The 57,671-nt window shown below is 65.6% G+C and carries 30 protein-coding genes (1 of these 30 running past the window's edge); 9 read left to right on the plus strand and 21 right to left on the minus strand.

All coding sequences use genetic code 11. The annotated features are described in order from the left end of the window. Both I2H31_RS19065 and I2H31_RS19070 read left to right on the plus strand, forming a co-directional pair. The coding region (locus I2H31_RS19065; RefSeq protein ID WP_196294655.1) for a LamG-like jellyroll fold domain-containing protein at positions 1 to 3,850 on the plus strand (3,850 nt) is incomplete at its 5' end. A 390-nt stretch (positions 3,851 to 4,240) separates the two neighbouring features. Continuing rightward, a complete protein-coding gene (locus I2H31_RS19070; protein WP_196294656.1) occupies positions 4,241 to 8,368 on the plus strand; it encodes a beta strand repeat-containing protein in 4,128 nt (1,375 codons plus the stop codon). A gap of 74 nt (positions 8,369 to 8,442) precedes the next feature. On the opposite strand, the gene I2H31_RS19075 is transcribed toward I2H31_RS19070, so the two are convergent. The 5 genes from I2H31_RS19075 to I2H31_RS25520 all read right to left on the minus strand — a co-directional run bounded on the left by I2H31_RS19075 (position 8,443) and on the right by I2H31_RS25520 (position 14,306). Beyond that, on the minus strand, positions 8,443 to 9,777 hold the full coding sequence (locus tag I2H31_RS19075) for an alpha/beta fold hydrolase (RefSeq protein WP_196294657.1): 1,335 nt from the start codon (positions 9,775 to 9,777) through the stop codon (positions 8,443 to 8,445). A 99-nt stretch (positions 9,778 to 9,876) separates the two neighbouring features. Beyond that, a complete protein-coding gene (locus tag I2H31_RS19080) occupies positions 9,877 to 10,932 on the minus strand; it encodes a M28 family peptidase (RefSeq protein WP_230687933.1) in 1,056 nt (351 codons plus the stop codon). Between the two features lie 128 nt (positions 10,933 to 11,060). Continuing rightward, complete coding sequence (gene cysS / locus I2H31_RS19085) at positions 11,061 to 12,551, minus strand: cysteine--tRNA ligase (RefSeq protein WP_196294658.1); 1,491 nt, start codon at positions 12,549 to 12,551, stop codon at positions 11,061 to 11,063. Between the two features lie 96 nt (positions 12,552 to 12,647). Next, positions 12,648 to 13,013 (minus strand): four helix bundle protein, encoded by a 366-nt coding sequence (locus I2H31_RS19090; protein WP_196294659.1) that lies wholly within the window; start codon positions 13,011 to 13,013, stop codon positions 12,648 to 12,650. Positions 13,014 to 13,091: 78 nt separating this feature from the next. Beyond that, positions 13,092 to 14,306, minus strand: coding sequence for an endonuclease/exonuclease/phosphatase family protein (locus I2H31_RS25520; protein ID WP_196294660.1), 1,215 nt, complete (start codon positions 14,304 to 14,306; stop codon positions 13,092 to 13,094). A gap of 362 nt (positions 14,307 to 14,668) precedes the next feature. Here I2H31_RS25520 and I2H31_RS19100 point away from each other — a divergent pair, with 362 nt between their 5' ends. Continuing rightward, positions 14,669 to 18,169 (plus strand): DUF7948 domain-containing protein, encoded by a 3,501-nt coding sequence (locus tag I2H31_RS19100; protein ID WP_196294661.1) that lies wholly within the window; start codon positions 14,669 to 14,671, stop codon positions 18,167 to 18,169. Between the two features lie 99 nt (positions 18,170 to 18,268). Beyond that, complete coding sequence (locus I2H31_RS19105) at positions 18,269 to 21,823, plus strand: DUF7948 domain-containing protein (RefSeq protein ID WP_196294662.1); 3,555 nt, start codon at positions 18,269 to 18,271, stop codon at positions 21,821 to 21,823. A gap of 110 nt (positions 21,824 to 21,933) precedes the next feature. Here the strand turns inward: I2H31_RS19105 and I2H31_RS19110 are convergent, their stop codons facing one another. From I2H31_RS19110 to I2H31_RS19120, 3 genes are all read right to left on the minus strand, one after another. Further along, a complete protein-coding gene (locus I2H31_RS19110) occupies positions 21,934 to 23,223 on the minus strand; it encodes a lipopolysaccharide biosynthesis protein (protein WP_196294663.1) in 1,290 nt (429 codons plus the stop codon). A 143-nt stretch (positions 23,224 to 23,366) separates the two neighbouring features. Further along, positions 23,367 to 24,563, minus strand: coding sequence for a glycosyltransferase (locus tag I2H31_RS19115; protein ID WP_196294664.1), 1,197 nt, complete (start codon positions 24,561 to 24,563; stop codon positions 23,367 to 23,369). Positions 24,564 to 24,726: 163 nt separating this feature from the next. Further along, positions 24,727 to 28,116: a TonB-dependent receptor gene (locus tag I2H31_RS19120; protein ID WP_196294665.1), complete on the minus strand. Its 3,390-nt coding sequence runs from the start codon at positions 28,114 to 28,116 to the stop codon at positions 24,727 to 24,729. 220 nt (positions 28,117 to 28,336) lie between these two features. On the opposite strand from I2H31_RS19120, the gene I2H31_RS19125 reads away from it, so the two are divergent. Beyond that, positions 28,337 to 31,165, plus strand: coding sequence for a TonB-dependent receptor (locus tag I2H31_RS19125; RefSeq protein ID WP_196294666.1), 2,829 nt, complete (start codon positions 28,337 to 28,339; stop codon positions 31,163 to 31,165). A 134-nt stretch (positions 31,166 to 31,299) separates the two neighbouring features. Then, positions 31,300 to 32,817, plus strand: coding sequence for a hypothetical protein (locus I2H31_RS19130; RefSeq protein ID WP_196294667.1), 1,518 nt, complete (start codon positions 31,300 to 31,302; stop codon positions 32,815 to 32,817). A gap of 213 nt (positions 32,818 to 33,030) precedes the next feature. Here I2H31_RS19130 and I2H31_RS25690 read toward each other — a convergent pair whose 3' ends face one another. Beyond that, positions 33,031 to 33,492, minus strand: a complete 462-nt coding sequence (locus tag I2H31_RS25690; protein ID WP_196294668.1) for an energy transducer TonB — start codon at positions 33,490 to 33,492, stop codon at positions 33,031 to 33,033. A 223-nt stretch (positions 33,493 to 33,715) separates the two neighbouring features. On the opposite strand from I2H31_RS25690, the gene I2H31_RS19140 reads away from it, so the two are divergent. Then, positions 33,716 to 34,615 carry a YicC/YloC family endoribonuclease gene (locus tag I2H31_RS19140; RefSeq protein ID WP_196294669.1) on the plus strand — a complete coding sequence of 300 codons (900 nt, stop codon included), beginning with the start codon at positions 33,716 to 33,718 and terminating at the stop codon, positions 34,613 to 34,615. A gap of 338 nt (positions 34,616 to 34,953) precedes the next feature. After that, on the plus strand, positions 34,954 to 35,490 hold the full coding sequence (locus tag I2H31_RS19145; protein ID WP_196294670.1) for a hypothetical protein: 537 nt from the start codon (positions 34,954 to 34,956) through the stop codon (positions 35,488 to 35,490). Between the two features lie 47 nt (positions 35,491 to 35,537). Here the strand turns inward: I2H31_RS19145 and I2H31_RS19150 are convergent, their stop codons facing one another. From I2H31_RS19150 to I2H31_RS25695, 10 genes are all read right to left on the minus strand, one after another. After that, positions 35,538 to 37,331: a VanZ family protein gene (locus I2H31_RS19150; protein WP_230687938.1), complete on the minus strand. Its 1,794-nt coding sequence runs from the start codon at positions 37,329 to 37,331 to the stop codon at positions 35,538 to 35,540. Between the two features lie 31 nt (positions 37,332 to 37,362). Next, a complete protein-coding gene (gene gcvH, locus I2H31_RS19155) occupies positions 37,363 to 37,743 on the minus strand; it encodes a glycine cleavage system protein GcvH (protein ID WP_196294672.1) in 381 nt (126 codons plus the stop codon). Positions 37,744 to 37,833: 90 nt separating this feature from the next. Continuing rightward, positions 37,834 to 45,360, minus strand: coding sequence for a T9SS outer membrane translocon Sov/SprA (gene sov, locus I2H31_RS19160; RefSeq protein WP_317192243.1), 7,527 nt, complete (start codon positions 45,358 to 45,360; stop codon positions 37,834 to 37,836). Between the two features lie 161 nt (positions 45,361 to 45,521). After that, positions 45,522 to 46,127, minus strand: coding sequence for a Holliday junction branch migration protein RuvA (ruvA, locus tag I2H31_RS19165; RefSeq protein ID WP_196294673.1), 606 nt, complete (start codon positions 46,125 to 46,127; stop codon positions 45,522 to 45,524). 284 nt (positions 46,128 to 46,411) lie between these two features. After that, on the minus strand, positions 46,412 to 48,682 hold the full coding sequence (locus tag I2H31_RS19170) for an NADP-dependent malic enzyme (protein WP_196294674.1): 2,271 nt from the start codon (positions 48,680 to 48,682) through the stop codon (positions 46,412 to 46,414). A gap of 156 nt (positions 48,683 to 48,838) precedes the next feature. Further along, positions 48,839 to 49,426, minus strand: a complete 588-nt coding sequence (locus tag I2H31_RS19175) for a hypothetical protein (RefSeq protein WP_196294675.1) — start codon at positions 49,424 to 49,426, stop codon at positions 48,839 to 48,841. 84 nt (positions 49,427 to 49,510) lie between these two features. Further along, on the minus strand, positions 49,511 to 51,682 hold the full coding sequence (locus tag I2H31_RS19180) for a lytic transglycosylase domain-containing protein (protein WP_196294676.1): 2,172 nt from the start codon (positions 51,680 to 51,682) through the stop codon (positions 49,511 to 49,513). 208 nt (positions 51,683 to 51,890) lie between these two features. Continuing rightward, positions 51,891 to 53,321 (minus strand): Asp-tRNA(Asn)/Glu-tRNA(Gln) amidotransferase subunit GatA, encoded by a 1,431-nt coding sequence (gatA, locus tag I2H31_RS19185; RefSeq protein ID WP_196294677.1) that lies wholly within the window; start codon positions 53,319 to 53,321, stop codon positions 51,891 to 51,893. Between the two features lie 28 nt (positions 53,322 to 53,349). Then, positions 53,350 to 53,814 carry a twin-arginine translocase TatA/TatE family subunit gene (gene tatA / locus I2H31_RS19190; RefSeq protein ID WP_196294678.1) on the minus strand — a complete coding sequence of 155 codons (465 nt, stop codon included), beginning with the start codon at positions 53,812 to 53,814 and terminating at the stop codon, positions 53,350 to 53,352. Positions 53,815 to 53,857: 43 nt separating this feature from the next. After that, on the minus strand, positions 53,858 to 54,229 hold the full coding sequence (locus I2H31_RS25695; protein ID WP_196294679.1) for a Sec-independent protein translocase subunit TatA/TatB: 372 nt from the start codon (positions 54,227 to 54,229) through the stop codon (positions 53,858 to 53,860). Positions 54,230 to 54,501: 272 nt separating this feature from the next. Between I2H31_RS25695 and I2H31_RS19200 the strand changes: the two genes are divergently transcribed. After that, on the plus strand, positions 54,502 to 55,455 hold the full coding sequence (locus tag I2H31_RS19200) for a GAF domain-containing DNA-binding protein (RefSeq protein WP_196294680.1): 954 nt from the start codon (positions 54,502 to 54,504) through the stop codon (positions 55,453 to 55,455). A 377-nt stretch (positions 55,456 to 55,832) separates the two neighbouring features. On the opposite strand, the gene I2H31_RS19205 is transcribed toward I2H31_RS19200, so the two are convergent. Next, positions 55,833 to 57,416 carry a murein hydrolase activator EnvC family protein gene (locus I2H31_RS19205; RefSeq protein WP_317192244.1) on the minus strand — a complete coding sequence of 528 codons (1,584 nt, stop codon included), beginning with the start codon at positions 57,414 to 57,416 and terminating at the stop codon, positions 55,833 to 55,835. A gap of 1 nt (position 57,417) precedes the next feature. After that, positions 57,418 to 57,671: the 3' portion of a DUF4292 domain-containing protein gene (locus tag I2H31_RS19210; protein ID WP_196294681.1), read on the minus strand. Its footprint extends 526 nt past the window's final position; the window shows 254 of its 780 coding nt (coding positions 527-780); the start codon falls outside the window, past its right edge; it ends in the stop codon at positions 57,418 to 57,420.

Here is a 57,671-nt window from a genome sequence, read left to right on the forward strand (position 1 = left end):
GTTCGTGGCCAAGTACACCGACCCCGGCACGGGCCTGAGCACCACCAACGGCGGGGCCGTGAGCGGCGGCGGCACCGACATCGACGCGGGCCAGGGCGTGGCCGTGAGCAGCGCCGGGGGCGTGGCCAGCGTGTACGTGACGGGCTACTTCACCACCAGCGCCACCATCGCCGGCACGGCCCTGCCCCCCGCGGGCGGCCAAGACGTGTTCGTGGCCAAGTACACCGACCCCGGCACGGGCCTGAGCACCACCAACGGCGGGGCCGTGAGCGGCGGCGGCACCGGCACCGACGCGGGCCAGGGCGTGGCCGTGAGCAGCACCGGGGGCGTGGCCAGCGTGTACGTGACGGGCTACTTTCAAACCGCTGCCACCGTCGCCGGCACGGCCCTGACCGCCGCGGGCTTCCAGGACCTGTTCGTGGCCAAGTACACGGATAGCGGCACGGGCCTGAGCACCACCAACGGCGGGGCCGTGAGCGGCGGGGGCAGCGCCGGCTCCGACCAAAGCAACGGCGTGGCCGTGAGCAGCGCCGGGGGCGTGGTGAGCGTGTACGTGACGGGTTACTTCACCACCAGCGCCACCATCGCCGGCACGGCCCTGACCGCCGCGGGCGGCCAAGACGTGTTCGTGGCCAAGTACACCGACGCCGGTACGGGCCTGACGAACACCAACGGCGGGGCCGTGAGCGGCGGGGGCAGCGCCGGCTCCGACCAAAGCAACGGCGTGGCCGTGAGCAGCGCCGGGGGCGTGGCCAGCGTGTACGTGACGGGCTACTTTCGAACCGCTGCCACCGTCGCCGGCACGGCCCTGACCGGGGCGGGCGGCGCCGACCTGTTCGTGGCCAAGTACACGGATAGCGGCACAGGCCTGACGAGCACCAGCGGCGGGGCCGTGAGCGGCGGCGGTACGGGCAACGACTTTGGCTCCGGCGTGGCCATTGCAGGGCAGCAGGTGTACGTGGGGGGCTACATTACGCCTAGTGCCAGATTTGGCAGCACCACCCTGGCCAACCCGGCCGGCAGCAACACCAACGTGCTGACCCGCGTGACCGATGTCAGCCTCACGCCGCTCGCGCCCACCATCACCAGCTTCACGCCCCTGAGCGGGCCGGTGGGCACGGCCGTCACCATCACGGGCACCAACCTGGCCGGGGCCACGAGCGTGAGCTTCAACGGCACGGCGGCGGGCTTCGTGGTCAATTCGGCCACGCAGATTACGGCCACCGTGCCGGCCGGCGCCACCACGGGCGTGCTGGCGGTAACGACGCCGGGCGGCACGGCCACCTCGGCGGCCAGCTTCACGGTGATTTCCGTGCCCACCATCAGCAGCTTTACCCCCGCCAGCGGCCCCACCGGCACCACCGTGGCCCTGACCGGCACCAACCTGGGCAGCCCTAGCACCGTGCGCGTGAATGGCACGGCCGGCACGGTGCTGGGCACGCCCGCGGCCACGGCCACGGGCTTCAGCTTTACCGTCGGGGCGGGCAGCAGCACCGGGGCCGTCACGCTGGCCACGGCCGACGGGGTGGCCGCCTCCACGCTCACGCCCGTGCTGCGCCTGCAAGCCGCCGGCGGTAGCCCCGGCGACCGCAGCGTGTTCCTCGACCAGGTGGAGCTGCTCGACGCCAGCGGCGCGCTGGTGAGCGGCGGCATCGCCAACGGCAGCTTTGAAACCGGGGCCCCGGCCGGCGATTTCAGCAGCATGCCCACCACCGTCACGCCCTGGACCTTTGGCACTACTGCGGCCCTGCTCACCCCGGCCAGTGCCTATGCCCCCCCGGCCCCGCCCGACGGCACTGCCCACGTGGCCTTGTTCCAGGGGGTTGGCCCTTACGTGGAGCAGGCCCTGAGCCTGGCCGCTGGCACCTACCGCGTGCGCTTCCAGGTGGCCCAGCGCCAGTGCTGCAACGGCGGCCCCTACGACCTGGGCGTGCAGGTGTTGATTAACGGCGTGGCGCTGGGCGCGACGCTGACCAATACCAGCGCGGGCTACGTGCAGCTGGTGTCGGCGCCGTTCTCGGTGTCGAGCGCCGGCGTGTTTACGGTCATCACCGCGCCCATCCTCACGGCCGTGGTCCCCAACCCCGGCGGGCTGGGCCAGGCCATCACCCTGACGGGCGCTAACCTGACCAACCCCACGACTCTCACCATCAACGGGGCCAACGCCCTGGCCAACATCCTCAGCAACTCCGGCACCGTGCTGGTGGTGCGTGTGCCCGTGACGGCGGCCGCCAGCGGCAACGTGAGCATCACCACGGCCAACGGCACGGCCACCGCGGCCTTCACCGTGATGGCGCCCCCCGGCAACGCCCTGGCCTTCGACGGCGCGAACGACCATGTAGTGCTGCCCAGCGGCCTGAACACGGCCAGCTTCACCTTCGAAGCCTGGGTGAACTACCAGGACAACGGCACCTGGGCGCGCGTTTTCGACTTCGGCACCACCACCAACAACTGGATGCTGCTGGGTCCCAAAGCCGGCGTGGGCTACACGGCCGGGTCCGTGGGCAACATCTTCTTCAGCCTGAAGAAGGCCGGCGTCAGCGACCAGACCATCTTCACCAGCACGCCCATGCCCGCCGGCCGCTGGCACCACCTGGCCGTGACGCTGGCCACGGCCGGCGCCGTTACCAGCGGCACCATCTACCTCGACGGGGTGGCCATCGGCACCAACCCCGCCATGACCCTGGCCCCCACCGTGCTCGGCACGCTGACATACAGCTGGCTGGGCCGCTCGGCCAACGGCGACCCATTCCTGAAAGGCTCGATGGACGAGGTGCGCGTCTGGAACACGGCCCGTACGGCCGCCGAGGTGCGGGCCGACATGCTGGCCCCGGCCACTGCGCCCTTCCCGGCCGGCCTGCTCTTCTACCTGAACATGGACCAGGGCACGCCCGCCACGACCAGCACCGGCGACAACACCGGCTTGACCACGCTCTACGACCTGGTGAGTGCTGCGCCCGCTGCGCTCACCAACTTCACTCTGGCCAGCGGCAACACCACGTCGAACTACGTGCAGAGCTACGCCATGGTCGTGCCCGTTGTCACCGGCTCCACGGCCCGCAGCGCCACGGGCTTCACCGTGAACTGGACGGCCCCGGCCATCGGCACGGCCACGAGCTACCTGCTCGACGTGTCGACCACGCCCGACTTTGCCGCGCCCATCGCCGGCTCGCCCTTCGCCACCACGGCCACGAGCTACGCCCTCACGGGCCTGAACGCCAGCAGCGCTTACTACTACCGCGTGCGGGCCCTCAATAGCGCCCTGGTCCAGCCCGACCAGGGAACCTATTCCAACGTGGTGGGCCAGACCACCCCGCTGCCCGTGGAGCTGACTGCCTTCACCGCCACGCTGGTAGACCGTGCCGCCGTGCGCTTGGCCTGGGCCACGGCCTCGGAAAAAAACAGCGCCCGCTTCGAGGTGGAGCGCAGCACCGACGGCGTGGCGTTTGGCCGCATCGGCACGGTGGCCGCCGCCGGTAGCAGCAGCAGCGCCCGCCGCTACGAGTGGCTGGACGCGAAGCTGCCCGGCGGCGCGGTCACGCTCTACTACCGCCTGCGGCAAGTGGACCTGGACGGCACGTTCAGTCACTCGCCCGTGCGCACGGTGGGCCTGGCCGGCGCGGCCGAAGGGCTGGCCCTGTACCCCAACCCGGCCCCCGGCGGCGCGGCCACCCTGGCCGGGCTGGCCCCCGGCACGGCCGTGGCGGTGTACGACGCGCTGGGCCGCCCGGTGGCCTCTGCCACGGCCGATGCTTCGGGCACGGCGGCGCTGGTGCTGCCGGCCGGGCTGCCGGTGGGCGTGTACGTGGTGCGCGCCGGCACCCGCGCCATCAGGCTGACGGTGGAGTAAGCCGGGCCCTCCTTCACAAGCAGCCTTAAAGCGGCCGTCGTCCCCTGGGGCGGCGGCCGCTTTGGCGTTGGGCCGCAACAGAGAATCTTGCTATTATGCTACATCCTGGGATTCAGGGGTAGCTTTGCGGCATAGTTCTGTTACCCTGCGTTTGGGGCCGTCGTTCTGACCAGGGCGGGGGTGCGGCATTCTTCTCTCAGCTTTTCATCGATGCCTATGCCGTTTTTTACTTCTGAGCTCTGGACAGGGCCGTTAACTTCTTGGGCCGTTGGCCCCGCCGCCCGGGCTCTGCGTGGGGCCGTAGCCGGGCTGCTGCTCCTGAATGGGGCCTGCAGCCGCCCCCACGCGCCCGTGGCCGGCGCGGCCCCGGCAGGTCCGGCGGCTCCGGCTATGCTCACCCACCGGGCCGCCCCCGTGCCCGCCGACACCAGCCGCGGCGCCCTGCCCGGCATCCTGGCCGACGTGCGCCGCCGCTCGTTCTTTTTCGCCCCCACCAAGGCCGCCGGCCTGGCGGCCGACAACTACCGCCAATGCCTGGGCGCCCGGCTGAGCGCCGGCAGCTACACCGTGGCCGCCCGCACCACCGACGGCACCGCCCCGGCCTGGCAGGTGCGCTTCGCGCTGCGTGGCATTGGCCGTAGCGGGGCGCTGGCCCTGCGGCCGGCTGCCGACACCGTGGCCCGGCCCGCTGTGGCCGATGGCCACGCCACCTACCAGCAGCCCGGCTTTGCCGTGGACTACGACAACACCGAGGCCGGCGTGCGCCAGACCTTCCGGCTGGCAGCGCGGCCGGCGGGCCAGGGTCCGGTGCAGGTACAACTGGCCGTGGCCACCGCCCTGCACCCCCGGCTGGCCGGCGATTCGGCCGTGGTGTTCAGCCCGGGCCGGAGCAATGCCCCGGTGCTGCGCTACGCCAGCCTGCGGGCCTGGGACGCCGCCGGCCACGTGCTGCCGGCCACCATACGCCTCGCGGCTGACAGCCAAGCCTTGGCCCTGGTGGTGGACGACGCCAATGCCACTTACCCCGTCACCATCGACCCGCTGGCCAGCACGGCCGGCACCACCGTCACCGGCCAGAACGTGGGCGACGCCTATGCCACCAGCGTGGCGATGGTGGGCGACCTCAACGCCGACGGCTACGGCGACCTGGCCGTGGGCGCGCCCGGCTACAGCGGCGGGACCGGGGCGGTGTACGTGTACCAGGGCAGCAGCACGGGCCTGCAGACTACGAGCATCTTCACCATCAACGGCGACCCGGGCACCAACTTTGGCACCAGCGTGGCCGGCGCGGGCGACTTCAACGGCGACGGCTACGGCGACTTGCTGATTGGGGCGCCGGGCTTTGTGACCAGCGGCACGGCCTACGGGGCCGCGTTCCTCTTCGCGGGCAGCGCCAATTTCTTCACCAATTCCAATCTCACCCGCGTGGGCACCACGGGCTTTCCCAACTCGCGCGGCGGGACGACCGTGGCCGGGGTGGGCGACTACGACGGCGACGGCTTTGACGATTTTGCCTACGGCGGCCCGGACTACGACGCCGCGGGCTTCACGGATACGGGCTCCATCATCGTCGTCTTCGGCAACGCCGGACTCGGCATGGGCAGCATCACTTACATGAACGGCGCGGCCGCCGGCTACAAGCTGGGCGCCAGCCTGAGCGGACTGGGCGACACCAACGGCGACGGCTACGCCGACCTGGTCGCGGGCGCACCCGGGGTCAGGTCGGCTTTGGTGGTGCGGGGAAGCACGGCCCGGACCATTACCGGCGCCAACGCCTTTTACCTCACGCCCACCACCGGCACCAGCGCCGGCACCAGCGTGGCCGGCCCCGGCGACGTGAACGGCGACGGCTACGCCGACGTGCTGCTGGGCGCCCCGGGCGACGGCCCCACGGGCACGGTGTACCTGTTCCTGGGCAGCACCACGCTGGCGGGCACTTCCAACGAGACGGCGGCCTTCACCACGGACCAGCCCGGTGGAAGGTTCGGAGCGGCCGTGAGCGGGGCCGGCGACATCAACGGCGACGGCTACGCCGACTTCGCGGCGGGCGCCCCCGGGGTCGGCGCCAACAAGGGCCGGGTGTACATAACCCTGGGCACGGCCACCATCAGCAACGTCACCAACATGCCCCAGGTTATCGAGGGCGAAACGGCCGGCGACCAGTTTGGCAGCAGCCTGGCCGGGGGCGACGCCAACGGCGACGGCTACGGCGACGTGCTGGTGGGCGCCCCGGCCTACAGCAGCGGCAGGGGCCGGACCTACGCCTACTACGGCAGTCCGGCCGCGCTGGTCGCCGCGCCCACTGCCACCCTCGCCGAACCCGGCGCGGCGCCGGGCAACTATTTTGGCGTGAGCACGGCCAGCGCCGGCGACGTGAACGCCGATGGCTACGCCGACGTACTGGTGGGCGCCTACCTGGCCGACAATGGCAAAGGCCGCGCTTACCTCTACCTGGGCAGCAGCACCGGCCTGGCCGCCACCCCCACCGCCCTGGCCGGCCCCAGCCTGGGCAACAACAGCTACTTCGGCTACAGCCTGGCCGGCGCGGGTGATGTGAACGGCGACGGCTACGCCGACGTGCTGGTGGGCGCTTTCCGCGCCAATGGCGGCGCGGGCCGCGCCTACCTTTACCTGGGCAGCAGCACCGGCCTGGCCACCACCCCCACCACCTTCACCGAGCCCACCTCGGCCCCCAACAACGGTTTTGGCAATAGCCTAGCCGGGGCGGGCGACGTGAACGGCGACGGCTACAGCGACGTGCTCATCGGGGCTTATTTTGGCGGCAGCGGCCAGGGCCGGGCCTATTTCTACCTGGGCAGCAGCACCGGCCCGGCCACCCCCGTGGCCATCAGCGAGCCCACCCCAGCCAGTGGCAACAACTTTGGCGGGAGCCTGGCCGGCGCCGGCGACGTGAACGGCGACGGCTTTGCCGACGTGCTGGTGGGTGCCAAAGGCTCTGGCGGCCAGGGCCGGGCCTACTTGTACCGGGGCAGCCGCAACGGGCTGGTGTTCCCGGCCAGCGCCACCCTCGCCGAGCCCACCCCGGTCAGCGGCAGCAACTTTGGCGGGAGCCTGGCCAGCGCGGGCGACGTGAACGCCGATGGCTACGCCGACGTGCTGGTGGGCGCCCAGGGCCCCGACGCGGGCACCGGTCAGGGCCGGGCTTATTTCTACCTGGGCAGCAGCACTGGGCTAGCCACCCCCACGGCCACGCTCGCCGAGCCCGGCGCTATTAACGGCAACAACTTTGGCGGAAGCTTGGCCAGTGCCGGCGACGTGAACGGCGACGGCTACAGCGACGTGCTGGTGGGCGCCCCCGGCGCCCTCAGCAGCAGCCAGGGCCGGGCCTATGCCTACCTGGGCAGCAGCACGGGCCTGGCCACGGTGCCCAGCACCCTCACCGAGCCCGGCGCCGCCACCGGCACCAGCTTTGGCGTGAGCGTGGCCGGGGCGGGCGACGTGGACGGCGACGGCTACAGCGATGTAATGATGGGGGCTCCCTTGGCCACCGGCCAGGGCCGGGCCTACTTCTGGCGCGGCAACCAGGGCGTGGCCCGCGCCGGGGCCTTGCGCCTCTACGACACCGACTACACCCCCATCAGCGCCAGCAACTACGGCAGCGCGCAGTTCGGCATTGGCCTGACGGCCCGCAACCCGGACGGCCGCATCCGGGCGCGGCTGGTGTGGGAAGTGGTGGGGCCGGGCACCCCCTTCTCGGGCACGCCCGCCATCACCGGCTCCACGGCTTCCTCCGGCCGGGGCGCCTGGACCAGCCTGCCCGCCAGCGGCCCGGCCTCCGAGCTGCGCGCCCTGGTGGCCAAGGCCGGCCGCGCCAGCCGGGTGCGCGCCCGCCTCGAATACGCCAGCTCGCCGCTGCCCGCCACCCCGCCCGCCAACGGCGTGGCCGGCACGGCCAGCCGCGTGCGCTACGGCCCCTGGACCTACGTGGCCGGCCAGCAGCAGGGCCTCAGCGCCGGTGCCGCCACGCCCCTGCCGGTGACGCTCTCGGCCTTCACCGCCACGCTGGTTGACCCGGCCGCCGTGCGCCTGGCCTGGGCCACGGCCACGGAGAAAAACAGTGCTTCGTTTGAAGTGGAGCGCAGCCTCGACGGGGAGCGGTTCACGGCCATTGGCACGGTGGCTGCCGCCGGCAGCAGCGCCACCGCCCACCGCTACGCGCTGCTCGACGCCAACCCGCCCAGACACCAAGCCACGCTCTACTACCGCCTGCGGCTGGTGGACCTCGACGGCACGTTCGCCTACTCGCCCGTGCGCACGGTGGCCCTGGCCGCCCAAGCCGGCTTGGCCCTGTTTCCCAACCCGGCCACCGGCGCGGCCACCCTCAGCGGTGCCGCGCCCGGCACCGTGGTGCGCGTCTTCGACGGCCTGGGCCGCGAGGTGACTTCGGCCACGGCCGACGCCACGGGCACCGCCGCGCTGGTGCTGCCCGCGGGCTTGGCCGGCGGGGTGTACGTGGTGCGCGCCGGGAGCAAGGCCGTGCGGTTGACGGTGGAGTAAGCACCGAACACCAGATACGCAAAAGGGGCGGGCCACACGGCTCGCCCCTTTTTTGTTGCCTGCACCAGCTGCCCCTAGGGCCGCCCCAGGAACGCCAGTACGGCGGCATTGAACACGGCCGGTTTTTCCTGCGGGGCGTAGTGCGTGAGGCCGGGCAGAATCTGTACCTGCCCATGCGGCAGGCTGCTGGCAATGAGCCGGGTGTGCACTTCTTTGATGAGGTCCTTCTCGCCGGCCAGCACCAGCGTGGGCGCGGCAATGCCGGCCAGGTCGGCGGCCTTCATTTGCGGGTATTTGCCCAGCAGCACCATCAGGGGGCGCACTTTGCGGGCCTGCTTGTTGAAGGGGTAGAGCAGGGTGGTGAGCTGTTTGCCCTGGCGCACTTCCTTCAGGGTGGCGGCGGTCACGGCGGTGGTGTCGGCCCAGAGGTTGGCGCCCATGGTCACCAGCTTTTTCACTTGCTGCGGGTGGTGCAGGGCCAGGCTCAGGCCGGTGTTGCCGCCGTCGCTCCAGCCCACCACGTGCGCGGCCGGGATGAGCAGGGCCGTAAGCAGGGCGCTCATGTCCTCGGCAAAAAGGTCGTAGCTCAACTCCTGGCCGTTGGTGGTGGACTGGCCCTGGGCGCGGGTATCCACGGCGATGACCTGGTAGTGCCGGGCCAGCTCCGGAATCTGGTTGTTGAAGGCCGCGATGGACTGGCCGTTGCCGTGGAGCAGCAGCAGGGGCTCGCCCGTGCCGTAGTTTTCGTAATAAATCTTGATGCCGTTGACGGCGACGGTGTGCCCGGCGCGGGCGTTTTTGCCGTACTGCACCACCTCCCGGGCGCTGATTTCGAGGTAGCGGTTGCCGGGCTGGGCGGTGTCATCGGCCGCGGTGCGGTAGCCGAAGGCGGCCACCCGCGCGATGGGCCGCCAGCCGTTGGGGAAGCCGCTGGCGCTGTCGGCGCGGGCGGCGCTGAAGTCGCCGTTGACGAGCGGCACGGGCTGCCAGTGGCCTTTGGCGGTTTCCACTTCCACGGCAAAGTCATCGAAGCCGAAGGTGCCGTTTAAATACACCTGCCCGCAAAGGGTGAGCGTGGCGGCCGTGGCCGGCAGGCGCCCGCTGCTGCGGTAGCTGCGCCAGAGGCCGTCGCGGCGCCGGGCGCGCATCCGGCCAAACTCGGTGCCGGGGCTTTTCACGTACTTTCCCTGCGTGCTTAGCACCACGGCAAACACGTTGGCGTCGGCGCTGTCGCCGGCCGCGGCCGTCACTTTCATTCGGCCCGACACCCGATAGGGCTTGCCGGCGAAGGCCCGGACGTCGACCTTCTGGCGGAAGTAGAAGGCGGGGCTGACGGTGGTTTTCAGCTGGCTTTGGGCCAGCGAGGACAGGGAAATTCCCAGCAATGCCAGGAGGCAGACGAAGCGCATGACGCAGAATAAAAGAGGAGTGAGCACGGGTAGGATACCCAAAGCGGCCGCCGGGTTGCCCCGGCGGCCGCTTTTCGGTCGGAGTTATGTCGACGCCGTTTAGTCGATGTAAAGCACCTGCGTCATGGTCTGGCCTACGGCTTTCAGGGTCTTGCGGTCGATGATGCTCATGTTGTCGGTGGTGGCGTGGTGGTAGGCGGGAAAGTAGTCGTCGCCGTAGCTGGGGTGGTCGTAAATATCCAGCGTGGGGATGCCGGCCTTGTTCGTGTACACGTGGTCGTCGGTGATGCCGCCGGTGTCCTGGAAGCGGAAGAAATCGGAGTAGCCCAGGGTAGCGGCGGTGTTCCAGATTTTGTCGAGCGGGCCGCGGGCGTTGGTGCGCGAGGTTTCTTCGCGGGTGAAGCTGCCGCCCTTGGCGCCCACCATGTCGAGCAGCACGCCGTACTCGGCCTTGTAGTTGGCTGGCAGCAAGTTCTTGGCCCAGTACTGCGAGCCCAGGCACCAGGAGTCGGTGCCGCTGCCGTCGAGTTGGTTTTTCAACTCTTGCTGGGTCACGTCGTCGTGGCCCCAGTCTTCGGCGTCGAAGAAAATGAAGTCGACGCCCACGTTGGGCGCCAGCGAATCGGGCTGCTGCGCGAGCACGCGGGCCATTTCCAGGGCCACGGCCACGGCGCTGGCCCCATCGGAGGCGCCGTCCATGGGCTTGTTTTTCTTGGCGGGGTCCTTGTCGGCGTCGGCAAAAGGCCGGGTGTCCCAGTGGCCGAAGATGGCCACGCGCCGCGCCGCCGTGGGCTGGTACTGGGCAATGATGTTGCGGGCGTGGATGTTGGTGCCGTCAAACGTCATCGCGTCAAACGGCTGTTGCATCACCTTCAGGCCGTAGCCCTTGAGCTTGGCCACCAGCCAGTCGCCGCAGGCAATATGCGCCTTGGAGTTGGGCACGCGCGGCCCGAAGCTCACCTGCTGGGCCGTGAAGGCGTAGGCCGAGTCGGCGTTGAACACCGGCGCCTTGGGCAGCTTGGGCGCCGCGGGGGTGCCGGTGGTGGCCGTTTCGGTGGTTTTGGTCTTGTCCGGGCAGCCGGTGAGGACGAGCAGGCCAGCCAGCGCGGCCAGGGGAAGGCGAAGGGTGCGGAAGTTCATATTCTTTACTGTCATCCTGAGCGCAGCGAAGGACCTTCTCACTACTGCGCCACTACTATTTACTGCAAGTTGTTCAACGGTGAGAAGGCCCTTCGCCTCTGCTTTCGCAGAATGCTCAGGATGACAGACGGTTTTGGCTGTCCTTACTCCTCGCTGTAGGCCCACTCCACGCCGGCCTTGGTGTCTTTTATCACGATGCCCTGGCCTTTGAGGGCGGCCCGAATCTGGTCGACCTTGTCGTAGGCTTTGTCGGCTTTGGCTTCGGAATAAAACCCCAACGTGAGGTCGAGGAGCTGCTCGGCGTTGGCGCGGGGCTCGTCGCGCAGGCCCAGCACGTCCTGCACAAAGGTGCGGTAGGTGCCAGCGGCTTGCGCCAGAGCCTCGGCGCCTACCTCAGCCAGCGCGGCCGGAGTTGAAGCCAGCGTGTTGAAGCGCTTGAGCAAGTCGAACAGCGCGGCCAGGGCGCGCGGCGTGTTCAGGTCGTCGTTCAGGAATTCGGCGGGCTTGGCGGCCAGGGCCAGCAGTTGCTGGGCGGCCGTTTCCAAAACTTCTCCCGTTGCCTCGATGGCCGCGAGCTTGTCCAGCAGGCGCAGGCCGTTCATCAGCTTGCGGTAGCCTTTGCGGGCGGCTTGCAGGGCGTCGTCGCTCACGTCCACGGGGCTCCGGTAGTGGGCTTGCAGCAGGAAGAAGCGCACCACCATGGGCGAGTAGCCGAAGGCCAGCGGCCCGGTGGGGCCCTGGAACATATCGCCCAGCAGCACGAAGTTGCCCAGGCTCTTGCTCATCTTGGTGCCGTTCACGGTTATCATGTTGTTGTGCACCCAGAAGCGCGCCTCGTCGGTGTGGGCGTGGCTGCCCTGGCTCTGCGCAATCTCGCACTCGTGGTGCGGAAACATGAGGTCGAGGCCGCCGCCGTGGATGTCGCTGAGCTTGCCCAGGTACTTACGGCTCATGGCCGAGCACTCCAGGTGCCAGCCGGGGAAGCCTTCGCCCCAGGGCGAGGGCCAGCGCATGATGTGCTCGGGCGCGGCCTTTTTCCAGAGGGCAAAATCCAGCGGGCTGCGCTTCTCGCTCTGGCCCTCCAGGTTGGCGCGGGTGCCGGCCAGTTGGTCCTCGATGCTGCGGTTCGAGAGCTTGCCGTAGCGCTCGTGCTCGTTGTAGCGGGGCACGTCGAAATACACCGAGCCGTTCACCTCGTAGGCCAGGCCGTTGGCGATGATTTCCTCGATGACCTGAATCTGCTCGATGATGTGGCCGCTGGCCTGGGGCTCGATGTCGGGCGGCAGGCAGCCAAGGGCCAGCATGTGCTGGCGGTAGCGGTTGGTGTAGTGCTGGGCCACCTGCATAGGCTCAATGCGGGCCGCGCGGGCGGCTTTTTCCATCTTGTCCTCGCCGGCGTCGGCGTCGCTTTCGAGGTGGCCCACGTCGGTGATGTTGCGCACGTAGCGCACCTGGTGGCCCAGGTGGCGCAGGTAGCGCGTGAGCACGTCAAACACCACCGGCCCGCGGGCGTTGCCGAGGTGGGCCTCGCTGTACACGGTGGGGCCGCACAGGTACACGCCTACCTGGGGCGGGTGCACGGGCTGGAATTCTTCTTTGCGGCGGGAAAGCGTGTTATAGAGCGAGAGCGGCATGAGAATCAGTTAACAGTTATCAGTGAGCAGCTAACAGTTGTCGAAAAATCAGTGAAACAGCACTGACAACTGCTCACTGATAACTGTTAACTGTAGTTATGCGCGGCCACTGGACCGCAGGATGGAATAAAGAATACGACAAAGTTGCTGACAATCGTCGTGAAGCGACAGAAACAACTTTTCTTCAATGTACCCAGACGCCTGCAACAGCCGAAGCCAATAGCTTGTCTCACGAGCTTCTTTGTAGGCAATGAAAATTTTACTAGAGAAATCCGCAGTTGAAATGGCCCCGGTGGCTTCTTCGGCATTCGCCCCTATCGACGTGGCGCTACGCACCAACTGCTTTGAGACAATAAACTCCCGCTCATTGGTTTGCAGATGCCGATGGAATTTCATCATCCGCACGGCGAAAGCAAACGATTTTTGCAGCAATGGCCCGGCTTCGTATTCTGGCGTCTCCATAGCCAAAACTACTCGGTTATCAGTGAACGGTTAGCAGCGAGCAGTGAGCAATGATGGAGATGGTTCTTTCGTAACTGTTCACTGATAACTGTTTACTGATAACTGATAAAGCCCTTCCACCGGGAAATGGTCGCTCCATTTGATTTCGCGGTGCACCTGGCAGCCCAGCACCTGCCACTGCGAGCCGGCAAACTGCTGGTCGATGCGCAGCAGGGGCAGGCGGCCATTATACGTGGCGCCGACGCCCAGGCCGGCGGTGGCCCAGGCGTTCTGCAGGTGGTCGGCCAGCTGGTCGTAGGCGTAGGAATAGGGCAGGTCGTTGAGGTCGCCGGCCAGCAGCACGGGGTAGGGCGAGCGGGCCAGGCGGGCCAGCACGGTATCTACCTGCGTGCCGCGGGCCACCGCGCCGTTGCGGAAGCGGCGCAGCAGGTTAGGAGCCTTCTGGCGGAGGCCGGCGCGGCTGCCGGTGGCGGCCGCAATGTCGGCGTCGGCCATGCTCATGCTTTGCAGGTGCAGGTTGAACACGCGAATGGTGTCGGGGCGGCCGCGGCCGGTGCGGGCGGCGGGGCGGGCCACGTCGGCCCACATGGCGTGGTTCTGCGAGAGCTTGCCGAAGGAAATGGTGCCCCGCCGCACGATGGGAAAGCGTGAGAAAATGGCCATCCCGAACTCGGACCCGTAGGGGTTGGTGAGCGTGACGGACACGAAGGAATGGCGGCCGCTGCCCCGCCCGAGGTATTCTTCGGTCCGGAAAATGTCTTTGTCGTTGCGCGAGCCGCGGGGCTCATTATAAAACTCCTGCAGGCAGAGCACGTCGGCCGGGCTGGCCGCCAGCCAGCGAATAAAGCCCGTGGACGAGGCCATGTCGGGGTCGCGCAGCTGCGAATACACGTTGAAGATGCGCACGTTGGCCGACAGCACCGATACTTCGTGCGGGTGCACCTCATAGAATTGTGAGGCCGGCACCGGCGCTTTCGGCAAGACGGCGTTGCGCTTGCCCACCGTGCCCGTAGCGGGCGGCAGCCGGTTGGCCCGGGGCAGGTGCAGGGCCAGCCCGCGCTGCAGGTGCGGCCACGTGAGGCCCAGCGCCAGCAGCGGCAGCAGCGCCACCCGCCAGTTGCGCCGCAGCCAGTACAAGGCCAGCAGCGCCGTGCACACCAGCGCTACCGGCGTGGTGAGCGCCCCAAACAGCACCGGCCAGAATGCCCCCACGGGCACCTGCTGGCAGGCAATGGCCAGCAACAGCCAGCCCAGGGTAAGCAACGTTAGTTTGAAAGCGAAAGAGCGGCGCACGGCACGGGCAAACGGGCCCGCAAAGGTAGCGGCCCGGCCGCTGGTTTCGGGTGTCCGCTCTGTCAGCCGTCCTGTCATCCTGAGCGCAGCGAAGGACCTTCTCACGTTAGAACAGCAGATAATTACTGCGAGCTGTTCGACGATGAGAAGGTTCTTCGCTGCGCTCAGGATGACAAGCGTGATGGGCTGCGCGGAATCCCGGGCAACCTTGCACGAATTTTGCGCCAGCGTGGTTCCGGCTACAACCCGGCCTGTGCCCCCGGATGGGCCACGCGCTGCTGTTGGCCACCCCCTTACCGTTTTCTGCCTCTGGCGCTTGTATGCCTCTACTTTTCCGCGTTGCTGGCCGGCCCTTGTGGGCAATGCTCCTGTTCTTTGTTGCGTTGCTGCTCGGCGGCCGGCCGGCCCGGGCTACGGGCGGCGAGCCTGCCGCACCCAGCCTGGAGTTCATCCAAAACAAAGGCCAGTGGGAAAGCCCGGTGCGCTACGAAGCGACCCTGCCTTCGGGCCGGCTGTTTGTGCTGCGCAACGCCCTCACCTACGCCTTCGTGGACCCCGCCCTGCTGCGCCACCACCGCGAAGCCGCCGGCGCCGGCCCCACGGCGCCCATCGGCCCACTGACCCGTGCCGCGGCCCACGCCTACACTGTGCATTTTGAGAAAGCCAGCGGCCGCGTGCGGCTGACCTCGGAAGCACCCACGGCCGGCGAGCGCCACTACTTTGTGGGTGCCGACCCCAAACACTGGGCCAGCCGGGTACCCGCGTTTCGGCGGCTGCGCTACGAGCAGCTCTGGCCGGGCATCGACCTGACGCTGTACGAAAACGCCGGCCAGCGCCTGGAATACGACGTGCTGCTGGCCCCCGGCGCCAACCCCGCCCGCGTGGCCCTGCGCTACGACGGCGCCAGCAGCCTGCGCCTGGACGCGGCCGGCAACCTGGTGGTGAAAACCTCCGTGGCCACCACCACCGAGGGCGCCCCGCAGGCCTGGCAAACCACTGCCGCCGGCCAGCTCAAGGCCGTGCCCTGCCGCTTCGTGCTGGCGGGCAGCACCGTCTCGTTTGCGCTGGGCGCCTACGACCGTAGCCGGGCCCTCACCATCGACCCCACCGTGCAGTTCTCGACCCTAACCGGCTCGACGGCCGACAACTGGGGCTTCACGGCCACCTACGACGCCGCCGGCAACCTGTACTCGGGCGGCATTGTGTTCGGGCTGGGCTACCCCGCCACCACCGGCGCTTACCAAGTCAGTTTCAGCAGCCTCGAAGACATGGCGCTTATCAAGTACAACACCGGCACATCGGGCTCGGCGGCGCGGGTGTGGGCCACCTACCTGGGCGGCAACAACGCCGACTTTCCGCACAGCCTGGTGGTGAACGCGCAAAACGAGCTGGTGATGCTCGGCAGCACTTCTTCTACCGACTTTCCCACCACCAACGGGGCCGCGCAACGCGCTTTTGGCGGCGGCACGCCGGTCGCGCCCTTTGGCAACAGCGACCCGCCCTACGTGATGCCCAACGGCTCGGACCTGGTGGTGACGCGCCTGAGCGCCGACGGACGGGCGCTGCAAGCCAGCACTTACCTGGGCGGCTCCGGCAACGACGGCGTGGTGTCTTCCGGCCTGTGGGCCAACTACGGCGACGCTTTCCGCAGCGACGCGCTGCTCGACGGGGCGGGCAATGTGTACGTGGCCTCCTGCACCAATTCCGTCGATTTTCCGGGCCGCGCGCTGGGTTTCAGCCCCGCGATGCACGGCGGGGGCGGGCCCGATGCCCTGGTGTGCAAGCTGAACCCGGCGCTGTCGGCGGTGCTGTGGGCCGGCTACCTCGGCGACGCTGGGGACGACGCGGCTTACTCCATCCAGCGCGATGCCCAGGGGCGTATCTACGTGTGCGGCGGCACGTCGTCGCCCAGCTTCCCGGTCACGGCCCGCGCCTACCTCGGCATCGCCCCCACGCCCGGCAGCTCGTCGTATCAGGATGCAGTCAACGGCTTTGTGGCGCGCATCAGCTCCGACGGCCGCGCCCTGGAGCGGGCCACGTTCGTGGGCACCGATTTCTACGACCAGGCGCAGTTTTTGCAGCTTGACGCGGCGGGCAACGCCTATTTGTTTGGCCAAACGATGGGCGAATACCCCATGACGCCGGGCCTGTACGGCCAGGCCGGCGGCCCGCAGTTCATTCAAAAGCTGAACCCCGACCTCACAGGCAGCTTCTACAGCACCGCGTTTGGCGTGCGGGGCAATGGCGCCCCCAATGGCCCCAACCTGGTGCCCACGGCGTTTTTGGTCGACGACTGCGAGCGGGTGTACGTGAGCGGCTGGGGCGGGCTCGACAACGGCGGCTACCTGGGCGGCACCACCCGGGGGCTGGCCACGAGTTCCAATGCCTTACAAAAAACCACCGACGGCTCGGACTTTTACCTGGCCGAGTTTGCCGCCGGCATGACCGGCCTGGAGTACGCCACCTTCTTTGGCGAGGTGGGCGGGGCCGGCGAGCACGTGGACGGCGGCACGTCGCGCTTCGACAAGCGCGGCATCGTGTACCAGGCGGTGTGCGCTAGCTGCCGGGGCACCCAGGGCTTTCCGGCGCCGGCCGGCGCGGGCACCTTCACCACCCGCAACGGCAGCTCGAACTGCAACAACGGGGCGTTCAAAATGACGTTTGACGTGATAACGGCCGACCCCGGCCCCCGCCGCTTCGTGTGCTTGGACAACGGCCCCGTGACGCTGGCCGGCGCGCCAGCGGGCGGCACCTGGAGCGGCCAGGGCGTGACGGGCGCGGCCGGCGGCTACCGCTTCGTGCCCGCCGCGGTGGGCCCCGGCCAGTACAACCTCACCTACACCGTGGCGTCGACGGGCACTTGCGTGAGCACCCGCAGCGTGCGCTACGTGGTGGCGCCGCCCATCGCGCCCGTCATCAGCCCGGTGCCGCCGCAGTGCACCACCGGCACCGGCGCGGCCCTCACGGCTTCGGTGCCCGGCGGCACCTGGAGCGGGCCGGGCGTGTCGGGCAGCATCTTTCTGCCGGCGGTGGCGGGCGTGGGCACCCACACCATCAGCTACACGGTGGCGGACTCGCTGGGCTGCGGCGTGGGCACCCGCCAGATAGTGGTGACCAAGCCGCCCACCGTGACGCCCGGCCCGGACACCACCCTGTGCGCCGACCTGCGCCAGCCCTTCCAGCTGCGCGGCTACGCGCCGGCCGGCGGCGTGTGGAGCGGCACGGGCGTCACGGCCGGCGGCTTTTTCACGCCCCCGAACACCAACAACCGGGGCGGCGTCTTCGTCCTCACCTACACCGTGACGGAGGGCCCCTGCCAGGCTTCGGCCACGCGCACGGTGGTGGTGGCCCCCACTTCCAGCCAGAACGTGGACCTGAACCTGCCGGTGTGCGAGGTGCTGCCGCGCTACATCGGCCTGGCCCCGTTCGCGTGCCGGCTCTCGCCGGTGCTGCTGGCGCCCAAGGCCACGTATCTGTGGGATTTCGGCGACGGCACTCCCGCCAGCACCGACGCCGAGCCCACCCACGTGTACCTCAAGCCGGGCTACTACCGCGTGCAGCTGCAGGCCCGCTACGGCAACTGCGAGGTGCTTACGGGCTTCGCGCCGGTGGAAGTCGGCGACGTGTTCGTGCCCAACATCATTACGCCCAACGGCGACGACCAGAACCAAACCTTCCGGCCGCGCATTGGCTGCAAGCCGGCTTCGCTGGAAGTGTATTCGCGCTGGGGCCAGCGCGTGTACCAAACCGATGAGTACCACAACAACTGGGACGCCACCGGTCTGCCCGACGGCATTTATTACTACCTGCTGCGCGACGCCGACGGCCACCGCGTGAAAGGCTGGGTGGAAGTGCGCCGCTAGCCCGTGCGCAGGCACGTCCTTGGGTTCGGCCGCTCCGTAGTGCATCGGGGCGGCCGAACCTTTATATTTACTACCCCACCCTTCCTTATTTGGTTGTTGATGAAGCTACTGCTACTTGCACTTGCGGGCGTATGGCAATTAAGCTCAGGCACCCCGCCGGCCTTCGCCCAGACGGCCGAGCCCGGCGCGCGGCCGGACCGCACACTGGAATTTGTGGAAAACAAAGGCCAATGGGACCCGCGCGCCCGCTACGTGGCCGCCCTGCCCGGCGGCCGGCTGTTTGCTGAAGCCGACGGCCTCACGTTCTCGCTGCTGGCCAACGGCAGCCTCGACCGGCCCAGCCATGGCGGCCGCAAACGCACCCGCCCCGCGGCCGACAGCCTGCTGCGCGGCCATGCTCTCACGCTGCGCTTCGCGGGCGCGGCGTCGGCCAGCATCGAGGCCACGGAAGCCACGGCCGAGCGCCGCAACTACTTTCTCGGCAAAGACCCCAGGCGCTGGGCGGCCAACGTGCGCGGCTTCCGCGAGCTGCACTACGCCGGCCTGTGGCCCGGCGTGAGCGCCCGCGTGTACGAAAGCGCCGACCAGCATTTGGAATACGACTTTGAGCTAGCGCCCGGCGCCCGGCCCGGCGCCATTGCCCTGCGCCACGACGGCGCCCAGGGCCTGCAACTGGACGCGGCCGGCAACCTGCTGGTGCAAACCAGCGTGGGCACCCTCACCGAGCGGGCCCCGCAGGCCTGGCAAACCACGGCCGGCGGCCAGCGCAAGGCCGTGCCCTGCCGCTACGTGCTGGCCTCCGACGGCCTCGTGCGCTTCGCCCTGGGCCACTACGACGCCTCCCGCCCCCTTACCATCGACCCGGTGGTGGTGTTTGCCACCTACACCGGCTCGACGGCTGACAACTGGGGCTTCACGGCCACCTACGACGCGCAGGGCAACCTCTACTCCGGCGGCATCGTGTTTGGGCTGGGCTACCCGGCCAGTCCCGGCGCCTTCCTTACCCGGTTTTCCGGCGTTATTGACATCGGCGTCATCAAGTACAACCCCGCCGCCAACGGGCCGGCCGCGCGAGTGTGGGCGTCGTACATCGGCGGCAACGACGCCGACTTTCCCAGCAGCCTGGTGGTGAACAGCCAGGGCGAGCTGCTGCTGCTGGGCGCCTCCTCCAGCAACGACTACCCCACCACCGCGGGGGCCGTGCAGAACAGTTTTCACAATGGCTTTTTCACGGACCCCTACGGCGAAGGCGTCGACTACACGCTGCCCAACGGCTCGGACTTAGTCATTACCCGCTTTAATGCGAACGGGACGGCGCTGGTGGGCTCCACCTACCTCGGCGGCTCGGGCAACGAGGGCATTCTGCCCCTGGACGTGAACACTACCGACCAGCTGGCCCACAACTACGGCGACCCTTTCCGGGGCGATATTCTGGTGGATGCGGCCGATAATGTGTACGTGGCCAGCAACACGTCTTCCCAGGACTTTCCGCTGGCCGGGGGCTTCAACGGCACCTACCGCGGCGGCGCCACCGACGGCGTGGTGCTTAAGCTCAACCCCGGCCTCACGGCCCTGACCTGGGGCAGCTACCTGGGTGGCACGGGTTCCGATGCAGCGTATTCGGTGCAGGTGGAGCCCAGCAGTGGCGACGTGTACGTGGCCGGCGGCACGCTGAGCACTGATTTTCCGGCCACCGCCGGCAGCCACCACCCCACGGCCCAGGGCGACGTGGACGGCTTTGCGGCGCGCATCAGCGCCAACGGCCACACCCTGCTGCGGGCCACTTACCTGGGCACGCCCAGCTACGACCAAAGCTATTTCCTGCAGCTCGGTACCGACGGCGGCGTGTACGTGCTGGGCCAGACGGCGGGCGCCTACCCCACCACCCCGGGCCTGTTTGCAAACGCCAACGGCCGGCAGTTCATCCACAAGCTCGACGCCAACCTGGGCGCCACGCAGCTGGCCACCGTGTTTGGCAGTGGCCGCGCCAGCATCGACCTCGACCCCACTGCTTTCCTGGTGGACCGCTGCGACCGGGTGTACGTGTGCGGCTGGGGCGGCTACCTGAACAGCAACGTCAGCGGGTTCTATCCCTACCTGGGCCTCAACGGCACCGCCGCGCAGCTGCCCACCAGCCACAACGCCCTGCAGCAGGCCGGCGATGACAGCGACTTCTACCTGGTGCAGTTTGCGGCTGGACTGGACAGCCTGGCCTACGCCACCTACTACGGCAACCCCAACGGCACCAACGACCACGTGGACGGCGGCACCTCGCGCTTCGACCCGCGCGGGGTGGTGTACCAGGCGGTGTGCGCCTGCGGCAACGGCGGCCCGGGATTTCCCATTCCGCCGGGGGCCCACACCTACTCGGCCGTCAACGGCAACAGCAACTGCAACAACGCCGCGTTCCTGCTCGACTTCCAGCCCAGCATTGCCAATGCCGGGGCCGACCAGACCGTGTGCGCCACGGCCGGCCCGCAGGCCCTGACCGGCAACCCAGGCGGCGGCACCTGGAGCGGGCCCGGCGTGACGGGCAGCTTGAGCACGGGCTTCTTTTTCACGCCCGCCCCGGCGCTGCTGGGCGTGCAGGTGCTCACCTACACGGTGCTCAGCTCTGGGCAATGCACCACCACGGGCACCCGCCGCATCACCGTGACGCCGGCGCCCACGGTGGCCATCACGGCGCCGCTCTCCAGTACCTACTGCGCCTCGGTGCAGGGCGTGCCCGCTGTTCCGCTGGTGCCGCTCACGGCCACGCCCCCGGGCGGCGTCTGGAGCGGTTCTGGGGTCGTCAACGGGGGGCCCACCACGGGCTTTTTCTTCAACCCCAACCTGGGCGCCGGCACTTATGAGGTGACTTACACCTTCACGACGAACGGCTGCGTGGCGCGCGATACCAGGACCGTTACCATCAAGCGGCTGGCTGCGCCGGTGCCCCCCGCCGACACGACGCTGTGCCCGGGCAGCAGCCAGCGCTTTGCCCTGCGCGGCAGTCCGGCCGGCGGCAGCTGGACCGGACTGGGCGTGAGCGGCAGCCCCGCCACGGGCTTCTTCTTCACGCCGCCGGCCGGCTTTGTGGGCCCGGCCACGCTCAGCTATTTCGTGTACGACGGCTTGTGCTCGGCGTCGGCCACGCGGCGCGTGTCGGTGGCGGCACAGCCCACGCTCACGGCCACCTCAGCTCCCGTGGCCTGCCCCGAAACCCGGCTGGCCCCGCTCACGCTGCGCTTTTCGGCCAACACCGGGGCGGCCGCGGCCGGGCTGAGCTGGGACTTTGGCGACGGCACGCAGTCCGGCGAGGTTTCGCCCGTGCACACCTACACCACGGCGGGCCGGTACCAGCCTGTGGTTCGCCTGCGCTACAACGGCGGCAGCTGCGAAACCCAGGCCACCCTGCCCGCCGTGGAAGTGCAGGCGCGCATCATCCCCAACATCATCACGCCCAACGGCGACAACCAGAACCAGACCTTCCAGCTGGGCCCCGACTGCCCGCCGCGGCTGCAAATCTTTTCGCGCTGGGGCCGCAAAGTATTTGAGGCGGCCGCCTACCGCAACGACTGGAACGCCGACGGCCAGCCCGACGGCGTGTACTATTACCTCATCACCTACCCCGACGGCCACCGCCTGAAAGGCATCGTGGAAGTGGTGCGGTAAGGCTGCGGGTGGTACTTATCATCGACAGCCGTCTGTCATCCTGAGCGCAGCGAAGGACCTTATCGCGCGTGAACAATGTCGCTCTTCGGTGAGAAGGTCCTTCGCTGCGCTCAGGATGACAGGCGCTCCCCCTCCTCCCCTCTTCCCCTTAAGCGCAATGCCAGCCAGCGCAGGTCGGGCAGGCCGGGCAGTAGGTCGGGCCAGGTGGCGCCGATGGCGCGGCGGTAGTGGCCGAGCAGGTAGGCCGCCATGGCCGTGTAGGAGGCCGACATGCCCAGCGCCGCCCCGGCCATGCCCAGCCGGGGCACCAGCAGCAGGCAGCAGGGCACCGTCACGGCCAGGCCCAGCAGGGCGGCGCGGTTGTTGAGGCCGTAGCGGGCCGTGCCGCTGAAGTAGGAGCTGGCTTGCATGGCCGCTCCGTAGGCCAGAATGCCGGGCGCCAGGGCCAGAATCACGCCGTGCGCCGCGCCAAACTCAGGCCCAAAAAACGTCGCCAGCCACCCCGCCGGCACGGCCGCCGCCACCAGCACCGCGCCGGCCGTGGCCAGCAGGGTGAGGCGGCTGCCGCGCAGGGCCGCGTAGGTTTGGCCGCGCTTGTCGGCAGCATTCACCAGCGCCACGTACTGGATGAGGGCCGTGCTGCGCGGAATCAGCCAGATGGCCTCGGCCAGGGCCACGCCCACCGAGAGCACGCCCAGCGCCTTGGCACCGGCCAGGTAGGCCACCACATAGTAGCCAAAGCGGTAGTTGGCGAAGGTGAGCAGGTTGGAAAAGTGTGCGCCGCGGCTGTGCCGGGCCAGTTCGCGGGCCACCACCCGCCGCCGGGCCCGGCGGCCGCCCCAGGCATCGGGCAGGCGCAGCAGCAGGGCGGTGCTGGCCAGCCAGGGCAGGCCGTATGCCAGGTAGTTGGCAAAATAATAGGCCCGAATGCTCAGCCAATGAGCCGCGGCAAACGCCAGTGCCAGCGCTACGGCCAGCAGCGCCGCCTGGGCAGTGGTCAGCGCGTTGTAGGCCTGCTCTTGCTTGCGGCCCAGCAGCAGAAACAGGTTGATGGACAGCAGCACCTGCACCAGCGTCACGGCCGCCAAATGCAGCACGTATTCGGCCGATACGGGCCGCAGCCAGCCCACCACGGCCGCCCCGGCCCCGCTCACCACCACGGCCCAGCCGTAGGCGGGCAGCAGCAGGTGCCAGGCGTTGCGCCGGGGCACCAAGTATATCAGCGACGAGCCGCCCACCAGCCCGGCCAGCAGCACCAGCCCCGACATATCAGTGTAAAACAAGCTGACCTGCCCGCGCCCCGCCGCCCCCAGGTACCGCGCCGTGAGCCACACCACCGCAAAGCTGAGCCCCGCCGTGAGCACGCGCGCCGCGAAATGCTGAAGAATGCGTTTGAACATGGGCAAGAGAAGGGGCAACACCGACGAACCAGCAAAAGAACGTCATGCTGAGCGCAGTCGAAGTATCTCGCGGGCATCACCACCCTATGCAATTGCAACAGAGGAAGCGTGGGGCCACCGCTATGCTCGGCCCGGCTCTGCCTTCAGCTGCCCAGCACGCGCCGGTACAGCGCCCCGAACTGCCGGCCCACCGCTTCGTACCCAAACCGGGCCGCCACGGCCGCCGTCATACCGGCCACATCAACGGGCCGGGTTTCGGCGTCGGCCAGCAGTTTCGCCAGGGCCGCGGCCAGGGCAGCTTCATCGCCGGCCGGCACCAGGTGGCCGAAGGGGCTGCCGGCGGGCACCAGCTCGGGCACGCCGCCCACGCGGGTGGCCACTACGGGCAGGCCGCTGGCCTGGGCCTCGATGAGGACGCAAGGCAGGTTTTCGACGTTGGAAAACAGCACGAAGCCGGTGGCCCGGCGCATCTCCTCAGCCACGGCGGGGTGGGCCAGCTTGCCCAGAAACACCACCGTACCATCGGCCAGCAGGCCCAACTCGGCGGCCTGCCGGCGCACCTGGGCTTCGTCGGGGCCGTAGCCGGCAATGCGCAGGCGCAGGCCCGGCCAGGCGGCGCGCAGCCCGGCCACGGCGCGCAGCAGCCCGCACAGGTTTTTGGCCGCTTCGTTGAAGGCCGCCACGTGGAGCAGAGTGCGCGGCGTCGGCACGGCGCCGGGTGGCGCCGGATGAAACAGCTCCGTGTCTACCACGTTCGGAATCACCACCGAAACGGGGTTGGTGGCACCCAGCGCGGCCAGGGCGTCGCGCAGGTTGGCGCTTACGGTGTGCAGGGCCGCCGCCCGGCGCACCACGGCGCCCGTCAGCCAGCGCCGCAGCCAGGAGATGCCGGCCGCGCGCGGCGGCAGGTAGCGCGTCCAGTGCTCGGTGACGACGAAAGGCACGCCGCGCACCGCCCGCAAGGCCCAGGCAAACAGGCCCGTGCGCAGCAGCACGTGCACGTGCACTAGGTCGGGGCGCTGGCCGTGCCAGTGCCGCCGCAAGGCGCGGTAGCCGCGCAGCACGCACCAGTAATAGAGCAGCAGCTTCAGCGGCTTATCAAGCAGGGCCAGGCCGGTGGGCGCGGCGCGGTAGTAGTAGCGCAACGTGGGCCAGGGGCCGCTGAAATCCTCGTCGGCCTCAACCAAACCAGGCAGCGGGCCCCGCGCCACGGCCGCAAACAGCACGGCCACCTCGGCCCCGCCGTGCGCCGCAATAGCCGCCACGTGCCGGCCCACGAAGTCGCCGTCCTGGTCGTCGTAGCGGTTGGGGTACCACTTGGGAAGATGTAAAATATTCAATGAGAAATAAAGAATGAGGAATGAAGAATAGGCGACGTTAACAAAGTACGGGCTTCTCAGGCACAAAAAACGCGGCCGCTCCTGGGGGAACGGCCGCGTTAGGTAGTGGAGCAAATGGAATCAAAGCGAACTCAATTCCTCATTCTTCATTAAGTCGCAGGCACTAGAATGAGTAGCGCAGGCCCAACTGGCCCTGCCAGCGCGAGGCCAGCTGGTCGATGGAGTAGGTGGCCGGCGTGCCGTAGGTGTAGGTGGGGCGGTTGAAGGTGGCGGCGTTGTAGCTGCCCGAAATGCTGCCGGCGGCGTTGGCGTAGGCGGGGGCCTGCGTGAGGCCGGTGCCCACCGTCGAGTTGAAGGTGTTGGGCACGAAGTACTGGCGGCCCCAGTCCTTGTTCAGCAGGTTGCCCACGTTGATGATGTCGAGCGAAATCTGCAGGGTGTGGCCGGTGGGCACGATGCCGGCTTCGTTGGCTTCGAGGCTGCCAAGCTTGGCTTCCAGCATGAAGCGCACGTCGGCCTGGTTGTTCCAGGGGGTGCGGGCGGCGTTGCGCTCGGCGTACTGGCCGCGGCGGGTTTTGAGGTAGGGGTCGTTGTCGACGAAGCTGCTGAGGGCCGCGTACTGGGCACCGCTGTTGTCCGGCACGTAGCTCACGGCCTTGGTCACGGGGTCGGTCACGGCGTTCACGAACAGGATATCCGAAGCCGAGGCTGGGATGTAGGCCAGCTGCACGTTTTGCTGGCCGTTGCCCAGCAGGTTGTTGTTGTACACCCACGTAAACGGCGAGCCGCTGGCGTAGGTGAGCACCGAGGTGAAGTAGCCCGTGAAGCGCTGGGCGAAGGTTTTGTGCAGGTTCAGCGAGGCCACCACGCGGTGGCGCAGGTCGAAGTTGGAGTAGGCCAGGGCGGGGTCGTTCACGTTCAGGGCCGGGTTCAGCTCCCAGTTGCTCTGGGGCGAGTTGCGGATGCCGTTGCTGATGTCGTGGCTCTGGCCGTAGGTGTAGGCCACGCTCACGTCGAGCAGCTGGTTCAGCGTCTGGCCCACCGAGCCGGTGAGCTGGTAGCGGTAGCCTTTCTGGGTATTGGTCAGGAAGAAGGCGTTCGAGAAAGCGGTGTTTACCTTGGCGTTGCCGCCGGCCGGGGCCGCGTAGCGCGGGCTCTGGGTGGGGCCCTGCGCCAAGTAGGTCACGTTGTCGGTGAGGTTGATGTTCTCAAACTTCACGTCCTGCAAGGTCTTGGTGTAGAGGCCTTCCACCGAGAAGCGGGTGCCGGTTTTCAGCTTAAAGTCCAGGGCCAGTGACGAGCGCCACACCTGCGGCATCTTGAAGTTGTTGTCCACCAGGTTGATTTCGGTGGTGTTCTGCGCGGCGGCGTTGGGCAGGGCCGTGGCCGCGTTCTGGTAAATCTGGTTGGGGTTTTGGTTGAGCAGAATCTTGGGTCCCGTCGTGGCCAGGGCGCTGGGCTGAATGTTGTTGTAGTCCACCGAGTTGAAGTTCACGCCGTTATTATAATAAGCGTAGCCAAACCAGGCAAACGGCACCCGGCCCGTGAACACGCCCGAGCCGCCGCGCAGCACCACCGAGCCGTCGCCCTTCACGTCGTAGTTGAAGCCCAGGCGCGGCGACACCTGCACCTGGCCGAGGTAGCTGTTGTCGAGGTCCTGCCAGGGCGTGTGCGAGTAGGTCTGGTTCAGGGTGTTGGCGTCGTTCTGCGGGTTGTTCACCAGGCCTGAGTTCAGGGCCGGCTTGGTGGGCAGCGAGGCGATGTCGAAGCGCAGGCCGGGCGTGATTTTCAGGTGCTCGGTCACGTTCCACTCGTCCTGCAGGTAGGCGCTGAAGAAGTTGATGTTGAACGCCGCCGAGGGGTTGTTGTAATTGTAGGCGTAGGAGTTATCGGTCTTGTTGTAGGTGCCGCGAATGCGGTTCGGCTGGTCGTTCAGGAACTGGTTCACGTTGTTGTACTCAATCCGGCCGTTCCAGGAGTTGATGAAGCCGTAGTCGATGTGGTACAGCTCGTTGTGCGTGCCCAGCGTGAGGGCGTGCGCCCCGGTGTAGAAGGTGAAATTGTCGGTGATTTCAAACGTCTTCTGGCGGGTGTTGAAGATGCTGGCCTCCCGGTCCGAGCCCAGCAGAATCTGGTTCGAGCCCGAAAAGTAGGTGCTTGTGCCCGCCGTGCCCGGCGTGGTGCCCACGTTGTTAATCTGCACGGCCGGAAACAGGTTGGCCTGCCCGCCCAGCAGGTCGCGGTAGTCGTGGATGTTGGTGTAGCCCAGAATCAGGTTGTTGGCGAAGCGGCTGCTGAAGTTGCTTTTCACCTCCAGCACCGTCGAGTTTTGCACGTTGTGCTGCGTGAAGTCCTGCGAGCCAAACTTAAACAAGCTGCCCGAGCGCTCCAGGTTGGTGGCTTCCGACTGAATAAAGTTGTGGCGCAGCGCAATGCTGGTTTTGTCGTCGAGGTTGAAATCCAGGCGGCCGAAAATCTTGTCGCTGTTCGCGTGGATGTTGTAGTTGCCGTACTCGCCCACGTTGTAGCCGTAGGTGGTTTGCAGCTTGGCGGCAATCTGCTGGGCCAGCTCCGTGGTCACGGGCGAGCCCGGCTGGCCGGCGCCGTAAAACTGCGGCTCCTGGCGGCGGGCAATTTCGGCGTTGGTAAAGAAGAAAAGTTTGTTTTTGATAATCGGCCCGCCCAGCCGGAAGCCGGTCTGGTAGTCGTGGTATTCCGAGCCGATTTTGCTGCGGCTGTCGTCGATGCTCTTGCCGGTCACGGTCTGGTTGCGGCCGTAGCCATACACCGAGCCGTGGAAATCGTTGGTGCCCGAGCGCGTCACGGCATTAATGGACCCGCCCGTGAAGTTGCCCAGCTTCACGTCATACGGCGCCACCTGGGCCTGAATCTCCTGAATGGCGTCGAGCGAAATCGGGTTGGCGCGGGCCGAGCCGCCGGGCAGGCCGCTGGTGCCGCTCTGCCCGCCGAGCGAAGGCGAGAACCCAATGGCGTCGTTGTTCACGGCGCCGTCCAGGGTGATGTTGTTGTAGCGGAACGAGCTGCCCGCGAACGAGTTGTTGGAGTTGCGCGGGTCCAGGCGGGTGAAGTCCGAAATGCTGCGCGAAATGGTGGGCAGCTGCTGAATGGCCTCGCGGCTGACGGTGGTGCCGGCGCCGGTTTTGGTGGCCTGGGTGTTGCCCACCACCACTACTTCGGTCAGAGCCTGCGCCTCGGCGGCCAGCGTAAGGTTGAGGCGGGTGGTGTTGCCCAACGTTAGAAATACCCCGCCGATGGTCTGGGGCTTGTAGCCCACGTAGGTCACAATTACTTCGTAGGGCCCGCCGGGCGCCAGGTTCGGGATGTTGAAGCCGCCGTCGACTTCTGTGGCCGTGCCGCGCTTGGTGCCCGTGGGCTGGTGAGTGGCCACCACCGTCACCCCAATCAGGTCCTCGCCCTTGTCCGACGTCACCTTGCCGCTGAGGGACGAGGTGGTAACCTGGGCCGTGGCGAGCTGCGAGCAGCCCAGCAGCACCAGGAAAAACAACTGCGTAAATGTGTGTCGAATCGACATAAAAATGAGGGAGTTGATTAACGCTACAAAGGTCCGAGCGCCTAACCCCGGCCTCACCCTGCGTTGCGTTTCCGAATTGTTGTATTTCGCTTTTTCTCATAACCTGCCGGTAACATAAGGCCCGAAACCCCCGCTTTTCGGGCCGTTTCCGGGCCGTTAACCATTTCATAATTCAGAGGAAATTTCACCGAAACTTCATCCGGGTAGTTTTGTTCCCCGAATGGAAAACACTATTAATTACCGGTATTTATTCATCACATTGCTGAGCTTATTATTCAGCAATACCGTCTTCGCCCAAACGACCGGCACCGTGAAGGGCCTCGTGAAGGACGCCGCCACCCAGGAGGCCGTCATCGGCGGCACGGTGCGCCTCGACGGCACCACGCTGGGCACCCAGACCGACGTCGACGGCAGCTTCCGGCTGGAGCGCGTGCCCAAAGGCACCTACACCCTCGTCATTTCCTCGGTCGGCTACGTCAGCACCTCGCTGCCCGGCGTGGCCGTGGAAGCCGGCAAGACCACCGTCATCAACACCACCGCCAAATCGGACAGCAAGGCGCTCGACGAAGTGGTGGTGCGCGGCGTGCGCCGCACCAACACCGAGATTTCCGTCATCACCGAAATCCGCCAGGCCAACGTGGTGGTGAGCGGCGTGTCGTCGGAGCAAATCGTGAAATCGCAGGACCGCGACGCGGCCGAGGTGGTGCGCCGCATCCCCGGCGTCAGCATCATCGACAACCGCTTCATCCAGGTGCGCGGCCTCAGCGAGCGGTACAACACCGTGTGGCTGAACGACGTGACGGCCCCGAGCTCGGAAACCGACAAGAAGGCCTTCTCCTTCGACATCGTGCCCAGCGCCCTGCTCGACCGCGTGCTCGTGTTCAAAGACCCCTCACCCGAGTTGCCCGGCGACTTCGCCGGCGGCCTTGTGAAAGTGTACCTGCGCAAGCCCACGCTCGACGAGCGCAGCTTCACGGCCAGCTACGTGAGCGGCTACCGCGACGGCACCACCTTCAACTCTTTCAACTCTGACAAGGGCGGCAGCGGCGACTTCGCCGGCTTTGGCGCCGCCAACCGGAATTTGCCCAACAACTTCCCGGTGCTGAACTCGGCCGCTTCGGCGGCCCAGCGCGACGCTTCGGCCCATGACCTGGGCAACACCTTCGGCATCAAGACCATGACGGCGATGCCCGACGTGCGTTTCAACGCGTCGTACCTCGACAATTTCAAGCTGGGCGGCCTCCAGATTGGCTCGCTCACCTCGCTGAGCTACACCAATGCCTTCGCGCGCTTCAACATCGCCCGCAACGTGTACGACGCCGACGGGCAGCGCACCGACCGCCTCCTCGACGAGCAGGCCACCAACAACGTGCGCCTGGGCCTTATCCAGAACTTCAGCACCTTGCTGAACAACGGCACCAAGCTGGAATTCCGCAACCTGTTCAACCAGTTCGGCCGCAACCAGATTACGACCCGCGACAACTTCTCGGCCAACGACAACACGCTGGTGCGCAAGGGCTACGCGCTGGGCTACCAGGGCCGCACCACCTACACCGGGCAGTTGGCCGGCACGCATCTGTTCAACGACGAGAAAACCACGTTCGACTGGGTGGCCGGCTACGGCTACTCGGCCAAGGACGAGCCCGACCTGCGCCGCGTGGCCTACCGCAACGTGACGCTGACCGACGGCAGCGTGGGCCAGGAAGTGCTGACGCCCGCGCCCGGGCAGGTCGACGTCATCAACGCCGGCCGCCTCTACCAGAAGCTGAACGAAAACGTGTACACGCTGAACGCCAACGGCAAGCACAAGCTGGTGGGCCTGGGCGGGCGCGAAATGGAGCTGGCCGCCGGCACCTACCTGGAGTACAAAAAGCGCGACTTCACGGCCCGCGCCTTCGGCTACTCGCCTTCCGACCCCACGCGCTTTCAGCAGCTGAAAAATCTGCCGCTGGCCACGGTTTTTGCGCCCGAGAACGTGGGCGGCACCGGCTTCCAGCTGCGCGAAGACATCAACTCGACATACCGCTACACGGCCAGCAACGAGCAGGAAGCCGTGTACGCGTCCATCAACCTGCCCATTACGCCTGGCCTGAAGCTGCTGACCGGCGCCCGCTTCGAGCGCAACGTGCAGGTCATCAACACCGGCGTGAACGGCGCGCCCGTCGACCAGACGGTGACCACCAACTACCTGCTGCCCTCGGCCAACCTGAGCTATAATTTCAGCGAAACCAGCCTGCTGCGGGCTTGCTACGGCCGCAGCCTCAACCGGCCGGAGTTCCGCGAGTCGGCCCCTTTCTACTACTATGACTTTGACTTCAACGTGCTGAACTACGGCTCGTTGTACCTCAACCCCACCAAGCCGCTGCAGGTGGCCACCATCGACAACTTCGACCTGCGTTACGAGTGGTACCCCACGCCCGGCGAACAGGTGCACCTCGGGGTGTTCTACAAGAACTTCACCAACCCGATTGAGAACGTCGTCATTCCCAGCACCAACCTAGCCTACTCCTTCGCCAACGCGCCCAGCGCCTACTCCTACGGCGTGGAGCTGGACGTGCGCAAGAGCTTCGACTTTCTGGATGCGCTGGTGGGCACCCGCGGCCTGAAGAACATCACGGCCGTGTTCAACCTCTCGCTCATCGAAAGCCAGGTCGATTTGGGCCCCGGCATCGTGGCCTGGAACAGCAAGCGCGCTCTGCAGGGCCAGTCGCCCTACGTAGTGAACACCGGCCTGTACTACCAGAACGAGTCGGGCAGCTGGCAGGCTTCGGCCCTCTACAACGTGTTTGGCCCGCGCATCCTCTTCGCCGGCTCCGACCAGTACCCCGACGTGGTGGAAATGCCCCGCCACACCATCGACTTGTCCTTGACCAAGAGCCTCACCAAGCGCGTGGCCCTCAACCTGGGCGTGCAGGACCTGCTGAACCAGCGTGTGACCCTGGTGCAGGACTTCAACAAAGACCTGAAATACCAGCGCGACATCGACCCCGCCCTGGCCGACTACCGCCGCGGCACCTACGTCACCATCGGCGTGAAAGCGGCCTTCTAAACGGCGTGTAGCGTGGACTCTGGGAGTCCGCGCCGGGGCGAACGACCTACCGTCCGACGATGCGCGGACTCGCAGAGTCCACGCTACAAAACAAACTTCTCAACCACACCCCACTTCATTTTTTCGCATACCTTATGCTAACCCTCAACCCGTTTCGCCAGCGCGCCCTGCTGGCGGCCGCCCTGTTCTCGCTGAGCCTGGCCGCCTGCAAAAAAGACGAGGCCACCGTGACGCCCGACCCGCCCATCACGACCCCCACGGGCCAACTGGTGGAAGTGACCGAAGTGAAAACCAGCACCACCTGGACCGCCGCCAACAAATACCTGCTGAAAGGCTACGTGTACGTGCGCTCCGGCGCCACGCTCACCATCGAGCCGGGCACCATCATCAAGGGCGATAAGGACTCCAAAGGCGCCCTCATCGTGGAGCCCGGCGCCAAGCTCATTGCCGCCGGCACCGCCGCCAAGCCCATCATCTTCACCTCGAACCAGCCCAAAGGCAGCCGCAACTACGGCGACTGGGGCGGCGTGATTCTGGCTGGCAACGCCCCCGTGAACAGCCTCGTGAACGGCGTGAAGCCCGTGGTGGAAGGCGGCCCCACCACCACCTACGGCGGCACCGACGCCGCCGACAACTCCGGCACGCTGCAGTACGTGCGCATCGAGTTCGGCGGCATTGCCTTTTCGCCCAACAACGAAATCAACGGCCTGACGCTGTGCGCCGTGGGCTCGGGCACCACCCTCGACCACATTCAGGTTTCCTACTCCGGCGATGACTCCTACGAGTGGTTCGGCGGCACCGTGAACGCCAAGTACCTCATTGCCCACCGCACCTACGACGACGATTTCGACACCGACAACGGCTACTCGGGCAAGGTGCAGTTTGCCGTGTCCTTGCGCGACCCGCTGCAGGCCGACCAGTCGGGCTCGAAGGCGTTTGAGAGCGACAACGACGCCAACGCTTCTGATAACTTGCCCAAAACCAGCGCCGTGTTCTCGAACGTGACCGTGATTGGGCCGCTGAACAACATCAACAACGCGGGCGGCATCAGCTCGCAGTACGTGGCCGCTGCACACATCCGCCGCAACTCGGCCGAGAGCATCATGAACTCGGTGCTGGTGGGCTACCCGGCCGGCATCCTGGTCGACCACGCCAAAACTGCCGCCAACGTGGCCGCCAACGACCTGCGCTTCCAGAACAACATCATTGCCGGCATGGCCACGGGCACCGCTGCCACCCGCAACCAGAAGAACATCATCTACATCGGCCCGGCCGGGGGCGCCGGCTCGCTCACGCCCACCACGGCCATGAGCGCCGACAGCAGCAGCTTCGGCACGGCCATCGGCCCGCTGAGCTGGCTCTACAAGTCGGGCAGCAACAACAAGCGCTACACCAACGCCGACGAGGCGCGCCTGCTCAACCCCTTCAACCTGACGGCCCCTAGCTTCCTGCCGCTCACCACCTCGCCCATCGTCTGGACGTCGGCCACCAACACCAACCCGGTGGTCGCCCCCGCCTTCACCGATAGCAAAGTGTCGGACGCCTTCTTCACCAAAGTATCTTATATCGGCGCCTTTAGCGGCTCGGGCCAGAGCGCCGACAACTGGGCCAGCGGCTGGACCAACTTCGACCCCCAGAACACCGAATACTAGTGCTTTTATTTGACTGCGATGAAAAAGGCTCCCCGCTTCGGGGAGCCTTTTTTGTGCGTTTGGCGGCTTCTGTAATCCGTTTGTCATCCTGAGCGCAACGAAGGACCTTGTCACGTTAGCATTAGTCGAGCCACTGCTGAATGCGCTTGCGTGATAAGGTCGGTCCTTCGCTGCGCTCAGGATGACAAACGGTCTATTTCTCTAAATCCTCTCTTACCGGCTCAAGCGAAATACAATCGGCAGCGTGCGCAGCACCCGCACCGGCTGGCCCGCCACCCGGCCGGGTGCCCACCACGGCATCAGCCGCACCACGCGCAGGGCCTCCTCGTCGAAGCCATGGCCGCAGCCTTTGGCCACTTCCGCGTCGCGGATGCGCCCTTGCTCGTCCACCACGAAGCGCACGTACACCGTGCCCGACAAATTGCGCTGGCTGGCCTCGGCCGGGTAGTTGATTTTGCGGGCCAGATACTGGTGCATGGCCGCGTCGCCGCCCGGAAAAGCCGGCATCTCGTCGGCGTAGCTCAGCACTTCGGGGGCGGCAGGGGCGGCTTCCGCGGTAGCGGTTTCGCTGGCCGTCACCGCCTTGCCCACGGCCTGGGCCCGGCTGGTGCCGGCCAGCGCCAGCAGCAATGCACCCGCTATGAAACCGCCTTTTGGCACTCCAGTGGTAAGCACGAGGACGTCCTAAGTAATTGCTTCAGCAAAAGTACCGTGGGCCCCCAACGCCCCCGGTACCCGGCCGTTACCGTTTCATCACATCATCATTACCCACGGGCCTTTTCTCTTTGAGCCGACTCCAGTTCCCGCGGTAGCCGGCTGGCCCGGCGGTGCTTCTTTCTTGCCACCGAAAACGAGGCGTTTGAGTCGTTCCTTTGTGCCTGTATCAGTCCCGCTTCCCATGCTCATTTCCATGACCGGCTACGGCCAGGCCCACCGCGAAACCGACACCTACACGGCCACCGTCGAGCTGCGCTCGGTGAACTCCAAAACCCTCGACCTGACCCTGCGCCTGCCCCGCTTCCTGATGCCCCACGAACTGGAAATCCGCAACGCCGTGGCCAAGGCCCTGCTGCGCGGCAAGGTCAACTTCACCCTCGATTTTGTGCGCCCTGCTGCCACCCGCGCCGCCGCCACGCTCAACAAAGACGCCCTGGTGGCCGCTTTCCAGGAGCTCAAAACCATCGGCGAAAGCTTCGGCATTCTGGCCGGCGAGGCCACCCTGCTGGCCGCGTTGCGCCTGCCCGGCGTGGTGCCCAGCGCGGCCGAAGCGCGCGACGCCGAGCCCGCCGCCGAAGAAATAACCTGGGCCGAGCTGCAGCCGCTGCTCACCGAAGCGCTGGCCGCCATGCAGCAGTTCCGGCAGGACGAAGGCCAGGCCCTGACCACCGAAATCCTGAGTTACGCGGCCACCATCCGGCAACAGCTGGCCGCCGTGGAGCTGCACGACCCCGCCCGCATCGAGCACGTGCGCCAGCGCCTGGCCAGCCACCTGGCCGAGCTCACCGGCCACGAGCAGTTCAACGCCACGCGCTTCGAGCAGGAAGTGCTCTACTACATTGAGAAGCTCGACATTGCCGAAGAAAAAGTGCGTTTGGCCGCGCACCTAGCCTATTTCGAGCAGGCCGTGCACCAGCCTGACGAGGCCGTGGGCAAAAAGTTAGGATTCCTGGCGCAGGAAATCGGCCGCGAAATCAACACCATCGGCTCCAAGGCCAACGATGCCACCGTGCAGCACCTGGTGGTGGGCATGAAGGAGGAGCTGGAAAAAATAAAAGAGCAATTGAACAACATTCTCTAGCCGTTTATTTTCGCTGAGAGCTTTTGCCCTGGCGTTCGCCAAGCAGAAAGATACGTTGGTCGAAAAGCAAGGCTGAAATTGGATTATGCCTGCAATTTTTACTATAAAGAAAATAGCTAGGTACTAATCTTCCTGACTTGGCAAGGCCTTTGAAGAAGCGGTTTTAACGGCAGGCAACTTGCCGAATGCCAGACCGTTATTAGATTAATGCCATGCCTGGTTTTTGCGCTCAAAAAAAATCCTGATATTTGCAACCCCGGAGTTGGATATCTGAGTATTGTATCTAACTTGGGTACTCGAATGGCAATTTAGTTACTCACCACCTATCCCGAATTAGTATGAAACCTACATTTTTACTCTGTATCCTGGGGCTCCTGCTAATGGCGGCGCGGCCCGTATCCGAAATTGAGCTGGTGAAGAAGCGCGTGCTCAGTGAGCGCGTGGAAATCCTGATTCCCAAGGGCTTCGAGGTAATGACCGAGCAGCAGATGGACTTTGCCTACGCCAAAGCCCAGAGCCGCCCGAGCGTTATTTTCACCAACAACAACCTCATCAGCCTCGCCTTCAACTACAGCGACAACGACGCCGACCAGGACATGGTCGACATCTACGCCGCCTCGTTTGGCAAAACCTACCACAAGCAGTACAAAGACGCCACCTGGTTTGGCGACGGCGTAAAGAACATCAACAATCGCAAGGTGGGCTACCTCGAATTCATGAAGCCCGAAATGGGCCACGAGGTGTACACGCTGGTGTTTTTCACCGACGTGGAAGGCAAGCTCATGATTTGCACTTTCAACTGCGCCGACCGCCAGAAGCCCGAGTGGGAGCCCATCGCCAAGCAAATCATGCTCTCGCTGAAAGCCAAAGGCTAGGCTGTTAGCTGTTAAAAATTAGGGTCGGTAGTCGGACGCAGGTTCGGCTACCGATTTTTTTTTGCTCCGATTGTAGCGCCTTCTTCGTTGAGAAAGTCGCGCACCAGCCCGAAAGCGCCCGCAAAACCCGCCAGCGACAAGGCCGCGGGCCGGTCGTTCACGTCGTGGTAAGCGGTGCTGCCGCCGCGGGTGCACAGGAAAAAAGCGGGCACCCCGGCTTCGGAAAACGGGAAATGGTCGGAGTTGGCGGCGCGGCCGCGCGGGGCCAGTTGCGGCAGGTAATGGTGCGCGTTGTTGAGGGCCACGAGGCGCTGGTAGGGCGCCTCGAACACGCGGCCGTTTACCACGGTGGCGCCCTGCTCGCCGGTACCCAGCAGGTCGAGGTTGACCAGGAACTTGATGCGTTGCAGCGGCACCAGTGGGTGAGCCACGAAGTAGCTGGAGCCCACCAAACCCGCCTCTTCAGCCCCGAACAGCAGGAACACGACGGAGCAGGCGGGGCGGTTTTCGGGGCGGGCGTAGTGAGCGGCCAGTTCCAGAAGCAGGGCCACGCCGCTGGCGTTGTCGTTGGCGCCGGGGAAATAGGCGTCCTTGCCCATCATGCCCAGGTGGTCGTAGTGGGCCGACACGACGAGGAAGGAATCGGGCTGCGCCGTGCCGCGCACCACGGCGGCCAGGTTCTGAGTCTGATAGTTGCGCCGGAGCTGAGCGTCGACCTGAATGTAAGCTTCAACGTTCCCATTTTCGGGGGTTATGCTCGTTGGCGTGTTATAGCGGTCTGGTACCTGCCAGCGGGGCATTTTCGAGGCCAGAACTTCTACGCGGGGCTGGGGTGCCTGCTCAGCCGCCAGCGAGGCCGTGAGCTTAGGCACAACCGTCACCCAGGCCGCCGCCGAATCGAGCTGCTGCCGCACGGCTGCCGGCAATTTGTCGAGGTGGTCGGCCACGCCTTTGCGCATCAGCAACACGCGGCCGTGCAAGGGCTGCTGGCGCCACCACGCCCATTTCAGGGTATCGGCCAGCACCGTTGAATCGAGCACCTGGATGCGGCCATGGGCTTGGCCACTACCCGAATTGGGGGCCGCGATGAGGGCCGCGCCCGGCTGCCAGCCCAAGCCAATGCAGTTCATCCCGCCCTGGCCATTGAGCAAGCAATTGGCTTGCAGCTTGCCCGGAAACGTGTTCACGTCCAGCGTAAATGGCTGCGTGTAATCCGGCGCCAACGGCTCTAGCTTTAGCTCCTTAAAGCGCCCGCGCAGGTAGGCGGCGGCCTTGTGCTCGCCCTGCTGCACGTAGCCGCGCCCGTGCATTTCCGGGGCCGCCAGCTTCTCAATGGTGCGGCGGGCCCGGGCCACGTCCTGCGCCTGCACCGGGCCGGACCCAAGGCCGGCCAGCAGCAGGCCCGCCCTAAAAATCGAAGCGACTGCCCGGGCTTTTTTACTGAGCCGCCCGGCCCAGGCGGTGGCCAGGCCCACGGCCAGCGCGGCGCCCAGGCCGTCGCTCAGCAGGTCGCTCCACTCGCCGTGGCGGCCCAGGCGCATGGTCATTTGCAGCTCCTCAATGAGGGCGCCAAACAGGACGCTGGCCACCAGCACCGCCGCGCCGGCATGGCGCGCCAGCCGCGGCCAGTGGCGCTGCCGGCGCAGCGAAAACCAGCTCAGCCCAGCCAGCACAAAAAACACGCCCGCGTGGGCCGCGGTGTCGAACGACAGCAGCTCCCACACGGGCGTGCGCGGCATTTCATCGGAGGGCGTGAGGGTGAGCACCAGCACGACGGCGGCCCAGGCCAGCGGCAGGCCGGCGTAGGGACGGGGCGACGGGTGCGGGGGAACGTTTGGCATCACAACGCCCAAGCCAAAACGGTGCTAGTTTTTACGCGCCCACCAGCTCGCCGTAGGCTTCGGCCGACAGCAGAGCGTCAAGTTCGGCGGGGTTGGTGATGGAGATTTTCACCATCCAGCCGTCGCCGTAGGGGTCTGAGTTCACCGTTTCGGGGGCGTCGGCCAGCTTGGGGTTCACTTCCAGCACGGTGCCGGTGATGGGGCTGAACAGGTCCGAAACCGTCTTAACGGCCTCCACGGTCCCGAACACGTCGTGCTGGGCCACGTCTTTGTCGAGGGTGTCGATGTCGACGTACACGATGTCGCCCAGCTCTTTTTGGGCGTGGTCGGTGATGCCGATGTAGGCCACATCGCCTTCAACGCGAATCCATTCGTGGTCCTTGGTGTAGTGGAGGGAAGCGGGCAGGTTCATGCGGTGGATTGGTGAGTTGGTGGAGTAGTGGATTTGTCGTCCAAAAGTACGCAGTGAATTTTGCCAACTCACCAATCTACCAGCCCACCGCTACTGCGTGAGGCTGTAGCGCAGCTGCACGCCACCTTCGCTGGTGGTGTTGCGGAAGGCGTTGCTGATGCGCGGCGTGGTCACGGTCTGGCTGTAGTACAGCTGCAGGTTGAGGCGGGTGTTGAGCAGATAATCGATAGTGGGCCGCAGCTGCAGGGTTTTGGAGCCGTTGGTGATGGTGCTGGAGGCGCGGCCCACGCTGGCGGGCAGAGTGGTAGGGTTGCCACTCGGGTCATTCGGGCCCTGGGTGTTCACGGGGTCGTAGGAGTCGATGATGCTGCGCTGCACCGTGATATTGTCGCGGATGCTGAGGTCGAGGCGGGCAGTGAGCTGGTTTTTGAGCACGCGCTGCTCGCCACCCACCCGGAAGGGCAGCTTGAGGCTGTTGGTGGCGTAGCCGAAGCCAATGATGAATTCGGTGGTCGATACCTCGGTAACCTGAGCGTTGGAAGTGTTCAGCACCACGGCCCGGTCGGTGCGGTACTCGGCGCGGCCTGTCATCTTGCTCACCGTCTGGAAATTGACCCCAATGAGCGGTGTCAGGCGCTCCACGATGCTCACCTGCCCCAGGATGTAGTAGGGAACGTATTGCTTGGAGGTTTCGCTAATCTGGGTGGGGAACGAGGTGGGCTCGCTGCTGTACACGTTGGCCGTGGTGTAGCCGCCCACGCTGTACAATGACGAGTAGGCGTGGTTGAGAGTGAAGGAGCTGAAGTAGCGCTTGATGAGCGGCAGCTGGGCAAAGCCGTTGTAGTCGAGGCGCCAGTTGGGCAGTGGCAGCAGAGCAAAGGGGTCGAACTTCTTGGCCTCGTAGCCGTCCGACGAGCGGCCGTGGTAGGCGTCGATGAAGCTTTGCACCAGCACGTCCTGCGAATTGTAGCCGTAGCCGGGGTCGAGGGTGGGGCGGCCGGGCGTGGGGTTGGCCGCCGCCAGCCGGTCGCGCACGATGCCCCGGTTTTTCACAAACTGGTTGAAGGCCTTCGACGTCTCGCCGTTGGCGCTCAAATCCCCGAACAAGGTCTGGATGGTGATGGTGGACGTGCTGAACGAGCCCGAGCCCAGCGACTGCGGCACGATGGGCACATTGGGCAACACCTCCAGCGTTTCGGGGTTCACGGGCCGGCGGTAGTACGACTCCTGGTTACGGGCCAGCTGCCGGCGGGCGTCCAGCTGCACGTTGAAGTCGCGGAAGGGTTCCAGGGCCGTGCGCAGGGTCAGGGTTTCGGTCAGCAGCGAGCTCAGGGGCGTGTTGAGGTACTGGCTGTTGTCGGTGTACCAGCCGCGATTGCTGGCCAGGTTGTACAGGTTGTCCAGCTCGTACTGCTTGCCCAGGATGAAGCCCAGGCCCGGCGCCGTGAAGTCGCTGTTCAGGCCAAATGCCTTGGTTTTGGGCAGGTAGCCGGGCAGCAGCGTGCCGTTGGAGCGAGTGTAGGTGAAATTGAGGGAGCGGGCCGTCATCAGCGAGCGGAGCACGGCTTTCACGAAGCGGTTCTTCTCGCGGGTGGTGTCGGCAGCGGCTGGGGTAGCCGGGGCTCCCGGTGCGCCGCGCTGCGGCACGGGGCGCGCGGCGGGCGGCGGCGCGTTGTTGATGATGTTGAGAAACTTCACCTTGTTGTAGAGCTTCACCAGGTCAATCTTGCCGTTGGCGCTCAGCTCGGCGTTGTTCTGAATGGTGTTGCCCAGTTGCAGCTGGTAGGTCATCGTGTCCTTCTCGATGTCGCCGGTGGGCACGGCGTACACCAGGCCCCGCTGGCCCGCGGAAGCCGCCTGCCAGGTGTAGGTGGCCGCGTAGCGGGTGTCGGCGCTCAGCCAGTCGGTCAGCGGGAATTTGTCGAGCGGCAGGCGGTAGGTCAGGGCCGCCACCTGGTTGAAGTTGGTGGTGCGGCCGCCGCGCAGCAGGTTTTGCTGCACCTGCTCGCGGTTGCGCACGGCCTCGTCGCTCACCCCGATGGTGCGGCCGGGGCCTTCGTCTATCACGCCGCGGTTGGTGGCGGTGTAGTCAAAAATCAGGCTTTTGGTCAGGTCCCACTTCAGGTCGTATATACGGCTGATGTAGAACGACTTCTGAATGACGGGCGCGATGCCCAGGGTAGAGGGCAGGGTGCCGGCTTCCAGCACGCGCTGCAGAAACCGCTCGTTGTAGCGCCGGTCCAGGTCGGTGCGGAACGAGAAGCGCGAGGGCAGCGGCGTGAAGTTGATTTCCTTGAAAATCTTGAGGTAGGGGTTGTCCAGGGCCTTGATGCTGGCCAGCGGCGTGTAGTTCTTGGGCGTGGTCTGGTACACGTAGGCCAGGGCCGCGGTGTAAGCGCGGGTGTAGTCGCGGTCGGTGCGGATGTCGGTGTGCAGGCGGTCGGTAAGCGAGTAGCTCAGGGCCACGTTCTCGATGTCCCAGGGCTTGGGCTTGGCCAGCGGGGCGCCGGGCTTGCCGGGGCCGCGCTCCTTACGCACGTTCAGCACCGAGATGCTGCGGCTGGTGGTCTGGTCGATGACCTTTTTGCGGTACTCGGCCTGGGCCTCGGCGTCGATGCCGGAGCCGTCGGCTTTGCGGAACTTCTGCAGGCTTTGCTCCAGCTTGGTGTCGGGGTCGAGGGGGTCGTAGAGGGGCGAGCGGGTTTCTTGGCCGATTTGCAGCAGCACGGGCACGCGCAGGTGCAGCTGCTCGGGCAGGAATTTCTCGGCCGCCACCGTGGCGTTCAGGTCGCCGCGGAAGGCATTGTCGATGGAGCGCTGCTGCACTTTGTCCTGCAAGCCGCCGAAGCCCACGCTGGTGTAGCTGCCGGTGGCCGTGATGTTGGCCAGGTCGGCCAGCTTCACGTTGAGGCGGGCGGTGGCGGCGTAGCCGGCCTGCTGCTCGAAGTCGAATACCCGGAACTCGTCGGCCCACAGGTTCACCGTTTTGGCCGACCGGCTGGGGTCAGAGCCCGGGTTGACGGGGTTCAGCACGCCCAGCATCACGCCCTGCACCGCCGAGAAGTCGGGGTTGCCCACCACCGTGATGGTGGCCCCGTTGGGCAGCGTCACCGTGAAGGGAATCAGTAGGTTCTTGGTTTGCTGGTTGCGCTTGGCTTTGGCGTCAATGAAATCTTGGAAGGCCACGTCCACGCGGTTGGCTTCGGGCCACACGTCATCGGGGCCGGTGCCGTTGCGCGTCAGGGCCAGCGGCAGCGAGTACTCGTAGTAGTTCTGGGTGTAGTCGGTGCCGATGCGCAGGAAAGCCTGCACCTCGCCGTCGAGCATGTTGGGGTCTTCGCTGTCGCCGTGCAGGAACATACGCAGGCGCTTGTAGCGCAGCATGTTGATGGTAAGGTTCTTGTAGGCGGCTTTGCCGTAGCCGTCGCGCAGGTTCGTGATGGACAGGCGCAGGCTCTGCTCGTTTTGCAGGCGCGAGGTGCTGCTGCTGCCGTACTCCTTGTCGCGCTGGATGCCGGGCGGCGACACGTAGGGGATTTTGCCGGGCGTGTTGGCCAGGCCGTTTTCCTCCACGCTCACCGTCGACACGCTGAAGGCGTCGGCGTCGGCGAGGCAGTTTACGCAGGGCTGCACGCCCGAGCGGCTGTCCACGATGCTGTAGTTGTAGCGGCGCCACTGGTTGGCCACGAACTGGGGCTGCACCAGGCGCAGCACCACCGGCTCGGCCCAGTCGGTCATGTACATCCGCAGAAAGCGAATCGACTTGAAGCCGAACGGCTGCGGGGCGCCCTTCACCGTGGGGTTGTCGCGGATGGGAATCCGGAACTGGTACCACGTCACCTGGTCGGTCCCGATGGTGTTGGTCACCTTGTCGATGATGTAATTCGTGCCCACTTCCAGGGCGCCGGGGTCCAGGCGCATGCGGTACTCGTAGTAGCGCTCCACGTCCTGCACCACGTTGTCGCGGTTCAGGTCCTCCTTGTCGGGGAAGGCCGTCGAGCTGAGCTGACTGTTTTCGGCCGAGTTGCCTTCGTAGTTGTCGTAGTTCTTGTAGCGGCCCAGCAGGTTGGTGTTGCTCTGGTCGTAGCTGGGGTCGAGGTGGTGGCGGAAGTCGTCGGCCGAGGGGTCGGGCAGGGTGCCGTACACGGGGGCCACGGTACCCAGCGTCGTCGGGTAATTGCCAAAATAGCTCCGCTCGTTGTCGTCGTTCAGGCCGTCGAGGCCCACGTCCTGTGCGGTGCGGGCGCCCGGCGCGGCATTGAAGGCATCGGTCAGGAACTGCTGGCGCGTCACGATGCCGTAGGGGGTTTTGCGCGTGGTGCCCGCGCTGTCGGCCGGCGACACGGGCAGGCCGTTTTCAAACTCGTGCTGGTTGCTGTCCTTCAACACGTCCTCGCTCACGTTGCCCAGGTTTATCACCAGGCTGCCGCCGGTTTTCGTGTAGGTGTCGTTGCCGTCGGTGTCCTTGATTTTGGCGCGCTCCTGCGCGGCGGGGCTCGCGTTCGTCACCCCCAGAAATGGGTCCATCATCCAGAACTCCAGGTACTCGATGTTGGCGTTGTCGAAGTCGGTGTCGAAGGTGATGGCCCGGCTGATGCCGCCGAACTTGTCTTCCGGCCGCTCGGCGCCCGTAAACAGCTTGCCCGCGGCGTTGATGTTGGGGTTGTAGTTGTAGGGGCCCCGCTCGGTGGGGAAGTAGGCCATGTCGAAGGTGTACTCGAAGCCGTTGCCGGTCGAGCCCAGGTCCTTGTTCGGAAACACTTCGTCGCGCTGCACCCCGCGGGTGTAGTGGTTGGCCAGGTCTTCGCCGCCGATGTTGCTGGGCACGTTGGGCCCGCCGGTGTAGTAGCTCTGGTCGATGGTGTACCAGGCCAGCTTGGCGCGCTGGTAGTTGTAGGGCAGCCCCACGGCCGTGCTGCCCTGAATGGGCAGCGGCGTGGAGGCCAGGCGCCAGGCCGGAATGCTGGCCAGCCCGCCCAGCGTGTAGGGCGTGCGCGCGTTCTCAAAGTCGTCGATGTACGACACGCCGTCCTCGCCGTTGCCCAGGCGCGAGCGGCCCGGCAGCAGCTTGGCAAACTCGCCGCTGAAGGCAATGGTCGAGATTTCCTTGGTCGAAATCAGGGGCAGCATATCCAGATACTTGGTCAGCACGCGGCTGTCTTTCCGGATGCTGCCGTCCAGGCCCACGATGGTGTTGTTGCCCGGCTCGTCGCCGATGTTCACGCGGTTGATGCCCGGCGCCTGGTTTTCGAGCAGGTGCAGCGCCGTGCCCCCGATGTTCACGTCCTTGTTCAGCTTGTAGTCGAGGCGCACGCCCACCAGCTTGCGCGGCTGCACCTGCACCAGGGCGTTTTTCTCAAATTCCACCCGCAGCTCGTTGGCCGAGTTCAGGTAGGCCGGGTTCAGGATTTTTACCTTGGCCTGGTCGTAAAACACCTGGTAGTCCACGCCTTCGGTGAGCAGCGTCGAGCCCGAGCGCACCCGCACCGAGCCCTGCGCGATGCCGATGCCCGGCAGGCTGATTTCGTCGGAGCTCGACCCGCCCTGGAAGCGCCCGCGCAGGAAAAACTTGTCCTTTTCCTGCACCTGCTGGGCGTCGCTCTGGGTCTGGTTATACAGCTCCTGGTACACGTACTTGGTAATCAGCGCGGGCTCGCCAGCCAGCTGCGACTGCAGGTACGACCCGAAGGGCTGCACGTTGGGGAAAATGACCTTGCCCAGCTCCGGGTCGATGGTCACGCCCGGGAAGTAGTCGAAGTTGCCGTCGGGCAGCTTGTCGTTGTTGGAGTTGACGTGGTCAAGGTTCAGCACCTCAATCAGGGGCCGGTTGGCGATGCGGGCGCCTTCCTTCAGCGAAATCAGGTCGACGCCCGTCGCGTCGTCTTTGTAAATGATTTGCAGCTGGAAGTTGTCGCGCTGCAGCTGTGAGGCGTTCAGGGGATAGATGTTTTTCATCATCAAATCCCAGGTTGGCGTGTTGCCAGTCAGCAGGTTGGCGTTGTCCGGGTTCGGGTTGGGGTTCTTCACCACGTCAATCACGCCCACGCCGTTGTTGCTGGCCCGCAGCATCTTGAGAAATATCACCTGCTCGGGGCCGCGGGTGCTGTAGTCGTCCTGGGTTTCGCCCACCTTGTAGGTTTTGCCGTTGTAGAGGTACTCGTAGCTCACGCCCAGCACCTGGTCGGGCAGCAGGGCGGTGTTCAGCGAGATGTAGCCCAGCTGCGGGTTGAAGGTGTACTCGCGGGTGTCGAGCTTGCGGGCGCGCACCCGTTCGTAGTCGATGTTCTTGCTCAGGCCTTCGGAGCCTTGCAGGATGTTGTCCACCTGCAAGTTGTCGCGGGCGGCGTTGCCCCCGTTCAGCACCACGTTGTTATAGAGCAGGTTAGCCTTGTTTTCGGCCGGCACGCGGGTGCTGGGCGTCCCCACGCGGTACTTGCCCCGGTACAGGCGCACGGGCTCGGCCAGGTCCATCAGCGTCACCACGTTGCGCAGGTTTTCGGTGGTGCGGTTGTCATTGGTCACGTACACCTCCAGGCGGTTGATGGTCACGCCGTTGCTCTGGATGGTGGGCAGGTTGCGCAGGGCCTCGTCGTACTTTTCGCGGAAGAACTGCGACAGGAAAAAGTGCCGGTCCTTCTCGTACTGGCTCACCTTGATTTCGTACTGCCGGCTCTGGGCGCCGTTCTGGATGCGCACTTCGTCGGCGGTACCGCGCACGGTGGCGGCCACGGCCGTCACGCCCAGCTTGCCAAACTGCAGCTGCGTTTTAATCCCAAACAGGTTCTGGCCGCCCTGCACCAGCGAGTTGGTCAGCGGCAGGCTCACGTTGCCCAGGTCCACTTTCCGGATGATGTCGGTTTCCTCGCCGGCGTAGTCGAACTTCATCTGGTTGTCGAAGTCGAACGAGGCCTTGGTGTCGTAGTTGAACACCAGCTTGAGCTTGGTGCCAATGGCGCCCGTCAGGTTGACGTTGATGTTCTGCTCGAACAAAAAGTCGCCCACGCTTTGCTGGCGCAGGGTCAGGGCCGGGTTTTCGTTGCGGTTGAAGCGCCCGCCAAACTTCATCGTCACCGAGCCGGCGGGCCGGATGTCGACGTAGCTGCCACCAAAAATGCGGTTGGCAATGGGTCCGAGGTAAATTTTCGGAATCAGGCGCTGGGCCTGCGGGGTGCCGGGCGCGGCGGCCGGGCCGGTCACGCCACCCTTGGCTTTCTCACGGTAGTAGTTCGCAACGGCCTGACGGCGTTGATATTCCTCGTAATCCTTATAACTGAGGACGCTGGGGTCGCGGTAGTCGATGTCCGTACCCACTTTCTCCTCCACGTTCACGCGTTTCAGGCTGTCGTCAACCTGCACGTTCAGTTTTACGTTCTTAGGCAACGGCAGCACCAGCGGCGAGGTGCGGCGGCGCTGCCCGAAGGGGCTGCCCGGCCGGTCCTGGGCGCGCACCCGGGGGCGCTTGCTGGGCTTGTAGGGGCCCGTGGTGTCGGCCACCGCGCCCGCGGGGCGGGGGGTGTCCTGGGCGAGTACGCGGCTGGCGCGCAGCCAGGCCCCGCCGAGGCGCGCGGAGGCCATGGGCGAGGCTTGCGCCCACCACGCCACCAGGGACGCCACCACAACAACCGACGCGGGGAGTAATTTCTGACCGGATTTCAAGTAGGATAAGTGGGTAAGGGCGCGGCCCGGGGGCCGCGTCGGTCAAGGCAGGGATACAGGCAGGCGCCGGCCGGTCGAAACAACTCGTGCAACGACACAAGCCCCAAATTTCGCGCCACGACTCAATGCGACTTCAAAGCAAATTTAATCAATTCCTCCACGCTCAGCTCCCCACCGTGCTTCTGCTGAATCTGGTCCAACTGCTTTTCGGCGGCGGCCCGCGCAAAGCCCAGGGTCACCAGGGCTTGCAACGCTTCGGCGCGCCGGGTATTGTGTTGGCGGGCCAGCGGCACGGTGTCCACGCCGGCTTTGGCCAGTAGCTCGTCTTTGCGCAGCTTGTCGCGCAGTTCCAGAATCACGCGCTGGGCCGTTTTGGGCCCCACGCCCTTGATGGCCTGGATGGCCCGCACGTTCTCGTTCACGATGGCGTCCCGGATTTCGCCCACGCTCATGCTGCTCACCATCACAATGCCCGTGCCCGGCCCGATGCCCGACACCGAAATCAGCTGCATGAACAGCGCCTTCTCGCTGGGGTCCAGAAAGCCGTAGAGCGTCTGGCCGTCTTCCTTAATGTGCTGGTAGGTATAGATTTTGGTGGCCGCGCCCTCGGCCGGCAGCTTGGAGTAGGTGGCCAGCGAGATGCGGACTTCGTAGCCCACGCCGAGGATGTCGACAATGGCCAGGGTGGCGTCTTTGTAAGCGAGTTTACCGTCGAGGTAGGCAATCATAAACCGGGGAAAGGAGAATCTGAAAGAAGCTTTGGGTAGCCAGGCAACACCCGTGACGGGGTTTTCCCTCCCAAATTTACTGGCTTTTTGGCCAAAAATTTTGGGTGAAATGAAGAAGTTGTGGAGGCATGAAAAAGGACGCCAGAACTGAACGAAAAGAACGTCATGCCGAGCGTCAGCGAAGCATCTTTACCGCAATAGTAAATCAGATTACTTGCGTGGTAGAGATGCTTCGCTGACGCTCGGCATGACGTCCCCGTACTTGTCCTTAAACCCAACTGCCTCTACAGCGCCTTGCTGCCCATCTGCGCATCGACCACCGCAATGGCGGCCATGTTCACGATTTCGCGCACGCTGGCGCCGAGCTGCAGGATGTGCACCGGCTTGTTCATGCCCATCAGCACCGGGCCGATGACCTCGGCCCCGCCGATTTCCTGGAGCACTTTGTAGGCGATGTTGCCCGATTCCACGTTGGGAAAAACCAGCGCGTTGGCCCCTTTTTCGGCCAGCGGCGAGAAGCCGTAGTGCTCCTGCAGCAGCTGCGGGCTCAGGGCCACGTTGGCCTGCATCTCGCCGTCAATCAGCAGGTTGGGAAAGCGGGCTTTGGCCAGCTCGGTGGCTTTGCGGGTTTTTTCGGGCAGCGGGCCGGCGTTGGAGCCGAAGTTGGAATAGCTGATGACGGCAATGCGCGGCTCGGTATCGAAAAACCGCACGGCGCGGGCCGTGAGGCCAATAATCTCGACCATTTCCTCAGCCGTGGGGTTGATGTTCACGGTGGTGTCGGCGAAAAAGTACGGGCCTTTCTTGTGCTGAATGATGTACATGGAGGCCACGCGGCGCACACCTTCTTCGGTGCCAATGACTTGCAGCGAGGGGATGATGCTTTTGCCGTAGTCCTTGGTGAGGCCGGTGATGCAGGCGTCGGCCTCGCCGGTTTCCACCATCATGGCGGCGAAGTAGTTACGCTCGCGCATCAGGCGGCGGCCTTCGTAAAGCGTCATGCCGCGGCGCTGCCGCTTGCCGTACAGAATGGCTGCGTACTCGTCGCGCTTGGCATCCTGCTTGAGGATGTTGATGATTTCGCAGCCTTCCAGGTCCAGGCTATTCTCGCGGGCAATGGTTTCGATTTTCTCCTGCGGGCCCAGCAGAATGGGGTTGGCAATGCCCTCGTCGCGCAGAATCTGAGCCGCCTTGAGAATCTTGTAGTTGTCGGCTTCGGCAAACACCACGCGCTTGGGGTTGGCGCGGGCAGCTGAGGTAATGCGGTTCATCAGCTTCTGGTTCACGCCGAGGCGGGCGCGGAGCTGGTCTTCGTAGGCCGTCCAGTCCTCGATGGGGGCTTTGGCTACGCCGCTTTCCATAGCCGCTTTGGCCACGGCTGGGCTGATACTGGTGATGAGGCGCGGGTCGAGCGGCTTGGGAATGAGGTAGGTGCGACCGAAGGCCAGCGTGTTGTCGCCGTAGGCTTTGTTCACCATTTCGGGCACGGGCTCCTTGCTCAGCTCGGCCAGGGCGTGCACGGCGGCCAGCTTCATGGCCTCGTTGATTTCGGTGGCGCGCACGTCCAGCGCGCCCCGGAAAATGTAGGGGAAGCCCAGCACGTTGTTCACCTGGTTGGGGTGGTCGGAGCGGCCGGTGGCCATGATGAGGTCGTCGCGCGTGGCCATGGCCAGCTGGTAGCTCACCTCGGGGTCGGGGTTGGCCAGGGCAAACACGATGGGGTTGGGCGCCATGCGCAGCAGCAGGCCGGCGGGCAGCACGTTGGCCGCCGAGAGGCCCAGAAACACGTCGGCGCCCTCCATGGCTTCTTCCAGGTTGTTGACGGGCCGGTTGGTGGCAAACTGCATCTGAATGGGCGCCAGATTGGTGCGCCGCTCGTGGATGAGGCCATCCTTGTCGAACACCACCACGTTTTCCTTCTTCAGCCCCAGCGCCAGGTACAGCCGCAGGCACGACACGGCCGCCGCGCCCGCGCCGCTCACCACCAGCTGCACTTCGTCAATCTTCTTGCCCACAATTTCCAAGGCGTTCAGCAGCGCGGCCGAGGTGATGATGGCCGTGCCGTGCTGGTCGTCGTGCATCAGCGGGATGTTCATCTTCTCGCGCAGCTCGGTTTCGATGCGGAAGCACTCCGGCGCCTTGATGTCCTCCAGGTTGATGCCGCCGAACGTAGGCTCCAGCGACTTCACAATCTTGATGAACTCGTCCGGGTCGGTGGCGTCAATCTCAATATCGAAGCAGTCGATACCTGCGAACTTCTTGAATAGCACGCCCTTGCCTTCCATCACGGGTTTGGAAGCGGCCGGGCCGATGTTGCCCAGGCCCAGCACGGCCGTGCCGTTGCTGATGACGGCCACCAGGTTGCCCTTGGCGGTGTATTTGTACACGTCGTCGGGGTTTTCGGCAATGGCTTTGCAGGGCTCGGCCACGCCGGGCGAGTAGGCCAGGGCCAGGTCGAGCTGGGTGCTGACGGGCTTGGTCGGGATGACTTCAATCTTGCCCGCGGGCTCCTGCGAGTGGTAGTTGAGGGCGTCTTGCTTGTTTATTTTCAGCATCGGGAATTCTGGTCGGGGAAACGGCGCGGACCGGAAGCGGCAGCAACGCAAGGTCCGGCTTATTCCGCCGAAATTACTGCCGCCTACCTGGTTTTGCGCAAAAAAAGACCCAAACCAGCGGTGGTTCGGGCCTTGGCAAACTGGATTCGGGGGCTGCTACTCCAGCTGCAGGTTCTCAAACTTCCCCGTTACTTTTACATTGCACCGCGGAGTGCCGGTGGCCGGATTACGCTCGCGGGGGTCGTTGACGCCATCCATTGCCATCTCAAAGGAGCCAGCCAGCAGCCGGCGCTGGCTGTCGTAAGCCGTGATGACCACCTTGCCGACCATGGTATTGCCGTTGCTGAAAAAGAGTTGGCTGCTCGTTGCTCCGGGCACTTTGAGGATGGTGTAGGCGTACTGGGTTTCGACGACTGCGCCCGCCGTATTCTGCCGGTCGCGCAACGCATACGTCCCCTGCAGATTAGCCGAAAGGGCCGCGGTGGGAATCGTAAAAGAGATAAAATCACTGCCTTCGGGCACGTCGAAAGCCAGCACCAGAGCATTGCCGTCGCGCTGCCCGAAAAGACGCATTGATTTTTGGCTGTAGGTCAGTCCCGCGTCGGAACTGCTGCTGGCTGGGAACGTGAAGGTGCGCGTCATATCTGCCCGAACGGCAGGGTCAGCAGGTTGCGGGTCAGCTTCTTTTTTTGAACAGCCTGCGGCCAATGCGGCCGTCAGACACAGGGCAATAAACGTTTTCATAGGGGGCAGGACTTCGGTGGTTGCGCAGCCCTTGACAAGCGTTGTGCCACTTCCCGGAAATAGTTTCTGGTTTATCAGAAAAATTTAGCTCTGCGGCACCACCAGCTTCTGGCCCAGCTTCACCTCGTCAGATGTCAGGTGGTTGACTTCGCGCAGCTGCTGCACGCTCACCCCAAACCGGCGCGAGATGTTGAAAAGCGTGTCGCCGGGCTGCACCAGATGCACTTTGGACGACGACAGCCCCGGCTTGCTCCCTCCCGCTTTGGCAGTGCTGGCCAAAGCCTTTTCCGCCGTTCTCGGCTGCTTGCGGGGCGTTTCTACGGCTGCGTCTGCCTCGGCAGGTTCGCTGAATACCAGGCGCTGGCCCAGCACCACGTTTTCCGACGCCAGCTTGTTCCAGGCCACCAGCTGGGCCACGCTCACGCCGTGCTCCCGGGCCAGCCTGGTGAGGTTGTCGCCTTTGCGCACCGTGTAGGGGCCGGCCGCGGCAGTTTCCGCCACGGCAGCTGGAACGGACGTTTCGCTGGCTGCTTCCGGCTCGGCAGCGGCCAGGGCTTTGGCTTCGTTGCGCCTGACCTCAGCCGACTGCGCCTGCGCGGCGCGGCGGGCTGCCACGCGGGCCTGCGCCTCCGCGGCCGCCTGCTGAATGGCCTGCCGCTGCCGAATGGCCACCAGCCGCGCTTCCTGTATTTTTTCCTGCCGAATGAGGTCCTGCACCCGCGCCACTTCGCGGGCGTTGGCATCGGCTTGCTCCTTGCGGGCCGCCGCCTCTTCGGCCGACACTGCGGGCCGCACCGCGCGCAATGCTAGCGCAACCGCCGCGGCCGGAACCGCAGGCTGCTTGGTGGGCGCCGGGGCCGCCGTGGGCGCGGGCACGAAGATGACCAACTGCTTGCCCGGTTTCAGCGCCTTGCCTTTGGGCAATTCGTTCCAGCGCCGCAGCTGCGCCTGGCTTACTTCAAACCGCTCGGCCAGGCTGGCCAGCGTTTCGCCGCGCTTCACTTTGTGCGGCACGCGCTGGAAGCGCCGGGGCTCGGCCTCGTTGTCGGCGCGGGGGCCGGTGGTGGTGGCCAGCAGGTCCTTGCTCACCCAGGGCTCCACGCCTTCCAGGCGGGGCGGCAGCAGGGCCAGCGGCTGCGGCAATGAAGACAGGGGCTGGCAAAAGGTCAGCAACGTGTTGCGGTCCACCTCGCCCAGATGCACCGCCGCCGAAGCCGGGAAGCGCACTACGTAGGGCCGGTAGCCGGCCGGCAGCGCCGCCCGCCGCAGCTCCGGATTGAAGCGCGTGAGATAGAGCGAATCGTCGTAGCCGCAGGCCCGGCTCAGGCGGCGCAGGTCGAAGGCCTGGCCGCGCACGCCCAGGGTGTCCATGGGCTCGGCGTACTGGTACTGCAGCGTGGAGGTGCGCAGGCCGTGGGCCTCGGCGTACTTCATGCTGTACATGATGGCCGTGAAGGTGGGCACGTAGTTGCGGGTTTCGGCCGGCATGTGCGGGTACAGGTCCCAGAACGTTTTCTTGCCGGTGCGGCGCATCACGCGCTGCACGCTGCCGGCTCCCCAGTTGTAGGCGGCCAGCACCAGCTCCCAGTCGTGAAACACGCCGTAGAGGTAGCGCAGGTGCTTGCAGGCGGCTTCGGTGGCCTTTTCGGGAGCCATGCGTTCGTCTATCCACTCGTCGCGCTTCAGGTTGAGGTCGCCGGCGGTGGGGCCCATGAACTGCCACAGGCCTGTGGCGCCCACCGGCGACTTCGCCGTCGGAATCAGCGCCGACTCCACCACGGCCAGGTACTTCAGGTCGGTGGGCAGGTTGTACTTGGCGAGGTATTTCTCGAAGATGGGAAAGTAGAAGTTTTCGCGTTCCAGCACGCGCTGCATGTAGCTGCGGTTGCGGGCCGTGAACAAGGTCACGTAGGCCATCACCGAGTTGTTGAACTGGTGCGGCACCTCGGTTTCGAAGCAGCCCACCCGGTCGCACACCAGGTCGCGTAGGGTGGGCGGCGTGCGCAGCCACTCCAGCCGGGCCGAATCGATGCTCATGGGCGCGGCCACCAGCGAGTCGGGCTGCAATTCCAGGCGCACCTGCGTGCTGTCGCCCAACAGCGCGGGCAGGCTGGTGTTTGCCCGGCCCGCCGAGTCCGGCTGCGGCACCTGCTGGGCCATGGCTTTCGGCAGCGGCAACAGCAGCCCAAGCAGCCCGAGGCCCAGCCACCGGCGGCTAAGTTGCGGCATTTTTACGTGCTTAATCCCTTGCTTCATAGCACTAAGGTATGCGATTGATAAAGAACTTGTAGAGATGAAAGGAAAAATTCCCTACGAGGTCTGGCTAACTTTGGGTGGCCTGCACGCAAAAAAATGCCCCGGCCAACCGGCCGGGGCACTTGCAATTCAACCGCAATTCCATAGGCTACCGCGCGTGGCGCCTACGCGGCTCCGACAAACATTCGAAAACGTAGCTTGTACGTTATCAGGCTAATACTTCTTCCGTCAGGGTGCTTGCAAACGCCAGCAAATCAGCTTCGCGGAACGCGCCGGCCATCACCTGCAGGCCGATGGGCAAGCCGGCCGCATCCTCCCCCACCGGCACCGAAATGGCGGGCACACCGGCCAAAGAGGCCTGCACCGTGAAAATATCGGCCAGATACATCGAAACCGGGTCCTGCTTCTCCCCGATTTTGAAGGCCGTGGTGGGCGTGGTGGGCAGCACCAGGAAATCGTACTGGCGCAGCAGCTCATCGGTTTTTTCCTTGATGAGCCGGCGCACGCGCTGGGCTTTGGTATAGTAGGCGTCGTAGTAGCTGGCGCTGAGCACGAAGGTGCCGAGCAGGATGCGCCGCTGCACCTCGGCCCCGAAGCCTTGGGCACGACTCTTCTTGTAGAGGGATTCCAAATCCGTGGCATCCGGGGCGCGGTAGCCGTACTTCACCCCATCGAAGCGGCCCAGGTTGGAACTGGCTTCGGCGGTGGTGAGGATGTAGTAGGTCGGAATCATGTAGTCGAGGTAGGGAAACTCCACCGCTTCCACCACGTGGCCCTGGCCGCGCAGAATGTCGAGCTGCGTTTCCAGCGCCGACTTGATTTCCGGGTTCAGGCCCTCGTTGTCGATGGCATCGGCGATGTAGCCGATGCGGTAGTGCGGCGCGGGCGCGAGCAATTCGCTGTACCTGGGCACTTCGCGCTGGCTGGCGGTGCTGTCCATGCCATCGGGGCCGGCCATTACTTCCAGCAGCAGCGCGGCGTCGGCTACCGAGCGGGTGATGGGCCCAATCTGGTCGAACGACGACGCGAACGCCACCAGCCCGTAGCGCGAAATGCGCGAGTACGTCGGCTTAAAGCCCACCACGCCGCAAAATGCGGCCGGCTGGCGCACCGAGCCGCCCGTGTCCGAGCCAATCGAGGCCAGGCACATATCGGCCTGCACGGCCACGGCCGAGCCGCCCGACGAGCCGCCGGGCACCCGTGCGGGGTCGGCGGCGTTGCGGGCCGGGCCGAAGTACGAAGTTTCGTTGGAGCCGCCCATGGCAAACTCGTCGCAGTTCTGGCGGCCAATGAGGATGGCGTCGGCATCGAGCAAGCGCTGCACGGCCGTGCCGGTGTAGAGCGACTTGAAGCCGTCGAGCATGCGGCTGCTGCTTTGCAGCGAGTGGCCGGCGTAGGCCAGCACGTCTTTGAGGCCGATAACCATGCCGGCGAGCGGCCCGGCGGTGCCGGCGGCCAGCTTGGCGTCCACGGCGTCGGCCTGGGCGCGGGCCTCGTCGGGCCACACTTCCAGAAAGGCGTTGAGGGTGGCGTTCTGGCGCTCGATGTTGCCCAGATAATACTCAACGAGCTGCCGGCAGGACGTGGTGCCCGCCGCCAGCTCGCTACGAACTTCGGATAAAGACTGAAAACGCTTCAAACTACTTGCAGATTAGGTGTGCCCAAAATTAGGCATCAGGACTGGCGTTGGCCGGAATGTATGGCTGCCGGGGCTGAGTGCCTTCCGGCGCCAAGTTAGGGGGCAATTGGTGCGCGACGGGCGGGGCCGGCTCCTCGGTTTTGTGCTGGAAGGCCTCTTCGGGCGCGGCGGCAGCGGCCGTGGCGGGGGCCACGTAGGCGGGCGTGGCCCAGGGGTCGAAGCCGGAAGCGGGCTCCGCGTCGGCGGTAGGCAACGGCGCGGGGTATTGGTTTTGCGGGCCGTAGTTGGGGTGCTGGCTGTAGTTGTTGGCCGGCGGGGCGGGTTGCTGCCCGGCCTGCTCAAACTCGCGCCGGATTTCGGTGCTGGCGTCTTTGAACTCGCGAATGCCCTTGCCCAGGCCCCGGGCCAGCTCCGGGATTTTATTGGCTCCAAAGAAAATGAGGATGACGACCAGTATTAGTATCACCTCGGAACCACCGATATCACCAAACATAGAAAGGAAGGGTTAAATGGTTGAATAGAATAACAAGCGGCGCTTACTGGCGCGGCTGGCTGTTGGGGTCGTTGGGGTTGTAGGCCGGCGGGGCGGGCTGCTGGTAGCCCTGCTGCGGGGCGCCGGGCTGCGGGTAGCCTTGCGACGGCTGCTGGGGGTAGCCTTGCTGCGGATAGCCCTGCGGCGGGTACTGCTGCTGGTAGGGCGGCTGCACAGGCGCGCCGGGCTGGTCGCGGTACTGGGGCTGCTGCTCCTCGGGCTTGGCGGTGGCGTCTTTGAACTCGCGCACGCCCTGGCCCATACCCCGGAACAGCTCCGGGATGCGCTTGGCCCCGAACAACAGGATGATGACGAACAGGATGAGCAGAATTTCGGTAGTGCCGAGGGGCCCTACCAGGAACAGGGGGTGATGCATGAGCGGGTGGGCGCCGGGGCCCGGTTTGGGTGTGAAAAAAGGATATACGGAACCGAGCGCGGTTTGGAGGCCCAAAGATACCCGATAGCAGGTGTTTGGTGCGTGAAGATGCGGGGTTCGCAGGTACAGGGCGCGGGTTCGGCGGGCTCAGAACGGGGTTCGGCGGGGGAATGCCGCGCTACACCGGCAGATGAATTAGCTTTGCTAAGCTCTGTCTGCCGAGCTCACTCGATTAACTACTTAGGGTAGCAACCCGCTTCTCGCCATCCGCTGTGAAACCACCCAAAAATCCTACCATTCCCGCCATTCCCGACGATGCCCTGCGCCAGGTAAACGAAGCCGAGCGCCTGGAAGCCTTGCACAGCTACCACGTCCTTGACACGCCTTCGGAGCAGGTTTTTACCGACATCGCTCAGCTTTCGGCCTTTATCTGCGGCACGCCCATCTCGCTGGTTTCGCTCATCGACGACGAGCGGCAGTGGTTTAAGGCCCGGGTGGGGCTCGACACCCAGGAAACGGCGCGCGAGCACGCCTTCTGCCAGTACGCCATGCGGGCCAACGACGTGTACGAAGTGCGCGACGCCACCACCGACGCCCGCTTCGCCGACAACCCGTTGGTGACGGGCGACCCCAACATCCGCTTCTACGCCGGCGCGCCGCTGCTCTCGCCGGAGGGCCAGCCCCTGGGCACGCTCTGCGCCATCGACACCATTCCGCGCGAGCTCACCACCGACCAGCGCGACGCGCTGCGCATCCTCGCCCGCCAGGTGATGGCCCACTTGGAGCTGCGCCGCATTCGCCTGCAACTCGAAAACGAGCGCCAGAAGCTGGAAGGCGTGCTGCGCATGGCCAACCACACCGGCGACGCCATGTACGCCAACAACCGCACCGAGATATTCGTGAAACAGGAGCAGCGCCTGGTGCGCGTGCCCACCGCCGACCTGCAGTACGTGGAGGCCCTCGGCGACTATGTGAACCTGCACACCACCCGCGAGCGCCTCACCATGTACGGCACCATGAAGGACCTGGAAACCAAGCTGCCGGTGCGCGATTTTGCCCGTGTGCACCGCAAGTACATCGTGCGCCTCGACCGCATCGTGGCCATCGAAGCCGACGTGGCCCTGCTCGACGGCGTGCGCGGCGGCGCCGTGCCCAGCGCCGCCGTGCGCGTGCCCATCGGCAGCTCCTACAAGGCCGGCCTGCTGGCGCGCCTGAACCTGGTGTAGCGTTTCAGGGGCAGGGCCCGGCATTGCGCCCAGCCAAACGCCACGTTCGCCGGGCCGCAGTCGCCATTCGCCGAAATGCCCGGGGCGCGGCTCCGCAAGGCCCCCATCTTTGTTCAGGTTATCGGTTGAGGCACGCTAGTAGCCGCTTCTGCCGACAGCTAAGTTTGTTTTCATAGCTCAGAAAGACACCGCGCTTTGCTCGGTGTTTTTTTTTGCCCGAAAGGAATCAGACGCCACCTATGCCGTCATGTCGAGCGCAGTCGAGACAACTCGCTTGGGGCAGTAATTCTGATGAATGGGTTTACTTCGGCACGCGAGATGTCTCGGCCAGTTCGACATGACAGTCCAGACTGTCTGCTGCAAGCCCAATTCCTCTTCTACTTCCGCCCCAGCCAGTTTTCCGGGTTCAGGTTGGAGGAGTTGTGCCAAATCTGAAACTGCACTTCCGAAGTGCCTTCGGCCGAGGTAGCCACCGTGCCAATGACTTCGCGGGCACTCACGCGCTGGCCCTCGTGCACGTTCACGGAGCGCAGCTTGGCATACACCGTGAAGAAGTCGCCGTGCTTAATCATGACGATGGTGTTCATGCCCGCGATGCTGGCAATCTTGTCCACGCGGCCATCGAAGCAGGAGCGCACGGCCTCGCCCTCGCCGGTCTGAATGTCGACGCCCCGGTTTTCGACGGTCACGTTTTTCAGTACCGGGTGCGGATGGCGGCCAAAATGCTGGCTGATGAAGCCGCGGCTCACCGGCCACGGTAAGTGGCCGCGGTTGCCGGAGAAGGACGAGGAGGCCAGCGCCGTTTCGGGCGTGAGGGCGATGCGCACGGCCCGGCGGTCGGCGGCCGCTTCCGCCGCCGTTTCCGGGGCATCGGACTCCGGGTTGGCGCTGGGGTCGTCGTTGCTGGCCGTTTCGGAAGTGGTATTATCGGTTTCGCGGCGTGGGCGAGCGGGTCCGGCACCGCCGCTGGCATTGCGGGCCGCGGCGGCCCGACGGGCGTCGCGGGCAGCGGCGAAGGCTGCTTCGCGCCGCGCGGCCAGGCGGGCGGCCCGGGCAGCACGGACTATTTCTTCCCGCACTCTGGCAGCAATTAAATTGTCCAGCTGATTGGCGGCCTGGCGGCGCTCTTCCAGCTCCTGGCGCAGGCCCTGCTCCTGCTGGCTGAGCTGCTGCACCATCTCGTCCTCTTTGGTCTTCAGGCTGAGCAGGTTGCGGTTTTCATTGAGCTGGCTGTTGAGCAGGCTGCTCTTGCGTTTCTGCTGCTCGGTGAGGCCCGAGAGCTGCTGGTGCAGCCGGTACTGCGTGCCCATGATGCGGGCCGCCTGCCGCTGCCGCTCCTCGGTGTATTGGCGGATGTAGCGCAGCCGCAACGCGAACTGGTTGAACGACTCCGAGGCAAACAAAAACATGAGCCGGTTGAAGCCGTTGGCCGTTTTGGAGGCGGTGTAGAGCAGCCGGCCGTATTCGGCCTTGAGCTCGCGCAGGGTTTGCTGGGTTTGCAGCACCTGCGTGGCCGTTTGGTGCACGTTGGTTTCGATGCCGTGCAGTTGCGTCGAAATGCCCTGAATGACCTGCTTCTTCTCCGTCAGCTTTTCCTTGATGACGTTGAGCTGGCCCAGGCTCACCTTTTTCTTTTCCTGGGTTTGGTTCAGGGCCTGGCTGGTTTCCTGAATCTGGCGCAGGTTGGCCTGGCGCTCGCGTTCCAGCTGGGCCTTGCTTTTGGGGCGGGCCTGGCGCGTGGCCAGGCGCTGCGGCGCGCGGGTGGAAGTCCGCCGGGTCGTTTTGGTGGTTTTGGCGGGCGGCTGTTTCTTCCGCTGCTGGGCCGCCGCCGGCCCGGCCAGCCACAAGCTCAGCACGCACAGCCACAGCCAACGGCCCGTGTGTGGCCGCGCGTGGGCGCGGGCCAGCAAGGAAGCTGTGGAGGAGAAGAAATTGTGCACCGGATATCCGTCAGAAGCCACTTTATTTCTGCCGCTTGTAGCCCTTGGGCACCGCAAACGGAAAGGCCAGCCGCTCGCGCCCGGCGTTCACCTTGCTGTAGTTGATGGCCGCCGTTACCACGCCCGCCGAGGGCTGCTGCGCCTGAATGAACGTGGCGTGGGCAAACGGCAGGTTACCCTGGTCTTCCAGCGGCTTAAAATCGGTGTAGTCCACGGTCAGGTTGCGCTGGGTGGCGTCGTCTTTCACCTTCAACTGCTGCACGCGGCCGGTTTCGG

Source organism: Hymenobacter ruricola (assembly GCF_015694525.1).
Taxonomy (GTDB): Bacteria; Bacteroidota; Bacteroidia; order Cytophagales; family Hymenobacteraceae; genus Hymenobacter; species Hymenobacter ruricola.

Excerpts from the sequence above, each read along its gene's own strand:
- I2H31_RS19130 (WP_196294667.1), top strand. The coding sequence starts at position 31,300 with ATGCTAACCCTCAACCCGTTTCGCCAGCGCGCCCTGCTGGCGGCCGCC.
- I2H31_RS25695 (WP_196294679.1), bottom strand. The coding sequence starts at position 54,229 with ATGCATCACCCCCTGTTCCTGGTAGGGCCCCTCGGCACTACCGAAATT.
- tatA (WP_196294678.1), bottom strand. The coding sequence starts at position 53,814 with ATGTTTGGTGATATCGGTGGTTCCGAGGTGATACTAATACTGGTCGTC.
- I2H31_RS19100 (WP_196294661.1), top strand. The coding sequence starts at position 14,669 with ATGCTCCTGTTCTTTGTTGCGTTGCTGCTCGGCGGCCGGCCGGCCCGG.
- I2H31_RS19140 (WP_196294669.1), top strand. The coding sequence starts at position 33,716 with ATGCTCATTTCCATGACCGGCTACGGCCAGGCCCACCGCGAAACCGAC.
- I2H31_RS19145 (WP_196294670.1), top strand. The coding sequence starts at position 34,954 with ATGAAACCTACATTTTTACTCTGTATCCTGGGGCTCCTGCTAATGGCG.
- I2H31_RS19120 (WP_196294665.1), bottom strand. The coding sequence starts at position 28,116 with ATGTCGATTCGACACACATTTACGCAGTTGTTTTTCCTGGTGCTGCTG.
- I2H31_RS19090 (WP_196294659.1), bottom strand. The coding sequence starts at position 13,013 with ATGGAGACGCCAGAATACGAAGCCGGGCCATTGCTGCAAAAATCGTTT.
- I2H31_RS19070 (WP_196294656.1), top strand. The coding sequence starts at position 4,241 with ATGCTCACCCACCGGGCCGCCCCCGTGCCCGCCGACACCAGCCGCGGC.
- I2H31_RS19180 (WP_196294676.1), bottom strand. The coding sequence starts at position 51,682 with ATGAAGCAAGGGATTAAGCACGTAAAAATGCCGCAACTTAGCCGCCGG.
- I2H31_RS19110 (WP_196294663.1), bottom strand. The coding sequence starts at position 23,223 with ATGTTCAAACGCATTCTTCAGCATTTCGCGGCGCGCGTGCTCACGGCG.
- I2H31_RS19125 (WP_196294666.1), top strand. The coding sequence starts at position 28,337 with ATGGAAAACACTATTAATTACCGGTATTTATTCATCACATTGCTGAGC.
- I2H31_RS19080 (WP_230687933.1), bottom strand. The coding sequence starts at position 10,932 with ATGACAGTAAAGAATATGAACTTCCGCACCCTTCGCCTTCCCCTGGCC.
- I2H31_RS19175 (WP_196294675.1), bottom strand. The coding sequence starts at position 49,426 with ATGAAAACGTTTATTGCCCTGTGTCTGACGGCCGCATTGGCCGCAGGC.
- I2H31_RS19150 (WP_230687938.1), bottom strand. The coding sequence starts at position 37,331 with ATGCCAAACGTTCCCCCGCACCCGTCGCCCCGTCCCTACGCCGGCCTG.
- I2H31_RS19170 (WP_196294674.1), bottom strand. The coding sequence starts at position 48,682 with ATGCTGAAAATAAACAAGCAAGACGCCCTCAACTACCACTCGCAGGAG.
- cysS (WP_196294658.1), bottom strand. The coding sequence starts at position 12,551 with ATGCCGCTCTCGCTCTATAACACGCTTTCCCGCCGCAAAGAAGAATTC.
- I2H31_RS19105 (WP_196294662.1), top strand. The coding sequence starts at position 18,269 with ATGAAGCTACTGCTACTTGCACTTGCGGGCGTATGGCAATTAAGCTCA.
- ruvA (WP_196294673.1), bottom strand. The coding sequence starts at position 46,127 with ATGATTGCCTACCTCGACGGTAAACTCGCTTACAAAGACGCCACCCTG.
- gcvH (WP_196294672.1), bottom strand. The coding sequence starts at position 37,743 with ATGAACCTGCCCGCTTCCCTCCACTACACCAAGGACCACGAATGGATT.
- I2H31_RS19075 (WP_196294657.1), bottom strand. The coding sequence starts at position 9,777 with ATGCGCTTCGTCTGCCTCCTGGCATTGCTGGGAATTTCCCTGTCCTCG.